The organism is Aurantiacibacter odishensis, assembly GCF_003605195.1.
GTDB classification, from domain to species: domain Bacteria; phylum Pseudomonadota; class Alphaproteobacteria; order Sphingomonadales; family Sphingomonadaceae; genus Alteraurantiacibacter; species Alteraurantiacibacter odishensis.
Map to the genome: position 1 here is coordinate 1 of NZ_QYOS01000019.1, position 56,400 is coordinate 56,400.

Sequence of the window (56,400 nt, forward strand, 5' to 3'; positions counted from 1 at the left end):
TCACCGCCCCACGGCGACGTATTCGAACCCGTGGCGTTCGACGTCGGTGCGGCTGTAGAGGTTCCTGAGGTCTACCAGCAGGGGCGTTTTCAGCAGGCCTTTCATGCGCTCCAGGTCCAATGCGCGGAAGGTGTCCCACTCGGTCACGATCACGGCGGCGTCGGCGCCGTCCATCGCTTCGTAGGGCCCCTCGCAATAGGTCACCTTGTCGATCACCTTCTTCGCCTGCTCCATGCCTTCGGGATCGTAGGCCTTCACCCTGATCCCTGCATCCTGCAACGCCTGCACCACGCTGATCGCGGGGCTGTCGCGCATGTCGTCGGTGTTCGCCTTGAACGTCAGCCCCAGCACCGCCACGGTCCTGCCGTGCTGGTCGCCGCCGCCAAGGGCATTGATGACCTTGCGCCCCATCGAGCGCTTGCGCTGGTCGTTGCTGGCGACAACGCTTTCCACGATCCGCAGCGGGCTTTCGTAATCCTGCCCGGTCTTCAGCAGGGCCAGCGTGTCCTTGGGAAAGCACGAGCCGCCATAGCCCGGCCCCGGCATCAGGAAACGGTTGCCGATGCGGCTGTCGAGGCCGATGCCCTTCGCGACATCGCGCACGTCCGCACCCACCTTCTCGCACAGGTCGGCGATCTCGTTGATGAAGCCGATCTTGGTGGCGAGGAAGGCGTTGGCGGCATACTTGGTCAGTTCCGCCCCGCGCCGGCTCATCACCACCAGCGGGCTCTCGTTGCGGGTGAGCGGGCGATAGATTTCCGCCAGCACCGTCTCGGCGTGCTCGTCGTTCACACCGATCACTACGCGGTCGGGCCGCTTGAAGTCGTCGATTGCCGCGCCCTCGCGCAGGAACTCGGGGTTGGAGGCGACGGAGAACTCGAGATCGGGCGCGGTCTCGCGGATGATGCGCTCCACCTCGTCACCCGTGCCGACCGGCACCGTCGACTTGTCGACCACCACCACGCCTTTCGGCAGCAGCGGCGCCATCTCTTCGGCCGCGGCATAGACATAGGACAGGTCCGCATGGCCATCCCCGCGGCGGCTGGGCGTTCCCACTGCAATGAACACCGCGTCCGTTCCCGGCAGCGCCTCGGCAAGGTCCAGCGTGAACGCCAGCCGCCCGGCTTCCACGTTCTTCGCCACCAGCTCGTCCAGCCCAGGCTCGAAAATAGGGATTTCGCCAGCCAGCAGCGCGTCGATCTTCGACTGATCCTTGTCGACGCACACGACCTCGTGACCGAAATCCGCAAAACAGGCGCCGGAAACAAGGCCTACATAGCCGGTTCCGATCATCACGATACGCATTACATACTCCCGGTTAGCCGCTTGGGGCTGTGTTCAGGCTTCACACCCTATAATGGTCACGGTACCAACGCACGAAGCGCGGCAACCCATCTCCTATGTCCGTTGTCGGCCTGTAGCCGAGGTCGCGGCTGATCGCATCGATATCGGCGTAGGTGCGCACAACATCGCCCGCCTGCATCGGCTGCCATTCGATCTCCGCCTTCTTGCCACACGCATCCTCCAGAATGGCTATCAGATCGGTCAGTTTTTCCGAACGATGATTTCCGATATTGTAGAGCGCGTGCGGCGAGTATGAGCCCCCCGGTTTCACCGCACGATCATCAGCAGGCGGATGGTCCAGCACCGCCAGGACCCCGGCGATGATGTCGTCGATGTAGGTAAAGTCCCGCCACATCTCGCCCTGATGAAAAACCTGGATCGGCTGACCCGCGAGAATCTTCTTCGTGAAGAGCCAGTAGGCCATGTCCGGCCTTCCCCAAGGCCCGTAGACGGTGAAAAAGCGCAGCCCCGTCAGCGGAAGGCGATAGAGATGTGCGTAGCTCTCGCTCAATAGCTCGTCGGCGCGCTTCGTCGCGGCGTAGAGGCTGACGGGGTGGTCTGCCCGGTCGTCCACGCTGAACGGCACCTTGTCGTTGCCGCCGTAGACGCTGGAAGAACTCGCATAGACCATGTGCTCGACACTGCGGCGGCGCGCGATTTCGAGCAGGTTGGCATGGCCGACGACGTTCGACTGGATATAGGCTGCGGGGTTCTCCAGTGAGTAGCGAACCCCGGCCTGAGCACCAAGGTGCACCATGCGATCGATCTGCTCGCCAGCCAGCGCCGATTCGAGCGCGGCCATGTCGGCGAAATCGAGCTTGTGGAACGTGAAGGCGCCGCCGAGCTTATCGAGCCGGGCCAACCGGGCCTTTTTAAGCGAAGGATCGTAATAGGCGTTGCAATTGTCGATGCCGATAACGCTGTCGCCGCGCGCCAGCAGGCGTTCGGCAAGCGCCGAGCCGATGAAACCGGCAGCTCCTGTTACCAGAACCTGCATGTGTCATCGTCTCCAATCTATCGGCCGGGTGAAGCGCCCCAAGTGACAGGGGCCCGATGATATCGCAATGCAAAAAATCCCCGGTGCCGGGACTTTGCTGCTCCGCCTGATTAACGTCCCGTGCGAGCAGCGGCGTAGCGGGCGATCTGTGCCAGCTCCTGCGACAGGATCAGTTCTGCCGACTGGCTGTTGGCCAGCAGCGAGCGATGCAGTTCGCACAGCCGCGGGACTAGCCTTTCCAGCTTGCCGCCGCGCCAGCGTTGCAACTGGTCTCCCACTTCGCGGTGCTCACGGAAGAACACACCCTGCGATTTGAGGAAGCCCTGCATGTCATCGCCAGGGCGCAGGTTCGCCGAAAGCCGCGCCAGTTGCGCCGCCCGCCGCTCCAGCGCCAGCGCAACGCCGACGGGGTTGAGTGACACTTCGCGAAGGCGCCGCAGTTCGCCCGGCAGCTTGCGCACTTCGCCACTGAGCGCTGCGTTGACCAGCGGCATGAAGCCGTCTTCCTCGGTAGAGGCGCCGATCATGTCGAAGTCATCCATATTCGCCTGTTTGGGCGACTGCGGCGAGGCATCGAGATAGAGCGCCAGCTTGTCGACCTCGGACTGCGCCAGCCGCACGTCGAGTCCCGCGGCATGGGCGATACGTTCGGCAAGGTTGCCGTTGAGGCGCATTCCCGCTGCATCGGCCATTGCGCGCACGTCTGCGGTGACGGAGCGGAGGTCCGGCGGATAGAACACCGCCGCCAGCGCATCGCCGCGCTTGATCAGCAGCTTGGCGCTGCGCGACTTGTCCGTGGCGGAGGTGGCGACGATGAAGATGGGCCAGGCATTATCCGCCTCGCCCCTGTCGGCCAGTTCACAATAGGTATTGATGGCCTCGTAGGCCTCGTCCCCGGTAACGCGGGCAAGAATGTGACGCGAATCGCCGAACAGCGAGGTGGAGCGGGCCTCGTCCAGCAGTCGGGCGGGGTCCGATTTCAGGTCCTGCCCCGAGAGTTCTACTGTTTCCCCCGGATCGTCGAGGCGAGCGATCAGTTTCTTCGCTGCGGCGGAAGCCCCGGCCTCGTCGGCGCCACAGAAGAAACAGATGCGCAGGCCCTTGCCCGCTTTTTGCGCGGCCTGGGCGTAATCGCGTTGAGTGGCCTTCATTGCCGCTCGCGCAGGGTGCGGGTGATGCGAACGACGATCTGGTCCGCCACTTCCTGCGAAAGGTTTTCCAGCGCCGTCTGTTCAGCGGCGATAGTGGCGAATTCGCTGGAAACGACGTCGATCCCCGCATCCGAACCTGCCGTGGCATCGATTAGAATCGTGTCGGTGGTTACGTCCACCAGTTGGTATCGCGCACGAAGAATGCGGCGCTGGCGACCGATGGTGTCGTCGGTCAGCAGGCCGAGGCCTTCGAGATCGTCGTCGAGCACCACGTCGAGACGGTATTGCGAGGTGCTGCCGCTGGCGCCGCGTCCCAGCCTGTCGGTAAGCGCGTTGCGCACCAGCCAGCCTTCGCGGCCCGGTATCGCGGGAACGTCGATCGCGGCAAGTTCGCGCGCCACATAGCCGTCACCGCCGCCTGCGTAGATGGGCTGTAGGCCGCATCCGGCAAGGGGCAGGGAAAGCGCGGCAAGGGCCAGTAAAAGGCGAGACGCGCGCCTCACGTGACGATGTTCACCAGCCTGCCGGGCACCACGATCACCTTCCTGATTTCCGCGCCATCGATCGAACGCTGGACCTTCTCGCTGGCAAGCGCAAGCGCCTCCAGATCCTCTTTCGTTGCGTCCTTGGGCGCGGTCAGCGTGTCGCGCAGCTTGCCCTTGTGCTGCACCGCGATGGTGACTTCGTCGTCCACCAGCAGCGCAGGGTCGACCTCGGGCCAGTCAGCTTCGGCAATCAGGCCCTCGCCGCCCATTGCCGCCCAGCCTTCCTCGGCAAGGTGCGGCATCATGGGAGAGGCCATCAGCAGCAGGGAGCGGATCGCGAAGTTGCGGTCTGCCGAGGCGTTCGCCTTTTCAGCGGCGCTGGTGAGTTCGTAGATGCGGGCGACTGCCTTGTTGAAGGCGAGTGCTTCGATATCCTCGGCAACGGCGGCGATGGTCTGGTGCGTCTTGCGCAGCAGATCCTTGTCCTCGCCGCTCGCGCCGTCCTCGTACTTGCCGAACAGACGCCACAGGCGCTGGACGAAACGGCCGCAACCCTCGATCCCGGCTTCGGACCACGGCAGGTCGCGCTCGGGTGGCGAATCCGACAGCATGAACCAGCGCACCGCGTCGGCGCCGTAATCGCGGATGATGTCTTCCGGGTCGACGACGTTCTTCTTCGACTTGGACATCTTGATGACCTTGCCGATAGCAACCGGCTGGCCATCGGCCTTCAGCGTCGCGCCCTCGCCGGTGCGTTCGACTTCGCCCGGCGTGTAATAGACCTCGCGCGGGCCGTCCTTGCGGCTGTAGGTCTCGTGCGTCACCATGCCTTGCGTGAACAGGCTGGCGAAAGGCTCCTTCACCTCCAGCTTCCCGCAATGCGCCAAGGCGCGGGTCCAGAAGCGGGCGTAGAGCAGGTGCAGGATCGCGTGCTCGATCCCGCCGATGTACTGGTCCACCGGCATCCACTGGGCGACTTCGTCAGCGTCGAATGGCTTGTCAGTCGGCTGACTGGCGAAGCGCAGGAAATACCACGAAGAATTGACGAAAGTGTCGAGCGTGTCCGTCTCCCGCTCCGCCTTGCCGCCGCACTTGGGGCACTCGGTATGCTTCCAGGTGGGATGGCGCAGCAGCGGGTTGCCTGGCTGCTCGAACGAAACGTCCTCGGGCAGCTTCACCGGCAACTGGTCCTTGGGCACCGGCACCACGCCGCAAGCATCGCAATGGATGAACGGTATGGGCGTGCCCCAGTACCGCTGGCGCGAAACGCCCCAGTCGCGCAGGCGCCAGACGGTCGTACCCTTGCCCCATCCGCCCTGTTCGGCGCGGGCGATGACTTCGGCCTTGGCCTCTTCCACGCTCTTGCCGTCGAGGAAATCGGAATTGACGAGCACGCCCTCGCCCGCCTCCGCCTCGCCCGCGAAGGGCTTGCCCGCTTCGTCCACGCTGGGCGCGACCACGCGCGGGATCGGCAGGCCGTACTTGGTGGCAAATTCGAAATCGCGCTGGTCGTGCCCCGGCACCGCCATGATCGCGCCGGTTCCGTAATCCATCAGCACGAAGTTCGCGATGTAGAGCGGCAACTGCGCGCCAGTGAACGGATGCGTCGCGGTGATGCCGGTGTCGAAGCCCAGCTTCTCCGCCGTTTCCAGTTCCGCCGCCGTGGTGCCGCCCTTCTTGCACAGGGCGATGAATTCGCGCGCCGCTTCGCTATCCAGCGATTGCGCAATCGGATGGTCCGCAGCCACGGCGACGAAGCTGGCGCCGAAGATCGTATCGGGCCGCGTGGTATAGACAGGCAGCTTCTCGCCGTTCGAAAGGTCGAAGGCGAATTCGAGGCCCTGCGACTTGCCGATCCAGTTTTCCTGCATCAGCCGCACCTTCTGCGGCCAGTCCTTCAGGGTATCGAGCCCGTCCAGCAGGTCCTCGGCGAACTGCGTGATCTTCAGGAACCACTGGTTCAGCTTGCGCTTCTCGACATCGGCGCCCGAACGCCAGCCCTTGCCGTCGATCACCTGCTCGTTGGCGAGCACGGTCATGTCGACAGGGTCCCAGTTGACCTCGCTTTCCTTGCGGTAGACGAGGCCGTTTTCGTAGAGGTCGATGAACAGCGCCTGCTCGTGACCGTAGTATTCCGGATCGCAGGTGGCGAATTCGCGGGACCAGTCGAGCGCGAAGCCCAGTTGCTTCAACTGGCCTTTCATCGTCTCGATGTTGTCGTAGGTCCAGCCGCCGGGGTGGACGCCCTTTTCCATCGCCGCGTTCTCGGCAGGCATGCCGAACGCGTCCCAGCCCATCGGGTGCAGTACCTCGCGCCCGCGCATCTTGTGATACCGCGCCAGCACGTCACCCATGGTGTAATTGCGCACGTGGCCGATGTGGATGCGCCCGCTGGGGTAGGGGAACATCTCCAGCACGTAGCTTTTCGGCTTGTGGCTGGTGCTGTCGGCCTCGAAGCACCGGGCTTCGTCCCACGCACGTTGCCAGCGCCCGTCGGCGACAGACGGATCGAATCGTTCAGCAGTCATGGTCGTGCCCCTTAAGGCGAATTAGCTGACAGCGGAACGCCTGAGGTCGCGCGCCTTGGTGAGGATGATGTCTTCCAGCCGCTGCACGGTGGCGGCCTGAACCGGCGCGTCCACCCAGGTGCCGCCCTGCATCACCTGCCGACTGGCGGCGACGCGCAGGGCATCGGCTCGCAGGTCCTGATCGAGGATGGCGACGGAGACCTTCACCCGTTCGTTCGGATTGTCGGGAGAGGCATACCAGTCCGTCACCAGCACGCCGCCGTTGCTGTCCGCCTGCGTCAGCGGCATGAAGCTAAGCGTTTCGAGGCTGGCGCGCCAGAGATAGGAATTCACCCCGATGGAAGTGACGCGGGCAGCAGCCAGGTCGGTCTGCAAGCGTTCGTCATTGCCGCCGCCGCATGCCGACAGCGCGAAGGTTGCCGTGCCCAGCATGGCAGCACCAGCTATCTGGCGGGAAAAGGTGCGGAGTGAGGAAAAAGCCATCATTGGTCCTGTAAACGAGTATTCGCGGTCGCCAGCCTCTATAACGGGCATGTCGCCCGCGGCAAGGCGAAGCGGCCCCCGCAGCTACGAAGGCGGGCACAAAAACGAACATCTGCCGTGAATAGTCGCTTAATCGCTATCTCCGACCGTTCTCCACGGCAGTCTAGCGGCGTGTGGAAAACCGGCAACAGTCCGGGAAAAGGCATTCGGTTTGAAAGCGATGTCTGGAATTCGTCTTGATTCCGTCGTAGCAGAAGGATTGCTTGATGCGACTCGGAACAGGAACCGACAGGTTCATCGTGAGTCCATGGGCAGAGGGATAAAGAGGCATCATGTTGAAGTTGCGCAAAGGTCTGGCAGGAAAGGCGACGCTCGCTGCGTCTGCCGCGCTGCTTGCCGTCGCGCTTCCCAGTGCCGGCCTCGCCTTCGTGTCGCTCTCCGATTCGGACAGCGTACAGGAAGCTGGCGAGGCTCTGCTTGCTTTCACCCCTGCCGATGGCGACCCGCGACTTGCGCAAGCCATTGCCGAACGTCGCGGCTCTGCCACGATGATGCGCTTCACGCCGGCAGGTGCTGCCAGCGCGCCCGGCGCACGCAGCGTGACCGTGGCCGTTCGTGTCGACCAGCAGACCGCCGATGCCCTGGCCGCAAGTTCCCTGGTCGCACCGCGCAACGCCGATACCGGTACTGCTGGCCTGCGCGTTGCGCCGACGCGTTACAATCTCGGCCTCGCCCGTGGCTATTCCAGCTTCGCGGCGGCACCCGTTGCCGGCCGCACCGAAAGTGCGACGCGCGCCGTTTCGGCTCCGTCGCTCTCGCGCAATCTTTCCAGCGCGCGCATTCCCGACCTTGCCCAGTTCACGCCGCGCACCAGCACGCGCGAGGAACCGAGCCGCTTTGCCGCGCGCATCGATCTCGAGCAGGACAAGACGGCAGACGATGTCGCCGTTTCGGGCGAAACCCTGCGCGACCAGATGCTGGACGTTGGCGGCAGCTACCGCCTGACGCGCAACCTCGATATTACCGCGGGCGTGCGGTACGAGCAGGACCGCGACCTGATCAAGGTTCCCGATCTCGACCAGCAGGACAGCCAGGCCGTCTACGTCGGCACGCAATTCCGCTTCTGATCGCCACAGAAAATACTGTCTTCCTACAGACCCGCTTCGGCGGGTTTTGTTTTGCGCGTGATGCAAGTGGCGGCTACGCTTCATGCAACTCACCAAAGCGAACGAAGGGGATATCTCATGGCACACGTAGCAGTCGTTACCGGCGGCACTCGCGGCATTGGCCGCGCAATTTGTGAGGCGCTGAAGGAAGACGGCTTTACCGTGGTGGCCAGCTATGCCGGGAACGATGAAAAGGCCCGCGCCTTCACTGACGAAACCGGCATCCCCGCCTACAAGTTCGACGTTGGCGATCACGATGCGACGCTGGCCGCCTGCGAGAAGATCGCCGCCGAAGTCGGCCCGATCGACGTGGTGGTGAACAACGCCGGCATCACCCGCGACGGTACGCTTCTCAAGATGAGCTACGAGGACTGGGAGGATGTGATGCGCACCAACCTTGGCGGCTGCTTCAACATGGCCAAGGCGACCTTCGCCGGAATGAAGGACCGCAAGTGGGGCCGCATCATCAACATCGGCTCGATCAACGGCCAGGCCGGGCAGTACGGCCAGGTCAACTACGCTGCGGCCAAGAGCGGCATCCACGGTTTCACTAAGGCATTGGCGCAGGAAGGCGCACGCTACGGGATCACCGTGAACGCGATCGCGCCGGGCTACATCGATACAGACATGGTCGCCGCCGTGCCTGAGAACGTGCTGGAGAAGATCGTCGCCAAGATCCCTGTCGGCCGTCTCGGCAAGGCCAGCGAGATCGCGCGCGGCGTGGCTTTCCTTGCTTCGGAGGACGGCGCCTTCGTTACCGGGTCGACCATGTCGATCAACGGCGGCCAGCACATGTACTGATGCGCGTGCCGGTGGCTGACCTCTATCATCCGCCGGTCAAGCGTTCCGTCGAGATTGCGGGGCACAAGACCTCGATCAGCCTCGAACCGCTGTTCTGGGAAATGCTGAACGCCGTCGCCGCTCGCGAGGGCCTGCCGCTCAATGCCGTGGTTGCGCGAATCGACGCCGAACGCATCGAGGCCGAGCATCCGCCCGGCCTCGCGACAGCCATCAGGTTGTGGCTGGTTGACGACTTGCGTCGTCAGTTCGATCAGTAGTTTGCTGGCGGATCGCTGGCCGGGAAAGTCTCGTCCAGTTCCTCGTCCACTTCGTCCCAGGTGTCTTTCTTGGGCTTGTCGGCCATGGCATTCGGACCGGCGTTGCGAACCTGCTTGAAGTTCGAACCACCGGCCTGATTGGCCGCAAAGGCCTCGTTCTGGTGGTTGCGGATGTTCCTGTCGTAATAGCGATAACCGGCGTACCCCAGGGCACCCAGCGCTGCGAGCTTGATAAGCATGACGCATAACTCCTTTCTCGTGTCTTCAACGCGTGACATGGCCGAAAGTTCAGGGTGATAATTCACCGGGTCCACCTTTCGACACGGCGCGATCACGGTTGACCGCACCGATGCCGCACTGCACAAACATATGCATGACTACGCGCAAACCGATCCGCAAAGCCGTTTTCCCCGTTGCAGGCCTCGGCACCCGCTTTCTGCCCGCTACCAAGGCCATTCCGAAGGAGCTGCTGCCGATCGTCGATCGCCCGCTGATCCAGTACGCGGTGGACGAGGCGCGCGAGGCGGGGATCGAGCAGATGATTTTCGTCACCGGGCGCGGCAAGACCGCCATCGTCGAGCATTTCGATGTCGCCTACGAACTGGAAAGCACGATGGAGGAGCGCGGCAAGGACATGTCCGTGCTCGATCCCACGCGCGCAACGCCGGGCGATATCATCACTGTGCGCCAGCAGGTGCCGCTGGGCCTCGGCCACGCGATCTGGTGCGCCCGCGCTATCGTGGGTGACGAGCCCTTCGCCATCCTGCTGCCAGACGAGATGATGGTGGGCGACGCCGGCGCCAGGGGCGGCTGCATGAAGCAGATGGTGGAAGCCTACAGCGAAGTGGGCGGCAACCTGATCTCGGTGCTTGAAGTGCCGCACGACGAGGTATCCAGCTACGGCGTGATCGATCCGGGCGAGGAGCGCGGCAACCTGACCGAGGTCAAGGGCCTGGTCGAGAAGCCGCCCGTCGACGAGGCACCGTCTAACAAGATCGTCTCCGGCCGCTACATCCTGCAGCCCGAAGTCATGCGTACGCTGGAGACGCAGGGCAAGGGTGCCGGCGGTGAGATCCAGCTTACCGACGCGATGGCGCGCATGATCGGCAAACAGCCCTTCAACGCCGTGACGTTCGAGGGCCGCCGCTTCGATTGCGGCAGCAAGCTGGGCTTCGTGGAAGCGACGCTGGCGCTGGCGCTGGAGCGGGAGGACATGGGCGACCAGGTGCGCGCCATGGCACAGCGACTGCTCGCCCAGTAGGTCACAAGAAACGCAGCCCCCCGAAACGAAAAAGGCGGACCGCGAGGCCCGCCTTTTTCATGTCAGCGTGACGAGAGCCTTACTCGGGGCCGCCGCGTGCAGCCTGCTCGTCATCGGTGGTTTCGAGGTGCGCCACCATGTAGGGAATGGGATTCACCGCTTCGCCGGCAACGCGCACTTCGTAGTGCAGGTGCGGGCCGGTGGAACGGCCGGTCGAGCCGATGTAGCCGATGAGGTCGCCCTTGCGGACCTGCTGGCCATCGCTGACGGTGTAGCTGGAGAGGTGGGCGTAGCGCGTTTCCAGATCGCCGCCGTGGCCGATCTGCACGTAGTTGCCGTAGGAGCCCCAGTACTTGGCCATCTCGACCATGCCATCGGCAGTTGCGTAAACCGGCGTGCCGCGCGGGGCGGCGAGGTCGACGCCGTTGTGCTGGCGGCGCTGGCGCAGGATCGGGTGATCGCGCATCCCGTAGCCGCTGGTCAGCTGCACGCCGTCGACCGGCATGCGCGAGGGAACCGAGACGGCGATGCGCGGCGCGGCGATGATATTGCCGGTCGCGGTCACGCGGCCGCCTTCTTCAAGGTCTTCCCAGCTGGCGAACAGTTCGGTGAATTCCTCGTCGTCACCCAGGGGTGCCTGGGCCACGGTGTTGGTGTCGATCACGCCATTGGCGGGGGCTTCATCGGCCATGGCAGGGCTTGCAACAGCAGCGGTGCCCATGGCGAGAATGGTAGCAATCTTGACGAGCATACGATCCCTTTTGCTTCGTCAGGCGCTTTCCAACGCCCTTTCGGTTTCTATGGCGACCCGGCGTCCCCGGCTCTTCATTTCGTCCATTTTTTTCGACCCTGCGGAACCTCCCGCCGTGTCTGTGAGTATGGGTTATGAGGGCAAAGGTTAACTACACAACAGTTTCGTAGAGATCGCGCGACAAACCGGCAGCAAGACGCGCCGAGTCGTTGAATGGCGGTCTCAGCACGCCTTTGAAGTGGCGATTCACCAGCATTTTCCAGTGATTCTTCGGCTCTTTGCCGTGCGTGCGACAAAAGACGTCGAAATGTCTTGCCCCCGCAGCGACGTGGCGGATTTCATCGTCAAGGATTCGTTGGAGGATCTTTGCGCCGCGTAGATCGCCCTGCGATTCGACCCGGGCGAGCGTGCCGGGCGTCACGTCCAGCCCGCGCGCTTCCAGCACCATCGGCACCACCGCCAGCCGCGCGCCGGCATCGTGCGCGGTTTCCTGCGCCGACAGCCACAGCCCGGCATGGACGGGAAGATCGCCATAGGTCGCGCCCATCGTCGCGAGATGCCGCTCTATCAGCGCGAAGTGCATCGCCTCGTCCGCCGCCACGGCAAGGAAGTCTGCAACGAAGTCCTCGCTCATATTCGCCCCGAATCGCCCGACAATGTCGAGCGCGAGGTCGATGGCGACAAATTCGATATGCGCGAGGCTGTGCCACAGCGCGATGCGGTTGCGATCAGAACCGCCCTTCCCGCGCTTCGGCATCCGGCCCGGCGGCAGAATCTCCAGACCGTCCGGCCAGGCGGGATGGTCCGGCATCGGAACGGAAAACCCGGTGGGCAGCGCGCCCCGTCGCCAGCCGCGCACCAGAGCGCGGGTGGCCATCACCTTGCCGCGCTTGTCGCCGGTGAGCAGGGCTGCGCGGATTGCTTGCGACAGGTCGGTCACAAAAAGGCTTACAGCGCCTTGGCGGCTTCCAGCACTTCGTCCACGTGGCCCTTCACCTTCACCTTGGGCCAGACGCGGGCGATCTTTCCGTCCGTATCCACGAGGTAGGTGGTTCGCACCATGCCCATGAAGGTCTTGCCGTACATCTTCTTCTCGGCCCAGATGCCCAGCGCATCGGACAGGCCGCCGTCTTCGGGATCGGATGCGAGCGGCACGGTCAGGTCGCGCTTGGCGATGAACTTCTCGTGCCGGGCATAGGGGTCCTTCGAAACGCCGAGCAGCGCGGTGTTGGCGGCCGCGAACTCGTCCTTCGCCTGGCTGAATTCGATATTCTCGGTCGTGCAGCCGGGCGTCATGTCCTTGGGATAGAAGAACAGCACCAGCTTATGCCCGCGAAAGTCGGAGGGTTTCACCACCGATCCATCCGCGCCTTCCATCGCCACGTCGGGCATCATGTCGCCTTCGCCGGGGAAATTGTTGCTCATCAGTCGATCTCCAGTATCTCGCCGAAATGTTCGGCCCATTGCGCGGCGATGCCTTGCCTTGCCTCGTGCAGCGATTGCAACAGGGCCTTATAGCTATCCTTGCCGCAGGCCTGGGCCAGCACCGCCCGATGCGCCTCTGCCGGCTCCGCCCCGTCAGGCGCGAACAGGCGCACGGCGACGAGGTATCGCGTTATCGCGAGGTGGTGGCGGACATAGTCTTCAGGCAGCAGCCCCTCGGCGGCCAGCCCGGCAACCGCTTTCTCTATGGCCGGATCGAAGCCCAGCCCCTCGCGCAGTTGCAGGTAGTGGATCAGGAATTCGGAATCCACCAACCCGCCGCGCATCAGCTTCACGTCCAGCGGACCCTTGGGAGGCTTGGCCGCCAACATCTCGTTCCGCATGTTGAGGACGTCGGCCTTTAGCTTTTCCGGATCACGCGGATCGCACAGCACTTCGCAGATCAGGTCCGACAGCTTCTCCTGCGCCGCCGGGGAGCCGTAGATGGGCCGCGCACGGGCCAGCGCCATGTGCTCCCACGTCCAGGCCGATTCGTGCTGGTAGCGGGCGAACGCCTCGAACCCTGTCGCCAGCGGTCCCTGCGCGCCCTGCGGCCTGAGGCGCGTGTCGATCTCGTACAGCGCGCCCTCGGCAGTGGGCACGCTGAGCGCCGCCGTCACCCGCGCGGCGAGACGGTTGTAATAGAGCGCGGTGGAAAGCGGGCGCTCGCCATCCGATTCAGCTCCTGCCTCCGCCGGATCGGTGAACAGGAACACCACGTCGAGATCGCTGGCATGGGTCAGCGCGCCGCCGCCCAGCCGCCCGAGGCCGAGGATCACCAGTTCGCTGCCGGGAATGGTACCGTGCTTGGCGCGGAAATCGGCAATGGCGACATCGGCTCCGGTACGCACGGCGGCCTCCGCCACGCGGCACAGCCCCTCCGCGATTTCCAGCGGGTCGTGGCGGCATTCCACCATCTGCGCGCCCAGCGCAAAGCGCTCCTCCCCCACCACCTGCCGCAGCCGGTCGAGACGGGATTCGGTATCGCTGTCCTCCGCCGCTTCCATGCGCGCGGCGAGGGTCTCGATGGAGCCGGGCAGGTCGAGCGCGTTGGGGTCGATCAGCGCGTCGAGCAGTTCCGCGCGCCGCGCCAGCGCGTCGGCCAGCGGCTTAGCCAGCGTGAGGATACGCAGCACGCGGTCGAGCAAGCCGGGCCGCTGCTCGAACAGGCGGAACAGGTTGATGGCGGTGGGCAGCCGCTCCAGCAGCGTTTCCCAGCGGGCCATGGCATGATCCGGATCGGGCGCGGCGGCGAGCGAGGTGAGCAGTTCGTCCTCGATTGCGGCGAAAGCTATGCGCGCCTCGTTGGAACGCAGGGCGCGCAGCGTGCCGCGCCAGTGCTCGACGCGGGCCTCGAAATGCTCTCGGAAGTCGGCGGGCACGGAAACGGTGGTGCGCGTGTCCTCGTCGTCCTCGCCGAGCAGGTCGTCATAGCGCTCTGCCACCCGGTCGCAGATGGCGCGCACTTCCTCCACCAATGCGGCCCCGTCGGGCAGGCCGTCGAGCCGGGCGACATTGTCGATCTTCTCCGCGCTGTCGGGGAAGGAGTGGGTCTGCCGGTCGGACACCATCTGGAAACGGTGCTCGATGGTGCGAAGACGGTCGTAACTCTCGCCCAGCACGCGCGCGTCCTCCGCGCCGATGACCTGCGCCTCGGCCAGCGCATCCAGCGCCGCGCGGGTGCCGCGCTGGCGCAGGGCCGGCTTGCGCCCGCCGTATATGAGCTGGTGGGTCTGGGCATAAAACTCGATCTCGCGAATGCCGCCGCGGCCCTTCTTGATGTCGAAACCCGGCCCCACTTCGCGCGTGCCTTTATAGGCCTCGCGGATACGCATGGTGAGACGGCGCACTTCCTCGATGGCGGTGAAATCGAGGCTGCGACGCCACACGAAGCTGCGGATTTCGTCGAGAAAATGCTCTCCTGCGGCGATGTCACCTGCCGCCGCGCGGGCGCGGATGTAGGCGGCGCGTTCCCATGCCAGCGCGCTCGATTCGTAATGCGAGATTGCGGCGTTGAAGGATATGGCGAGCGGACTGACTTCGCTGGCGGGGCGCAGCCTGAGGTCGACGCGCAGCACGTAGCCATCACCGGTGGGCTGGCCCAGCATCTCCACCACCTGCCGCGCGTACCGCTGCGCCGCCTCGCCCGGCTCGTCCCGCTCGCGCCGGGCGAGGCGTTCGGGATCGAACAGCAGTATGGGGTCGATATCGGAGGAATAATTGAGTTCGTGCGCGCCCTGCTTGCCCAGCGCCAACGCGGTAAAGCCGCTGGTATCGGCGTCCTCCACCCGCTTTCGCACGACGGCCAGCATGGCGGCATCGAGCGCCCGGTCGGCAAAGTCGGAGAGTTCCGTGACGACCTTCGTCAGATCGAAAGCCCCCGCAAGATCGCCGATCGCCAGCACCAATGCGAGCGAGAGGCGTTCGCGACGCAGGGCGGTGCCGGTGTCCTCCACCCCCTCACCTTCCGCCTTGGCCATGGTGAGAGCATCGTCACCGCGCCCCTCCCGCAGCAGCGCGACGAGATCGGCGCGGTTGTCCATCGCGCGCTTCAGGAACGGAGAGTGCGCCTCGGCGCGTTGCAGGGCGGATTGCCAGTCGACTGTCATTGCCGCGAGTCCTGCCCTTGCCCCCCGCCCGTGGCAATGCCAAATGGGCCGCTGATGATTTCGCCTGAAAGGAAATCCATGATCCGGATCGCCGCCACGCTGGCCCTGTTGCCGCTTGCTGCCTGTGCCACGACACCCGACACGCAAGGCGAGCAGGCTGTTCCTCCGCTTTCGCTGGAAACGATGAAGGAAACCGTGCGCACGCTGTCCTCCGACGCGTTCGAGGGCCGGATGCCGGGAACGCCGGGCGGGCAGATGACCGTGGACTACCTCGCCCGGAAATTCGCGGCGGCGGGCCTGCAGCCGGGCAACGGCGATTCGTGGTTGCAGGAAGTGCCGCTGGTGGAAATCACCGGCAGCGACTTCGCGCCGCTGACAGTCGGCGACCTCCAGTTGCAACATGGCGAGGACTGGGTCGGTGTATCCTACCGGCAGACGCCCACCACCACGCTGGCGGACAGCGAGATCGTGTTCGTCGGCTACGGCATCAACGCGCCGGAACGCGGCTGGAACGACTACGAAGGCGTAGACATGACGGGCAAGACCGCGCTGATCCTCGTCAACGATCCCGACTACATGGCAGAGGGGCTGGACGGCCCCTTCGGCGGCCGCGCCATGACCTATTATGGCCGCTGGACCTACAAGTACGAGGAAGCCGCACGGCAGGGCGCTGCTGCGGCCATCATCGTGCACGAGGATTTTCCCGCCAGCTACGGCTGGAACGTGGTGGAATCGAGCTGGTCCGGCCCGCAGGCCTATGCCGATACCGGCGGCGACGGATCGGACCAGACGCTGATGAACGGCTGGGTCCAGCTGGATGCCGCTGAGGCCATCGCCGAACAGGCCGGGATGGACCTTGCCGAGATGACGCGCGCTGCCTCGCAACCGGACTTCGAGGCTGTGCCATTGGGCGTTACCGCCTCCACCAGCTTCACCAATTCCTATCGCCGCTACACCTCGAACAACGTGATCGGCGTGCTGCCGGGCACGCAGCGTCCCGACGAGGTCATCCTCCACACCGCGCACTGGGACCACCTCGGCCGCTGCACGCCCAATGCGGCGGGCGACGACATCTGCAACGGCGCGGTGGACAACGCCACCGGCACAGCGGGCCTCGTCGCGCTGGCAGAGGCGCATGTCGAGGTCGGCGCGCCCGATCGCAGCCTGGTGTTCCTGGCGGTGACGGCGGAGGAATCTGGCCTGCTGGGCGCGGAATATTATGCGTCGAACCCGGTCTATCCGCTGGACCGGACAGTAGCGGGCATCAACATGGATGGCATCGCCGTGCGCGGGGAATCGCGCGACGTGAACGTGCGCGGCGGCGGCAAGAGCGATCTCGACGCCTACCTCACCACCGCGTTGCAAACGCAGGGCCGCACCGCCTCTCCCGATCCGGCACCGGAAGCGGGGTACTACTACCGCTCCGACCACTTCCCGATGGTGAAGCGCGGCGTGCCGATGTTCTACGTGAAATCGGGCCTCGACCTGGTGAACGGCGGCACCGCCGCTGGCGAAGCTGCGGAAGCCGCATACCGCGCCAATGCCTATCACGGGCCGGACGACGAGTACGATCCCAACTGGGACTGGTCGGGTTTGATGCAGGACCTCGACCTCTACTACCGTCTCGCGCGCGATCTGGCGGGCACCACCGACTGGCCGGAATGGTACGAAGGCGACGAATTCCGCGCCGTGCGCCAGCAAAGCTGCGCCGCGTCGCCGGAAGGGTGCTGAGAGCATGGCCTTTCTGATGCCCGCCGAATGGGCGAAGCAGGACTGGATCTGGATCGGCTTCCCCGCCCACGGCGATCTTTGGGAAGAGAACCTCGCGCCCGCGCAGGAGCAGATGGCAGCCTTTGCCAATGCCGTTGCCGAAACCGGCCAGCAGGTACGGCTGGTGGTGCGCGATGCGGCGGCGGAAATGCGCGCGAAGCAGCTCGTTTCCGGCAACGTGCAGTTCGAGCGGCATCCCTACGGCGACATCTGGCTGCGTGACACCGGCCCGCTCACCGTGCTCGGCCCCGATGGCGAACGCCGTGCGCAAGGGTTCGGCTTCAATGGCTGGGGCGGGAAATACCTGCTCGAAGGCGATCTGGAGACCGGCCCCTCGCTCGCGGACGCAGGCGGCCTGCCCTATTCGCGCGCGGACTGGATCCTCGAAGGCGGCGCGGTGGAGAGCGACGGCACCGGGCTGGTCGTCACCACAGAGCAATGCCTGCTCAATCCCAATCGCAATCCCTCGCTTTCGCGCGAGGACATCTGGGCGAACCTCCAGCGCGACCTCGGCTTCGATCGCATCCTGTGGCTGGGCGACGGGCTGGCGGGCGACCATACCGACGGCCACGTAGACAACCTTGCGAGGCTGGTCGGTGAGAACACCATCGCCATTCCGCGCGCCACTACGCCGGACGATCCCAACGCCGCCGTCTACGACGATGCCCGCGCCCGCGCGGCAGACTTCGGGCTGACCGTGCGCGACATCCCTTCTCCTGGATGGATGGGTGAAGGCGACGAGGCGGAACCTGCCAGCTACATGAATTTCGCCATCTGCAACGACGTGGTTGTGGTGCCGACCTACGGCTGCGCCCACGACGAGGAGGCAGTGGCAGCCGTGGGCGACCTGTTCCCCGGCCGCGTGGCCGTGGGCCTTCGCGCCGACGCGGTGCTGACCGGCGGGGGCAGCTTCCATTGCGCCAGCCAGCACGTGCCCGCGGCGAAATCTTAACCAGTTGTTAGGATTTGCAGGGCTATCCCTCGGCAATGGACCACGCAATCGCCTTCACCCGGCAGACCATAGCCGTTCCGCACGACCTGCTGCGCAGCGCGATCGTGTGCGGCTGCGCGCTGGCCGTGATCCTCGCCAGCTAAGGCTTCTGCGTCCCTAGTGCACGGTCAGCGCGACGACGCTGGTGAGCACTCGGCGCATGAAATCGACCTGTCCCTTTGCGCCAGTCTTGGCATAGATCTTCTTCGAATACTGCCGCGCGCTCTCGATCGTGAGGCCATGCTTCTGAGCCGCGTCGGCGATGGAAATGCCCTGCGCCAGTGACCATGCGAAGCGCGCCTCGCTCTGGGTCAGCTTGAACACGTCGACGAGTTGCTGGCACCTGTCGGCGGAAGAACTCTGGTCGCCGCGGAAATAGACCACCGCCACTGCCTTGCCGCCCGCCGATAGCGACGCGACCCGAACCGGCGAGACAAGAATGTCGATCCAGGGATCCTGACTGAGATTGACGGCGCGCGGGCGGGCGTCCGGCTTGTCGGCAAATTCCTTCACCAGTGCGGTAAGCTCGCGATCGATAGCGGGTGCGGAGGGTGTCAGCCTGCCGTAGGGCCCCTGCCTGAGCGACCCGGTGCGGCTGAGGAAACGCTCGGCCTGCTCGTCCATGTCGACCACGTGACAGCGGCGGTCGACCGCGATCCAGCCGAAATCGATGTGACTGAACGCACCCGCCGTCATCGAGGCGCGGGCCCGTTCCTCCTCCATCCGCGCCAGCACACGAAGCGCCACACGCATGTGCGGCACCAGCGCCGAAAGCAGCGCGCTGGCGGACGGGGGAATGGCCTCGCGCGAGGAAAGGGCCAGCCAGACGTTCAGTCCGCCCGGATCGCTCAGGCGCACGGCCCGTATGTGGGCAATGCCCGCCGAGCCCAGCATCGTGCGCGCCGGGTCCCGTTGCCTCTCCCCCGCGCTCTCCAGCATTTCAGCCAGGCTGTAGACCCGCCCTTCGCGCATTGAGCCTGCCGCAAGAAGGTTGCGCAGTCCTCCCGGGGGCGAGCCGGGCGCTGCCGTCAGATGAATGGTCGATGCACTGTCGGGGGCGTGGATCAGCAGGCTGGCATCGTCGCATCTCGCCGCCAGTTTCAGCCGCTTGAGGAACGTGTCCCACATCGGCTTCTCGAACATGCCGTCGTGGAGGGGCACGAGCAGTTCCGTCTCGCCAAGATTGGGTATCCGCATGGCAAATTTATATACCTCCCATTTGGGAAGTCAAAACAGTAGCAGGCCACCTTATTGCGATGCACAAGATAACCGCGAGGCCCGACGCATGACCGCAGCACTCACCCATCTCCAGCGCCTCGAGGCAGAGGCGATCCACATCATCCGCGAAGTGGCGGCAGAGGCCGAGAAGCCGGTGATGCTCTACTCCATCGGCAAGGACAGCGCGGTGATGCTGCATCTGGCGAAGAAGGCGTTCTACCCCTCGCCGCCGCCCTTCCCGCTGCTGCATGTCGACACCACCTGGAAGTTCCAGGACATGTATGCCCTGCGCGAAAAGGCCGCGCAGGATGCCGGGATGGAACTGCTGGTCTACCAGAACCCGGAAGCGAAGGAGCGCGGGATCAACCCGTTCGACCACGGCCCGCTGCATACCGACATGTGGAAGACCGAAGGGCTGAAGCAGGCCCTCGACCTCTACGGCTTCGATGCGGCTTTCGGCGGCGCGCGCCGCGACGAGGAAAAGAGCCGCGCCAAGGAACGCGTGTTCTCCTTCCGCACCGCCAGCCACGGATGGGATCCGAAGAACCAGCGCCCTGAGTTGTGGAACCTCTACAACGCGAAGAAGAAGAAGGGCGAATCGATCCGCGTCTTCCCGATCTCCAACTGGACCGAGCTGGACGTGTGGCAATACATCCAGCTGGAAAACATCGAGATCGTGCCGCTCTATTTCGCCGCGCCGCGCCCTACCTTCATCTACGAAGGCGGCCTGTTCATGGCTGACGATATCGAACGGCTGGAAAAGGTGATGGGCACTCGCCCCGAGATCACGACCCGGTCCGTGCGCTTCCGCACGCTGGGCTGCTTCCCGTTGACGGGCGCTGTGGAAAGCGAGGCAAGCACGCTGTCCGAAGTGATCCAGGAAACGCTTCTCACCACCACCAGCGAACGGCAGGGCCGCGTGATCGACAAGGATGCGGGCGGCGCCGGCATGGAGAAGAAAAAGCAGGAGGGGTACTTCTGATGACCGAGCAGACAACGGACGCGATCTACAAGACCGACGCGCTGATCGCCGAGGATATCGATACCTACCTGGAAACCCACCAGCACAAGACGATGCTGCGCTTCATCACCTGCGGCAGCGTGGATGATGGCAAGAGCACTCTGATCGGACGCCTGCTGTACGATTCGAAGATGATCTTCGAGGACCAGCTCGAAGCGCTCAGCAACGACAGCAAGAAGGTCGGTACGCAAGGACAGGATATCGATTTCGCGCTGCTGGTGGATGGCCTGGCGGCGGAGCGCGAGCAGGGCATCACCATCGATGTCGCCTACCGCTTCTTCAACACCGAAAAGCGCAAATTCATCGTCGCCGATTGTCCGGGGCACGAGCAGTACACGCGCAACATGGTGACAGGCGCCTCCACGGCGGACCTTGCCGTGGTGATGATCGATGCGCGCAAGGGCGTGCTGGTGCAGACGCGGCGGCACTCCTATTTGTGCAACCTAATCGGCATCAAGAACATCGTGCTGGCGGTGAACAAGATGGACCTGGTGGATTACAGCCAGGACGTGTTCGACCAGATCGTGGCCGATTATGCGAAGTTCGCCGAGGAAATCGGCATCGAGAGCTTCACCGCCATGCCGATCAGCGGCTTCAAGGGCGACAACATCACGTCTGCGCCCAGCGCCAACACGCCGTGGTACGAAGGGCCGAGCCTCGTCGAGCACCTGGAAAGCGTGGAAGTGCTGTCGGAAGTTGCGGCGGACAAGCCGTTCCGCATGCCGGTGCAATGGGTGAACCGCCCCAATCTCGATTTCCGCGGATTTTCCGGGCTGATCGCCACCGGCTCCGTCAAGCCGGGCGATGCCGTGCGCGTTCTGCCTTCGGGCAAGACCAGTACGGTGAAATCGGTCGTCACCTTCGATGGCGATCTGGATGAAGCCGTGGCCGGCCAGTCCGTCACCATCACGCTGAACGACGAGATCGACTGTTCGCGCGGCGACGTGCTGTGCGTGGCCGACAATCCGCCCGAAACCGCCGACCAGTTCGAGGCCACGATCGTCTGGCTGAACGACGAGGACATGCACGTCGGGCGCGGCTACTGGCTGAAGATCGGCTCGCAGACCGTGTCTGCCACGGTGCAGCAGCCCAAGTATCGCATCGATGTAAACACGATGGACGAGCTGGCGGCGAAGACGCTGTCGCTGAACGATATTGGCGTGGCGGAAGTCTATTCCGACAAGCCGCTGGTGTTCGAGGCTTACGAGACGAACCGCACGCTGGGCGGCTTCATCCTGATCGACAAGATCACTAATGCCACGGTTGCCGCAGGGATGCTGAACTTCAGCCTGCGCCGCAGCCAGAACGTGCACTGGCAATCGACCGACATCACGCGCGAACATCACGCGCAGATGAAGAACCAGACGCCGCGCGTGCTGTGGTTCACCGGCCTCTCCGGCTCCGGCAAGTCGACCATCGCCAACGAGGTGGAAAAGAAGCTGGCGCTTATGAACCGCCACACCTTCCTGCTGGATGGCGACAACGTGCGCCACGGCCTGAACAAGGATCTGGGCTTTACCGAAGCCGACCGGATCGAGAATATCCGCCGCATCGGCGAAGTCGCCCGGCTGATGACCGATGCCGGTCTGATCGTGCTCACCGCCTTCATCAGCCCGTTCCGCGCGGAGCGGCAGATGGTGCGCAGCATGCTGGAGGATGCCGAATTCATCGAGATCTTCGTCGACACTCCGCTGGAAGTGGCGGAGGAACGCGATGTGAAGGGCCTTTACAAAAAAGCCCGCGCGGGCGACCTCAAGAACTTCACCGGGATCGACAGTCCGTACGAGCCGCCGGTAAATCCGGAAATCACCGTCAACACGGTGGAGATGACGCCTGCCGAGGCTGCCGATCACATCATCCAGCAAATCCTGCCGCTCAAGTGAGGACCAGCATGACAGACGCCGAACTCGCCGCTCAGCTGGCCCACCATGCGGGCCAGATCCTGCTCCAGGTCCGCGCGTCCGGAATGATCGAGGGCAAGCCGCTCGGCAAGGCGGGTGACGAGACGGCGAACCAGTTCCTCGTCCACGCCCTCAGGCACCAGCGACCCGACGACGGCCTGCTGTCGGAAGAGAGCAAGGACACGGCAGAGCGGCTGGACAAGGAGCGCGTCTGGATCATCGATCCCGTCGACGGCACCCGCGAATACGGCGAGGCACGCACCGACTGGGCCGTGCACGTGGCCCTGGCGATCGGCGGCAAGCCCGAGATCGGTGCCGTGGCACTCCCCGGCCTCGGCGAAGTCCTGCGCACCGACCAGCCTGTCGCCGTTCCGGACGCCGCCGAGACGCCGCGCCTCGTCGTCAGCCGCACGCGCCCGGCTGCCGAAGCCGTGGCCGTGGCCGAACGCATCGGCGGCGAACTGGTCGCCATGGGCAGCGCCGGGGCGAAGGCCATGGCAGTCGTGCGGGGCGAAGCCGAAATCTACCTGCACTCGGGCGGCCAGTACGAATGGGATAGCTGCGCGCCCGCCGCCGTCGCCATGGCGCACGGCCTGCACTGCTCGCGCATCGATGGCTCCCCGCTCGTCTACAACCAGCGAGATACCTACATGCCCGACCTGCTGATCTGCCGACCAGAATGGGCAGAGCGGGTGCTGGCCGAAGTGAGGGATCTGGCTTCGGCCTGACATCTATGCTGGGGGGCATAGATCTGGGCTATTCCGTCGCGGGGGCTTTCGTCAGCTTCCTCGTCGGCCTCACCGGCGTCGGCGGCGGTTCGCTGATGGCGCCGATCCTGATCCTGCTGTTCGGCATCAACCCGGCGGTCGCCATCGGCACGGACCTGTGGTTTGCCGCCATCACCAAGATCGCTGGTGGAGCTGTCCACCACCGTCTCGGCACGGTGGACTGGCTACTCGTGAAACGGCTGGCGCTGGGAAGCATCCCCGTCGCCGTGCTGACACTGCTGTGGCTGTGGCTGATCCAGGGCGGGCGGCTCGACAGCACGTTCCTGATGCGATTGCTCGGCGGCGCGCTTCTGCTGACGTCCGTCCTGATGATTTGCAAGCCCAAGATCCAGCCCGCCATGCGCAAGCTGAAAGACAGCCTCGGGCCGACAATCCGCTCGCAGCAACTGGTGCTTACCGTGGGGAGCGGCGCGGTGATCGGCGCGCTCGTCACGCTCACCTCGGTGGGCGCGGGCGCGCTGGTGGCCGTGGTGCTGGCGATGATCTATCCGCTGCGCCTCTCCACCAAGACCATCGTGGGCACCGATATCATGCACGCCGTCCCGCTCACGCTGGTGGCGGCGACCGGCCACAGCTTCCTCGGCAACGTCAACGGATGGCTGCTGGCCAGCCTCCTGATCGGTTCGATTCCCGGCATCATTCTCGGCTCACTGGCGAGTGGCCGGGTCAACGAGAACCTAGTGCGCTATGCCCTGGCGGCGATGCTGGCGGTCTCGGCAATCAAGATGATCGCGGCCTAGCCCGCCAGCTTCCACAGCGCGCCAACCGCTGCGCCGCCCAGCACCAGCGCGGTGGCGACCTGCCATTGCCGCTGGCTCACGCGGCCGAAGGCGCGGTGCCCGAACCAGTCGCCCAGCAGCACAGCGGGAAACAGCAGAGCGGCCAGTTCCACTTCGGGCCAGCCGCCCACGTCCAGCCAGATGAACAGCAGCGCCGATAGCGGCGTCAGCACCAAGAAAATCGCCATCATGGAGGCACGTGCCACTTTCGGCTCCAGCCGCCCGCGCAGGTAGAAGGGCGCCATCCCCGGCCCCGGCATTCCGGCGAACCCGCCAAAGAAGCCGGTGAAGAAACCCGACAGCGCCATCGCCGGGCGGCGCGGCATGGCAATCTTTCCCAGCGGCACCACCACCAGCACGAACGCGCCGAGCGAGACGAGCGCGATCAGCACGCGCGCCCACGCAGGCGCCAGGGCGACCAGCGCCCACATGCCGAGCGGCATGCAGGCAAGCGCCAGCAAGGTGATCGGCACGGCGGAAGAGCGGTCCGCATCGCGATAGATTCGCCTTACATCGGTCAGGCCGATCAGGAACAACGAGACGATGCCCACCAGCACCGCGGCGCTGGGCGCGACCGCCAGTTGCAACACCGGCACCAACACCACCGAAAGGCCAAAGCCTGCAAGACCGCGCACGAACCCCGCCGCAATGGCCGCGAGCACGGCGACGAGGACTGCCTCGATGGGAAAGCCGAACATCGGCTAGACCAGCTTCACCAGCGCGGCGAGCGCGGCTGCGCCCAGCACCAGCCCCACGAAGATGCGCCAGGCCCTGTCACTCACCTTGCCGAACGCAAGGGAGCCAAGCCAGTTGCCCAGCAGCACCAACGGGAACAGCGCAAGGCCGAGCACGACGATGCGCCATTCCAGCAGGCCAGACACAGCGCCGGAGGTGACACCCGCCATCGCCGCGACACCGAAAATGCCGATCATGCTGGCCTTCGCCGTCGTGCGGGAAATGTCGCGCCCGACGTAATAGGGCACCACCGGCGGCCCCGGCATGGCGGCAAACCCGGTGAGTATCCCGGCGGAAAGGCCGGTGAGGCCCGTGGTAAGCGGCCCCGGAACATGCGCCGCGCGGCGCGGCAGCAGGATCGCGACAAAGGCGGACAGCGCCACCAGCGCGATCAGGAAGCGGGCGAGGCCGGTGGACAGGGCATCGAGCAAAAGCAGGCCGGGCAAGGTGGTGATCACCAGCAGGACGCTGATGGTCAGCGCCGAGCGTTCCGCCTCGCGCAGGACGTAGCGGACCTCACTCAGCGCCAGCAACCCGGCCATGATGTTCAGCGCCAGCACCGCCTCCACCGGCGTGATCGCCAGCGCCAGGATCGGCACCAGCAGGATGCCGAAGCCGAACCCCGTCAGCCCGCGGATGAACGCCGCACCCAGCGTGGCGGCGGCGGCCACGCCGATCTGGAGCGCGCTGAAACCGGCGAGGAAATCCAAGTGTTATCCGTCGCGCAGGTCAGGCGGCGTCGCTTCCGCCTTTAGCAGCGCGATCGCCTCGTCCAGCGAGATGAACTTCTGCTCTTTCTCGCCCAGGCTGCGCATGGCGACGGTGCCTTCCTCGGCCTCCCGCTTGCCGACAACCAGCATGTGCGGAACCTTCGCCAGCGAGTGCTCGCGCACCTTGTAGTTGATCTTCTCGTTGCGAAGATCGCTGTCCACGCGAATGCCCGCCGCTTTCAGTTTCGCGACGGCCTCGTTCGCGTAGTCGTCCGCATCGGAAACGATGGTGGCGACCACCGCCTGAACGGGCGCGAGCCAAGTAGGCAGCCGACCGGCGAAGTGTTCGATCAGGATGCCGATGAAGCGTTCGTAGCTGCCGAAGATCGCGCGGTGCAGCATCACCGGACGATGCTTCTCGCCATCCTCGCCGATATAGGTTGCGTCCAGCCGGTCGGGCAGCACGCGGTCGCCCTGGATCGTGCCCACCTGCCAGGTGCGGCCGATGGCATCGGTGAGGTGCCATTCCAGCTTGGGCGCATAGAACGCGCCTTCGCCGGGCAGTTCTTCCCAGCCATATTCCTCGTTCATCATGCCGGCTTCTTCCACGGCATCGCGCAGTTCCTGTTCGGCCTTGTCCCAGTCGGCATCGCTGCCGAACCGCTGCTCGGGCCGCAGCGCCAGCTTGATGGAGTAGGTGAAGCCGAAATCCTTGTAGACCGCGTCCGCCAGCTCGATGAAGGCGCGCACTTCGTCCACCACCTGTGCCTCGGTGCAGAAAATGTGTGCGTCGTCCTGCGTGAACTGGCGCACGCGCATCAGGCCGTGCAGCGCGCCGTGCGGTTCGTTGCGGTGGCAGCAGCCCATCTCGCCCAGCCGGATCGGCAGATCGCGGTAGGAGGTGATGCCCTGCTTGAACACCAGCACGTGTGCCGGGCAGTTCATCGGCTTGATCGCCATCCAGTCCGCATCCTTGGCGACGGTGGGCGAAGCCACGCCGCTGTCCTCGTCGACCTCGGGCACGATGTCAGGCACGACGAACATGTTCTGCGCGTACTTTCCCCAGTGGCCGGACTGCTCCCATTGGCGCACGTCCATCAGCTGCGGCGTCTTGATCTCGCGGTACTGCGCATCGTCCATCTTGCGGCGCATGTAGGCTTCCAGCTCGCGCCAGATGCGATAGCCGTTGGGGTGCCAGAAGACGCTGCCGTGCGCCTCTTCCTGCAGGTGGAACAGGTCCATCTCGCGGCCCAGCTTGCGGTGGTCGCGCTTGGCGGCTTCCTCCAGCCGGGTGAGGTGGGCATTGAGCTGCTTCTTGTTGAGCCACCCTGTGCCGTAGATGCGGGTAAGCTGCGCGTTCTTCTGATCACCGCGCCAGTAGGCGCCTGCCACGCGCATCAGCTTGAACGCCTGCGGATCGAGCTTGCCGGTGCTGGCAAGGTGCGGCCCGCGGCACATGTCCAGCCAGGCGCCGTCGCTGCCCGGTTCGCCCGACCAGTAGACGGTCAGTTCCTCGTCCTCAGGCAGTTCCTTCGCCCATTCGGCCTTGAAGGTCTCGCCTTCCTTTTCCCACTTCTCGATCAGCTGCTCACGGCTCCAAACCTCGCGCACCAGCGGCTTGTCCGCCTTGATGATTGCGCGCATCCGCTCCTCGATCTGCGGCAGGTCGTCCATCGAGAACGGCTCGCGGCTGTCAGGGGCCTTCACGTCGTAGTAGAAGCCATCGTCGGTGGCCGGGCCGAAAGTGATCTGCGTGCCGGGCCACAGCGATTGCACCGCTTCGGCCAGCACGTGGGCATAGTCGTGCCGCGCCAGTTCCAGCGCATCTTCCTCGTCACGCGCGGTAATGAGTTCCAGTTCGCTGTCGCAATCGAATGGCCGGTTGAGGTCGCGCACCTCGCCATTCACACGCGCGGCGAGCGCGGCCTTGGCAAGGCCGGGGCCGATGGCAGCTGCAACGTCGCCGGGAGTGCTGCCCGGCTCCATCGCGCGCGTTGAACCATCGGGAAGGCTGATCTGGACTAGTTCGGTCATGGATAAGCCACCTAGTGCGCCAAGGCGATTGCGCCAAGCCTGCAATCATCCTTGCAGGCCGCATTTTCGCGCCCATAGTTGTGTCATGACAATGCAATTTCACGAAGTGGGCGGCCAGAGCATCGCTTATCGGCATAATCCGGGAAGCGGACCCGCCGTGGTCTTCCTGCCCGGCTACATGTCCGACATGGCGGGCGGCAAGGCGACAGCGCTGTTCGACTGGTGCGCCGCGAACGGGCGCGAATGCCTGCTATTGGACTATTCCGGTTGCGGGGAAAGCAGCGGCAACTTTGCCGATGGCACGCTCAGCCGCTGGCGCGACGAGGTGCTGGCGCTGGTGCAGGTGAAGATTGCATCGGACAAGGTGATCGTGATCGGTTCCTCGATGGGCGGGTGGCTGATGCTGCTCGTCGGCACGGCGCTGGGCGAGAGGCTGCACGCCCTTGTCGGCATTGCGGCCGCGCCCGATTTCTCGGACTGGGGCTTCGACGAGGTGCAGAAGAGCCAGCTGCGCGCAGGCGTGACGATCTACGAAAAGAACAATTACGGCTACGACCCCACGCCGACCCATGCGAAGTTCTGGCAGGACGCAGAGGACAACCGCCTGCTCCACCGCGAGGTGCCGGTTACAGCACCGGTGCGCCTGCTGCACGGACAGGAGGATACCGACGTGCCGCCCGAAACATCGCTGCGTCTCGCACGTGCGCTGGCGAGCGAGGACGTGCAGGTGACACTGGTGAAAGGCGGCGACCATCGCCTTTCCCGCGACGGCGATATCGCGCTGCTGCTGCGCACCGTGGAGATACTATGACCGACCTTTCCGTTCTCGATCTCGTGCCCGTGCGCGAGGGCAGCAACGTGTCCGAAGCCATCGCCGAGGCCGGCCAGCTTGCCAGGGTGGCGGAGGAAGCGGGCTACAAGCGCTTCTGGGTGGCAGAACACCACGCCAGCGAAGGCATCGCCGGTGGCCCCACCGCCGTCGTCATCAGCCACATCGGCCACGTTACCACCACGATCCGCATCGGGGCGGGCGGCATCATGCTGCCCAACCATAACCCCTTCGTGATCGCCGAGCAGTTCGGCGCGCTCGATGCGCTGTTTCCGGGCCGCGTCGACCTCGGCCTCGGCCGTGCGCCAGGCTCCGCGCCGATCATCGGGCAGGCGCTGCGCAAGGACCTGCACCGTGCGTCGGAATACTTCCCGCAGGACGTGGTTGAACTGCGCGCGCTGTTCACCGGCGACGTCGATCTGCCGATCACCGCCACGCCGGGGCGCGGGGCGAAGGTGGAAATGTGGATGCTCGGCTCCAGCCTGTTCGGCGCACAGCTCGCCGCGCGCCTCGGCCTGCCTTACGCCTTCGCCAGCCATTTCGCGCCCACCCACCTCGACGAGGCGCTGCGCATCTACCGGCAGGACTTTCGCCCGTCCGATGCGCTGGAGAGGCCGCATGTCATGGCCGCGATGGGGGTGATGTGCGCCGAGACGGACGAGGAAGCCGAACTGCTCTCCAGCAGCCAGGACCAGGCCTTCGTCCGCCTTCGCACAGGCGAACCCGGCAAGCTGCCCCCGCCCATCCCGAATTACCGCGACACGCTGCCGATACAGGCCCGCGCCATGCTGGAAGGGATGGACGTCGCCCGCGCCGTCGGCTCGCCCGCCACCGTGCGCGAGAAGATCGGCCGCTTCATCGAGCGCACCAAGGCGGATGAGATCATTGTCGCAGGGGCAACGCACGATCCCGCGGCAAGAAAGGAGTCGCTCAAGCTGACGATGGAGAGTATTTGAGTGTTTGTTTTGCGAAGCCGCCTCCGCGGCTTCGTCCTCGGGGCTGTTCGCTCCGTCCTGCGGACTGCGCGGCACCTGCGGGCGGCAGTTCGGCCTTGCGGTCCGCTAGTCGCGGACCGAGCCAGTTCCTCTCTTGAACTTTAACGCGGGACACGGGCGCACCAGCGCCCGCAAGCGCGAACGCGCGCCCGAGCTTTTTTCGAGGAAAGCCAAGGGGCGCGGACGCGCCCCGCCCGGCGCCTGAGGGTCCAAACAAACTAGTTACCAACGTAACTTTTCACTCGCGTCCGCCGGACGACGGCGATAGAGGCGCTTGGGAACTTCCGGTAAGGGTCATCGCTGGAAGAGGGAGTCGCGGCGCCAGCCCGTGGGGCCGGGCTCTAGAGGAGACAGGCAGGCATGGCGAAATCGAGCAGCAAGTCCGCGGCTTTCAAGGAACTCACCAAGGAAGAACGGGGCTTTGCCGCCGTGCTGAAGGACCGGATCAGCGATTCGCTGCTTCCGGGCGAAAGCGCGCTGGAAGGCGAGCAGATGGACGAGGCCGCTGCCTTCGTGGTCGAGGCCGCCCGCACCCGCGAGGACGGCAAGCCCTCCATCCTGCTACGCACCGAATCGGGCGAGCGCCGCTTTATGCGCATCGCCATCATCAACAAGGACATGCCGTTCCTGGTCGATTCCATCGCCGCCACCATGTCCGCGCGCGGACTGGCGATAGACCTGCTCGTCCACCCCATCCTGCCCGTGCGCCGGCGTGACGAGGCGCTGGTCGACGTGCCCGAGGGCGACGGCACCGGCGAGAAGAAGGAAAGCTGGGTCTACATCGAGACAGGCCGGATCGACGCGAAGGACCGGCGCGAACTGGAAGCCGAGCTTCGCACCGCGATCCTGGATGTGCGCGCCGCCGTTGCCGACTGGCCGAAGCTGCGCGAGGCCATCGGCGAGGATGCGGACCGCCTGCCCGATGCCGAAGGCGCGGCGCTCCTGCGCTGGCTGGGCGGCGGCATGATGACGCAGCTGGGCCACGTCACCCGCAAGCGCGACGGCAGCCAGTCCGACGAATTCGGCATCTGCCGCCGCTCCACGCCCGACCTGATGGCCGACGATGCCTACGACAAGGCCTTCGCCTGGTTCGACGGCAAGGATGATGGCAAGGGGGGCCACCAGGGCCGCGCCCCGCTGATCGTGAAGGCCAACCGCCTCTCGAAGGTGCATCGCCGCGTGCCGCTGGACCTGTTCATCGTGCCGCGCATGGAAGATGGCCGGGTCGAGGCGCTCAGCGTCCACGCCGGCATCTGGACCAGCGCCGCGCTGGTCACTTCGCCCGACACCGTGCCGGTTCTGCGCCAGCAGTTGAAGACAATCATGGACCGGCTGGATTTCGAGCCCGGCAGCCACGACTACAAATCATTGGTCCACGCGTTGACCGCCTTGCCGCACGACCTGATCATCAGCTTCTCCGACGACGACATCACCCGCGTCGCCACGGCGATGATGGGTCTCACCGATCGCCCGCGCCCGCGCGCCACGCTTGTCACCGCACCGCTGGGCCGCCACGTGTTCGGTTTCGTCTGGCTGCCGCGCGACATGATTTCCACCGCCGTGCGCCTACAGATCCAGGACCTGCTGGAAACCCAGACCGGCGCGACCACGCTCGACTGGAGCCTGATGGTGGAAGGCGGCAACCTCGCCCTGCTGCGCTACGTCATGGATTTCCGCGGCAAGGGCACCAGCGTCGATGCCGACGCAGTCGACACGGCACTCAACGCCATGCTGCGCGGCTGGCAGGATGCGGTGGAAGACGCGCTGCTGGAAACCGAGGACGCCAGCCGCGCTGCCGCCCTTGCGCTGCGCTATGCCGAGAGCTTCCCGGCGTTCTATCGCACCGCCTACAGCGCCGCCGAAGCCGCCGCCGATATCGGCCGCCTGCGCCTGCTGGCTGCCCATTCGGAGGACGGCGGAGAGGGCCGCGACGTGCGCCTCTATCATTCCGACGCCGACGACGATGACCGTTTGCGGCTGAAGGTCTACCAGCATCACGGTTCCCTGCCGCTCTCGGATGCGGTGCCCGCGCTGGAGAACTTCGGCTTCCGCGTGCTTTCTGAAATTCCTGCCCGTCTGCAAGGCGAGGATGCCGGGACCATCCACGATTTCACGCTCGGCCTGCCTGCCGGGGTGGAGCATGACGACGTGCTCTCCCGCGCCGCCGATATCGAGGAGGCCATTTCCGCCGTTCTCAACGAACGCGCGGAGGATGACGTGTTCAACCGCCTCGTCGTCGTCTCCGGCCTCGTCGCGCGGGAAACCGACTGGCTGCGCGCATTCTACCGCTATCTGCGGCAGGCCAACATCGCCTTTACCATCTACACCGTGGTGGATGCGCTGGCAGCAGCGCCGAAGGTCACACGAGGGCTGATCGACCTGTTCGTGACGCTGCACGACCCGGCTACCAAGGGCGACCGGGCAAAGGCCGCGGAAGCCATCGACGACGAGATCCGCTCCGGCCTCGCCGAGGTGACTGCGATCAACGACGATCGCATCCTGCGCCTTTACTGGAGCACGCTGCGCGCCATCCTGCGCACCAATGCCTTTGCACCCTCGGCGGCAGAAGCACTCGCCTTCAAGTTCGATTCCGCGCAGGTTCCCGGTCTGCCCAAGCCCGTTCCGTGGCGCGAGATCTTCGTCTATTCGCGCCGTGTCGAGGGCGTGCACCTGCGCGCCGGACCCGTGGCGCGCGGCGGCATCCGCTGGTCGGACAGGCGCGACGACTTCCGCACCGAAGTGCTGGGCCTGATGAAGGCGCAGAAGGTGAAGAACGCCGTGATCGTGCCGACCGGCGCGAAGGGCGGCTTCTATCCCAAGCGCCTGCCCAACCCGGCGATCGACCGCGACGCCTGGTTCACCGAGGGCAAGGAAAGCTACAAGCTCTATATCCGCTCGCTGCTGTCGATCACCGACAACTACGAAGGCGACAAGGTCGTCCACCCCGAAAGCGTGGTGATCCACGACGGGGAAGACCCCTACTTCGTGGTCGCCGCCGACAAGGGCACCGCGACCTTCTCCGACACGGCCAATGCCATCGCGCTGGAAAGGGACTTCTGGCTGGGCGACGCTTTCGCCAGCGGCGGCTCCAACGGTTACGATCACAAGGCCATGGGCATCACCGCGCGCGGCGCCTGGATTTCCGTGCAGCGCCATTTCCTTGAAATGGACGTCGACGTGCAGACCGATCCGGTGCGCGTGGTGGGATGCGGCGACATGTCGGGCGACGTTTTCGGCAACGGCATGCTGCTGTCGAAGTCGATCAAGCTGATTGCCGCGTTCGACCATCGCCACATCTTCATCGATCCCGATCCCGATCCCGCCGCGAGCTGGAAGGAGCGCAAGCGATTGTTCGAGATGGACCGGTCCAACTGGGCCGAATACGACGAGAAACTGATCTCGCGCGGGGGCGGCATCTACCCGCGCACGATGAAGCGCATCGAGCTCAGCAAGACCGCGATGGCTGCGCTCGGCATTGCCGAAAGCGATATCGGGGACGGCGGGCTCGATCCCGACAGCCTGATCGCCGCCATCCTGAAAAGCCCGAACGACCTACTGTGGTTCGGCGGCATCGGCACCTACGTGAAATCGAGCGACGAGAGCCACGCCGAAGTGGGCGACCCCGCCAACGACGGGCTGCGCGTGAACGGCGAGGACCTGCGAGTGAAGGTCATCGGCGAAGGCGCGAACCTCGGCGTGACGCAGGAAGGCCGCATCGAGTTCGCCCTGAACGGTGGGCGCATCAACACCGATTTCATCGACAACTCCGCAGGCGTCGATTGCTCGGACAACGAGGTGAATATCAAGATCGCCCTGGCCGCGGCGCGCGAGGCCGGTCGCCTGTCCGAGGAACGCCGCAACGCGCTGCTGAAGGACATGACCGAGGAAGTTGCCGAACTGGTGCTGGAGGACAACCGCCTCCAGGCTCTCGCCCTCTCGATCGCCGAACAGGGCGGCAGCCGCACCGTGGGCGCGCAGGCCCGCCTGATCGAGACGCTCGAGGAGCTGGGCGGCATGGACCGCACCAACGAAGGCCTTGGCGATGCCGAGACGCTGAAGCGGCGCGCCAGCGATGGTCGCGGCCTCGTGCGGCCCGAACTGGCCGTCCTGCTCTCGCATTCCAAGCTGGTGCTGCAGGATGCCGTCGAGTCGAGCCCGCTGGCGGGCGACGACGCGGCAGATCCGCTGGTGCTGGGCGATTTCCCGCCGCAGTTGCAGGAAGGCTTCCGCAAGCAGTTGCTGGACCACCGCCTGCGCAACGAGATCGTTGGCACCGTGGTTGCGAACAAGATCGTCAACCGCATGGGGATGCTCCACCCCTTCGAACTCGCCGAGGAAGAAGGCGCAGGACTTGAGCTGATCGGCAGTGGCTTCGTCGCTGCCAGCGACCTGCTTGGCATGGAGGAAATCTGGCAAGCGCTCGAAACCGCCAAGATGCCGGAGAACGCGCGCCTGATGCTGTTCGACCAGGCGGCGCTGGCATTACGCGGCCACATAGCCGACCTATTGCGCTCTGGCGGCGGCACCAAGTCGCCCTCGCAATTGCGAGAGGAGATCGGCGATACCGTGGCAGAGCTGACCGACAAGGTCGACAGCCTGCTGGGCGACGAGGCCCGCGCGCACGTGGAGGTCATTGCCGACCGCATGTGCGAGAAGGGCGCACCCGCCAAGCTGGCGCAGAAGGTGGCGCAGCTTTTCGCACTCGACGGGGTGATCGGCCTCGCCTGCCTCGGCAGCGAGACCGAGATCGCGCCGATGGACCTTGCCCACGCCTTCGTGAAGCTGGGCCACCTGCTGGGCATCGACTGGGCGCAGTCGCGCGCCGCAGTGATGTCGCCCTCCGACCCTTGGGAGCGGCTACTGGTGGCAGGGCTTGCCCGCGATTTCCAGGCGATGCGCTTCGAATTCCTGCGCGGCCTTGCCCGCAAGCGCGGAAAGTCGGCGGGCGATCCCATGGCCCTGATCGAGGAATGGGCGAGCGCGAACGAGAAGCCGGTCGCCCAGTTCCGCCGCATGGTGAACCGCGCACAGGCGGCAACGCCGGTTGCACCCGCCATGCTGGCACAGGTGGCCAGCCAGGCCCGCAACCTGTTGCTGGGGTAAGGCGCGCCGAGCCCATGAGGCTTGACGCAAGGCCCGATATTGGCGACCGCCATGTCCATGACCCGATATGATGTTGTCATCGTGGGCACCGGACATGGCGGCGCACAGGCCGCGATAGCCCTGCGCCAGAACGGTTTCGAAGGCTCGATCCAGATGATCGGGCGCGACGCCAACCCGCCTTACGAACGCCCCCCGCTGTCAAAGGAATACCTCGCTGGCGAGAAGCCGTTCGAGCGTATCCTGATCCGGCCCGCACAATTCTGGGCCGACAAGGATATTGGCCTCACATTGGGCGAGACGGTCTCGAAGATCGAACCAGAACTGAAGGAAGTGGTGCTCGGCTCCGGAGAACGCGTTGGCTACGGCCGGCTGATCTGGTCCGCCGGTGGCGACGCGCGGAGGCTGTCTTGCCCCGGTTCGCACCTTGATGGCGTGCACGCCGTGCGAGACCGGCGTGATGTGCAGAATCTGAAGGCGGACCTCGATGCAGGCGCTGAGAAGTTCGTCGTGATCGGCGGCGGCTATATCGGCCTGGAAGCTGCTGCCGTGCTGCGCAAGCTCGGCTGCGATGTCACGCTGGTCGAGGCGGAGGGCAGACTGCTGTCACGCGTCGCGGGCGAGGACATGTCACGGTTCTTCGCAGAAGAGCACCGCCGCCAGGGCGTCGACGTGCGGCTGGGATGCCAGGTCGAGCGGCTTGAGGGCGATGACCGGGTGACGGGCGTAACGCTGGCCGATGGGGAGACCATACCGTGCGATGCGGTGGTCGCCGGGATCGGCATCGTCCCCTCTGTCGGGCCGCTGATCGCTGCAGGTGCCGCAGGGGCCAACGGGGTCGATGTTTCCGACATCTGCCACACCAGCCTCGAAAAGGTCTACGCCATCGGCGACTGCGCCGCCCACGCAAACCCCTATGCCAACGGCGCGGTGGTGCGGCTGGAAAGCGTTCAGAACGCCAACGATATGGCCACCACCGTGGCCAAGGCGATCTGCGGCGATCCGCAACCCTACGATGCGATGCCGTGGTTCTGGTCGAACCAGTACGATCTCAAATTGCAGACAGCTGGCCTCAGCGTGGATTACGACACCACTGTCCTGCGCGGAAATCCGGAGGAGCGCAGCTTCTCTGTCATCTATCTGCGCGACGGCGTGGTGATCGCGGTGGACGCGGTGAACCGCACCAAGGATTATGCGCAAGGCGGCAAGCTGGTGAAGGTCCGCGCGCAGGTCGCGCCGGAACTGCTGATGGATACCGATGTGCCGCTCAAGGAGATGTTGTAAGTCTCGCCAGCGCCCACTCCGCAGCCTCGGCCACGACTGGGTCATCATCGCCAAGCAAGGCACGCACCCTCGGAACCAGCGCGGCATCGCCGCTGTTGCCCGCCGCGATCAGGCAGTTGCGCACGAAGCGATTGCGCCCCACCCGCTTGATCGGACTGCCGGAGAATTTCGCGCGGAAAGCCGCGTCGTCCAGCGCCAGCAATTTCCCAAGATCGGGATCGACGAGATCCTCGCGCGGGGCGAGTTTCGCATGGCGCGCCGCGATGTCGGCAAACTTGTTCCAGGGGCACACCGCCAGGCAATCATCGCAGCCGTAGATGCGGTTGCCCATGGCTTCGCGGAATTCCTCGGGGATCGGCCCCTTGTGCTCGATCGTCAGGTACGAGATGCAGCGCCGCGCATCCAGCCGATACGGTCTGGGAAAAGCGTTCGTCGGGCAGGCATCCTGACAGGCACGGCACGAACCGCAACGATCGCCGTGCGGCGCGTCGGCGGAAAGCTCCAGCGTGGTGTAAATTGCCCCCAGGAACAGCCAACTGCCGTGTTCGTGGCTGACGAGGTTGGTGTGCTTGCCCTGCCAGCCGATGCCCGCCGCCTCGCCCAGCGGCTTCTCCATGACGGGCGCGGTATCGACGAAAACCTTGAGCTCGGTTTCGGGGCGCTGCTCCACCAGCCAGCGCGCCAGTGCCTTCAGCGCCTTTTTCACAACGTCGTGATAATCGCGCCCCTGTGCATAGACCGATATCTTGGCCTCGCCCTCTGCAAGCGGATCGACCTCGGGCGCGTAGCTCATGCCGAGCGCGATCACGCTTCTCGCCGCAGGCCACATGCTTTGCGGGCCCTGCCGCACGTCGGCACGGTTCTGCATCCACGCCATGTCGCCGTGATGGCCCGCATCCAGCCATTCGTGCAGCCGCTCCGCCCGCACCGGGTCGTCCGCCGCCGGGGCAATGCCCACGGCCGCGAAGCCAAGCTCGCGCGCCTTTGCTTTCAGCGCATCCTCAAGCGAAGCGGTATCGCGGCTATTAACCATTATGCACGTTCAACCCGTTCATTCCTTCGCGATAGCTGATAGGGCATGGATATGGCGACAGGTGAATTCCAGGCGGGCGTGGATACGGCACGCGATCTGGCGATAGAGGCGCGCGGCCTCGTCAAGCGGTTCGACGGCACACTGGCAGTGGACGGCGTGGACATCGCCGTGCCCGAAGGGGCGATCTACGGCGTGCTTGGCCCCAACGGCGCGGGCAAGACCACGTCCCTGCGGATGCTGCTTGGCATCATCGACCCGGACGAAGGCTATCGGCGCGTGCTGGGCGCGGAAAATCCGCAACATGTTGCCCGTCTGATCGGCTACCTGCCCGAGGAGCGCGGCCTCTATCCCTCGATGAAAGCCTACGAGGCTATCGGCTTCATGGGCGCGCTACGCGGGCTGCCGCTGGAGGTGGGACGCGAGCGCGGCAAGGAGCTGATGGAACAGCACGGCCTCGGCCACGCGATCGACAGGCAGATTCGCCAGCTTTCCAAGGGCATGGCGCAGACCGTGCAATTGCTCGGCACGCTGGTGCACGAACCGAAGCTGGTGGTGTTCGACGAACCGTTCAGCGGGCTCGACGCGATCAACCAGGGCAAGCTGGAAGGGCTGATCCGGGGGCTGGCAGACAAGGGCACGACCGTGATTTTCTCCACCCATGTGATCGCCCATGCGGAGCGTCTGTGCGAGAACATCGCCATCATCGCAGGTGGCAAGGTGCCCTATGCGGGCAGCGTGGAGGAAGCGCGTGATCGCATCCCGGCGCAAGTGCGACTGGAAACGCGACGGCGCGACGGCGTATGGCGCGCCGCCCTGCCCGCCGAAACGCGGCAGGTGGGCGATTTCTTCCATTTCCCGCTGCCGGAAAGCGGGATCGAGCCGCTGCTGAAGGCCCTCATCGAAGGCGAGGCGGGTATCCTGTCGCTTTCCATCGAGCGGGCAGGCCTGCACGATGCCTTTGTCGCAATCGCCGGCGAGGCGGCGGCGCGGGACATGGTTTCCGGCACCGAGGGAGAAAAGGCATGAGCGCGCGAAATCCGGGACGCCTCTCCATCTGGCAGGCCGCCTACGTCATCGCCCGGCGCGATTTCACCGCCATCCTGTTGAGCCGCGCCTTCATTTTCTTCCTCCTCGGCCCCCTGTTCCCGGTGATCGTCATGGCGCTGGCCGGCGGCGTGGGCGCGCAGGTGCAGTCCGAAGCGATTTCCGCCGATGTCGGCATTGCGATGGAATCGCGCGATGTCGATGCGATGCTGGCCGCGCGGGACGAGGTGCGCCAGCTTGTCGGCCCGGCCCTGCCCAACATGGTGGAGCTGGAACGGGTCGCCCCCGGCGAGACGTTCGACGCGTCCGCCTATCTCGAAAACCGCGAAGGCAGCCTTGCCGCCATCGTCACCGGTTCACCGGAGGCCCCGGTGCTGACAGCCACCGCCGGTCGCCTGGCACGCTGGCAGGGCATGGTCGCGCTGGTCGCCGCCCACGCCAGCCAGCCCGGCGCACAGACCTACCCCGCAGTTTCGACGGCAACCGTGGAAACCAGCGGTGCATCGGAAAACACTGGGCGGCTGCGCACGGCGCAGGGTGGGCAACTGCTGCTGTTCCTGCTGATCATGCTGCTGGCCAGCATGGTGCTTTCCAACCTCGTCGAGGAAAAAGGCAACAAGATCATCGAAATCCTCGCCGCCGCCATCCCTATGGACGCTGTGTTTCTGGGCAAGCTGTTTGCCATGCTGGGCATTTCGGTCGTCGGCATCGCGGTGTGGGGCGCAACCGGTTTTGCCGTCCTGACAGCGGGGGGAGTCACGCTTTCCGACTATGCCAATCCGGGGGTAGGCTGGCCGATTTTCTTCCTGCTCTTCGCCCTTTACTTCGGCATGGGCTACCTACTGCTGGGCGCGATATTCCTCGCCGTCGGATCGCTGGCGACCACGGTGCGCGAAGTGCAGACGCTGTCCATGCCTGCCACGATGTTCCAGATCATCGTGTTCTTCCTCGCCAGCCTCGCCGTTACAGACCGGGGTGGGTGGCCCGAATATACCGCAATTGCGTTTCCCCTGTCCTCGCCTTTCGCCATGGTGGCGCGCGCCGCGACCGAGGAAACGCTGTGGCCCCACCTGGTGGCGCTCGCCTGGCAGGCGCTGTGCGTGGCGGTGTTCGTTAAGGCCGGGGCCAGCCTGTTCCGCAAGCGGGTGATGAAGAGCGGCCCGCGTAGCGCAAGGGGTTCGCGCTCGCTCTTGAAGCTGATGGGCGGTATGTTCAGGAACCGTTCGACCTTAGCGGAATAGAATCCATTGTCATGACCAAGATTATCGCCAATCGCCGCTCCGCCCTCGCCTGGCTCGGTGCCGGGGCATCCGTTCCCGTCCTCGCCGCCTGTGGTGGCAACGAGGCGCGGGCTCAGGGCAACTTCCCGATATCCTATTCCGAAGCCGAGTGGCGTCGCCGCCTGACCGCGCAGGAATTCCGCGTGCTGCGCGAAGCCGCGACCGAACGGCCCTACACCTCCCCGCTGAACGACGAGAAGCGCCGTGGCACCTATCACTGCCAGGGCTGCGGCAACCGCCTGTTCTCCAGCTCGCACAAGTATGACAGCGGCACCGGCTGGCCCAGCTTCTGGCGCGCGATCGACAACGGAGCGGTGGGATATTCTACCGACTACAACCTCGGCTACCCGCGCACCGAAGAACACTGCGCGGATTGCGGCGGCCATCTGGGCCACCGCTTCGACGACGGGCCTGAACCGACCGGCCACCGCCATTGCATCAACGGCGTCGCGCTGGAATTCCGGCCCGCCTAACGCACGACGCGGTAGATGCGCAGTGAAGAGTGGCTGAAGGTGAGGGCTGGCTCGAGCCACGCGGGCGGCTCGTCCGATACGAGCGCGTTCGCGAAATTGTCGGGCGAGGCCGTGCGGTAGAACGCCACGTCGCTCGCCGATCCGCAAATCGCCACATAGTCGATACCGTATTCGCGCACGATGGCTTCCGCCTCGTCGACCGATCCGGTCATCGCCAGCAGCAGGTCCACCATCGGGCGCTGGTTGCGGTGGTAGCTGGCCGCCATGATCGTGTGATCGGTCTTGCCAAGTATCTCCAGCCCACCGTCGAAAGGAGCCATGACGAGGCCCGGCGGAAGATCGGCAAGCGCACCGTAATCGCAGCCCCATTGCTGTGTGAAATTCTCCGCATCCGGCGGCACGCCGTCCCGAGACACGTAGTCGTCCAGCGGGGCGAAGAGGGCACTCGCGAACAGAGGCGTCGTCATGCCCACGGCCGCCAGCGTGGCGACGATACGCGGTGCAGGCGAGGCGATAGCGCGGGCCTTGGGCAGGAATTCCGCCATCAGCAGCGCCGCGAACGGGATCGCCAGCAGCTGCGCCACCACGCCCTCGCGCATCACAAGCAAGGAATAGCCACCTGCCGCCAGCGCAAACAGGAATAGCAAGGTGCACGGCAGGGCGCGGCCCTGGTGGAACAGGCCGCGACAATGTGCGCGCCACCAGCCCGCGACGATGATGCCGATGGTCCACACCAGCGTCAGCGCCACCGAAGGCGCCTGCTCCCAGATCGGCAGGCCTTCGGCGATCTTGCCATGCCACCATTCCTGCAACACAGGATCGAGCTCTGCCATCGGGTTCGTGGCGCAGGGGCCGAGCAGCGCGCTGACCAGTTGCAGGCAGACCAGCCCCATCGCGCCCAGCGCGAGCAGGCGGCCCTGCACCCGGTCCTGCCACGGCAGAAAGGGTATGATCGCTGCGATCAGCGCCGCAGCGGCGAATGTCAGGAGGTGACCGGGCAGCAGCACGTCGCAATATGCCGTATCGAGCGGGCCGCGCGTGCCGTAGGCGAGCGCCGCCGCCGCAATCGCGAGAGCGCCTAGGAACCACGGCAGCAAGGTGCGCTCCCCGAACCAGTAGCGCACGCCGTAGAGCCCGGCGAGCACGGCGACGAGCGGCAGGCCCTCCAGCGAGATCACCACCCACGCCGCCGCGCACAGCCCGCAGGCGACCGCACTCCAGCGCGAGTCCCGGATCAGCAGCGCCGCGCAGACCAGCGCCAGCACCGCCTGCGGCGCGTGATGGTCGATCCGCATGGGGGCAAAGTTGCCCGGCAGCATCGGGAACAACGGCATGATGAGGAGGCCGAACGCAAAGGCCAGCGGCGGGAAGTCCAGCCGCAGCATGATCGCGCGCAGGGCGAACAGCGCGGGCAGCAGCCACAGGAGCGGCACCAGCACCAGCGCGGCGCTCTCCCCGAACAGCAGCATCAGCGCGGCCAGCGGCAGGTCCACCAGCCGCGACCAGTGCATGGAGAAACCCTCGGGCGGGTTCATCCGGTATTGCGTCACATCCCAGAACGCCTGCCCGTCCAGCCAGGCGCGCACCTGCAACAGGCGCGTCCAGTCATCGGGGCCGACAGGCTCCCAGCCCAACAGCGGCTGGATGGCAATGCGCACCAGCGCATAGGCCAGCCACACGGCCAGCACCGCCTGCCACGTGCGCACGAAACTGCGCCACTCGAACCCCCGACCCGTCATGGGGCAAAGTCCCTAACGGAAAACCACGCGGCTGCGTAGGAGCCATGTGGCAACGAAGCTGACGGCAATCGCAACGAGCTTGGCAAGGCGCGGGTCGAACCCGCTGGCATCCCCTGCCCAGACGATCGCAGTCGTCAGGCCAAGGCCCACCAGCGCGGAAATCACGAACAGCGCTTTTTGCCGGGTGCGCGCCGCACCGCGCTCGGCAACATTGCCGATGAAGACCGCCCGGCTGCTCATCAGCCAGTGCGCCGCGATGCCGAGGCAATAGCCCACGGCAGAAGCGCCCGCCGCCCAGATACCCAGCGACAGCAGGGCAAGGAACGTGCCCATGTCCACCGCCAGCGCGCCCACGCTCGCCAGCAGGTAGCGCACCAGCCGCGTATCGATCATCCGCATGAACACGGCGGGCATGGCCTAGGCCGCCTTCTTGCCCTTGGAAACAACGCGTTCCGGCACATCTCGCACGGAGGAAAGCGCGGCGGCCTGATCGTCGGTCACACTCTTGCGGCTTTCGGGCAGGGCCTTCTCTGCTCCTTCGTCGCCTGCCTCGTGATACTCGGCGTCCTCGTTGACGCACCAGGTATCATAGACGCGCTCTCCGGCGAGGATGTTCTCGACCGTCAGCATGGCCGTCATCATGGCGTGGTCCTGGTTGTTGTAGCGGTGCATCCCGTTGCGACCGACGAGGTGCAGGCTCGGATACTTCGCTTCCAGCTCGGCGCGCATTGCATCGACATTGGCGGCATAGTCCTCGTCGTAGACGGGGTAGGCCTTTTCCTGCCGCACCACTGCGCCGCCGATCACTTTTTCGGGCGAAACGAGGCCGAGGATATCCATTTCCTTCTTGGCCAGTTCGACAAGGTCAGCATCGTCCATCGACCAGAGGCCGTCGCCTTCGAAGCAGAAGTATTCGAGGCCCACGCAGGCCACATTCTCGTTCGGCACCATTTCGGGCGACCACGAGCGGAAGTTCTGCACGCGGCCCACCTTCACCTTGGAATCGTGGATGTATATCCAGTTGTCGGGGAACAGGTCCTCGCTGCGTATCATCAGGGCCACGGTCAGGAAATCGCGGTACTTGAGATTGCTGGCGTTCAGTGTCGTTTCGGGCAGCGGGTGCATGCGCGCAGCGAGCTGGCGCATCGGCGCGCTGCTGATGGCGTCCTTAGCGCGGATCACCACTTCGCCCTGCTCGCTCTCCGTCGTCATGCGCCAGCCGCCCTTGCCATCGGCCGCAAGCTGCTTGAGAGCGTGACCCATCAGCACCCGGCCCTTGCCGGTCGCCACGATCTTGTCGCGCGCAGCTTCCCACATCATGCCGGGGCCAAGGCGCGGGTAGCGGAAGGTTTCGAGCAGGGTCTTCGCCTGCTTGCCACTGCCGTCGTTCAGCTTGTTGAGGCCAAGCGAGCGCTTCAGCCCGTCGACCACCGCGCCCCAAAGCGATAGGCCCTTGATGCGCTGGGCAGCCCAGTCGGCGCTCATTTCGTTGCAGGGCATCCCCCACACCTTCTCGGTGTAGGTCTTGAAGAAGATGGAATAGAGCTTCTTTCCGAACTGGTTGCTCGTCCAGTCCTCGAAGCTGCGGATCTCGCGCTCCGGGAACACCTTCGCCTTGGCGTAGCTCGCCATGCACAGCGTCGAACGCCAGATGCCGAGGTTCCACAGCGCTTCGAACGCGCGCAGTGGATAGCTGTAGAACTTGCCCTCGTAATAGATGCGGCTCATGCGGGGGCGCTGGATGAAATCGTCGGGCAGGATCTCGTTCCACAGGTCCACGACCTGCTGGCTCTTCGAGAAGAACCGGTGCCCGCCGATGTCGAAGCGGTAGCCCTCGTGCTCCACAGTGCGGCTGATCCCGCCGACGTAGGTCGCATCCTTCTCGATAATGGCAACGGTCTTGCCCTGCTTCGTCAGCAGGTAGCCTGCCGTCAGCCCTGCCGGTCCGGCACCGATAATGGCCACGTCGACTTCGATTTCGCCGCTCGCGAAACCCGCGTTGCCATTGGAAAGATCGTGCATGAATGCCCCCGGTTGTTGGTCCTGACCGGGAGTGAAGGAAAATGGTTATGAGCCGGTTAACACGCCTGTTCGAGCAAGGCCCGCCAAAGGCTCACTCGCCCAGTTGCAGGTCTGCCGCGATGCGCGCGAAATCGCCGTACTGGTAGGTATCCTCGAAGATCAGGCCGCAACCGCCATCCTTGCGCCAGCGAACCTTGGCGTTGGTTTCGGGCAGGCCCGCCGCCGAAAGCTTCACCCGCTCATCCAGCGCGAAGCGGCAGTCGCAGGCGATTTTCGCGCCCTGCTGCGAAAGGTCCACGATCTCCACGTCCTCGCGCCGCCCGCCTGCCTTCTCGATCACGGCAGGTGCGCTGAGATTGAGGCGGATGGCGCGCTTGGCATAGCGGCTGGGACTCACGATGATGCGATCGATATCGGCCTGGTGCACGAACCGGAAACCGGCCCGGTCGTCCTTCTGCCAGATCGGCTCCATCTCGTGCCGGTCGCCGTTCTGCAATTCCACCACCATGCGCGCCGCAGGAGGCAAGCGATGGAAGGTGCGCACGCTGATCCCGCTTTCCGATACGTCGCGGATGACGCAGAGGAATTCGCCTGCATCGCAGAGCAATTTTGCGGCGCGGATCAGCAGGGTGTAGCGGGTTGCCTCGCGCTGCTCGATATCGCCGCCGCCTGCGATGACAGCGCCTGGCAGTGCTTCGTCCTGATGTAGGGCGTTGTGCATGTGGTCCCCATGTTGCCGGGCGGCCAGGCTGGCCACCATTGCTGACAGGCCTCACTCCTATTGGCTCGTCCTTAACGGCAATAGAGCGCCTCTATGCGTATTTCCCTGTGATTGCTGGTTAACGGGCCGGTCATCCCCTTCCGGGAGGAGCCTTGCGCGACTATCTGAGCACTCTTTCAAATAGCGGCATCGTCAGCGCTGCACCTGTATCGGAAAGGTGGCCAGCGTCCTGATACAGAAAGCGTCCATCCTCCCCGATGACTCTCGTGCCGTTCGGGCCGTCGAAGATCGGAAAAACGTCCACGATGGTCGCCTGGGAGGAGTAAGTGTCTACCACAGCAGCGCCTGCCTCACGTTTCGATCCCCTGTCTTCCGGCTCGAAGAAGGGTGGCCGCAGGCCTTCCCTTATCGACTGACGGGATACATCGTCCGAAAGAAGCGGCATCTGCTGCACCAGGACGATTTTCCCGGCGTGCGCGTTGAGGTGGCGCATGGCCTGCGCCAATCGTTCCGGATGTTCGCCGATCTTTATTCCCCACGCGTAGGCAAACACGATCACGTCAGGCTGCTCGCGGGCCACCAGGCGGGCAACATCATTCCAGATCGTATCCTCTTCTTCCGGCAGGAGGTTGCCCGCAGGCATGCCTGCCACGCGCAGGTTGAATTCCTCTTCGCGTGCCAGTTCTGCCAGCGGAAGGGCATACATGTAGGCCTGGCTGTCTCCGAGCAGGAGAACGTCCCGGCTGTGACCGGATACGGCTTCAATTCCGCCGGCGGCAATGTCCCCGCTATCTGCTCCGAGATAGTGGCTCTCCCGAAGATGGTAGCCGACTGCGGAGAGAGCGATAACCCCGGTCGCAAAGAACAACAGCGCTGCGCGAACCATGCCCTGCCGGTTGAAGTACCTTCTTGCCGGACGCTCGATCAGAAAATAGCTCGCGACCGACAGCACAACTGTAAGCACCACCTTGAGAGCAAGTCGCACTTCTGCCGAGGCTTCGAAAAGGCGGTAGTCGATGAAAGAGAAGATGGGCCAATGCCAAAGGTATAGCGAATAGGACAGAAGTCCTATGGCAACTACGGGACGCCACGCCAGATATCGTTGAACCCGTGATCCCTCGGCCCGCGCTCCCTCCAGAATTGCCAGAGTTGCCAGAACCGGCAATGCCGCAGTCGGACCTGGAAAATGCTCTGGACCCAAGAACAGGAACGACAGCAGCAGACCCACGAGCCCCAGCTCCGCCACCCCGGGTCGGCGGGTTGCCTCGTGTCTTGCGTGCCAGACAGCCAGCGCACCGCCGACCAGCAGTTCCCATGCCCGCGTGGGAAGGGTGTAGAAGGCAATGTCCTTCGCCAGGTAAGTAAGCACGATGGCACAGGCAAAGCTGACCGCCGCCGCGCCTAGCAATGGCGGCAGGATCCGCCGCTTCGTCAGCCAAAGGAGCGCGAGCGGGTAAAGAAGGTAGAACTGCTCTTCGACCGCCAGCGACCAGTAGTGCAGGAGCGGCTGGGCATCCTGCGAAATGGTGAAGTAGTCCCCCTGGAAAATCAGCTTCATGTTTATGAGTGACAGCGCGGCGGCCGCGCCACTCGTCCCCGCAGATGCGATATCCTGGGCCGAATAGAGATAGAGGCTGGCGGCGTAGGTCGCTGCTATGACGACAGCGAATGCCGGGAAAATACGGGCGATGCGCCGTTGATAGAAGCGGGCGACGGAAAACCGCCCCTGCTCTATCTCCCGGAGGATAACCCCGGTTATGAGGTAGCCGGAAAGAACGAAGAAAACGTCCACTCCGACAAACCCGCCGGGCAAAACCGAATGGTCGAGGTGGAACAGTAATACAGACAGAACGGCAAGCGCACGGATTCCATCGAGATGCGCATAGTATGGATGAGTTGAGGCGAATCCGCTGACCGGCCGCCGCAGTTGTACCGTCTTACCCCACATGGCCCGGCTGTATAGCGGCGGAGGCTGACCCGGCAATCCTTAGTTCGGCGCCTGCGGGGAACTGCTGAAAGCGGTCGCCGTGTGCGTTCCGGAGACAAGGAGCATGAAACGCGCGCAGTCAATGTGGTACGGGCGGCCGGACTCGAACCGGCACGTCACAAAGGACAGGGGATTTTAAGTCCCCGGCGTCTACCATTCCGCCACGCCCGCACTCGCGAAGCGCCCTAGCCGCTATCGGGCGTGCTTGCCAATTGGCTCTTGCGTTTCACCCCCCGCGTCGCGCACTGTAACGTTCGTTAGGGAGAGGCGCCGAACGAAAATGAGCGCAGTGGAATTCGACTTCATCGTCATCGGTGCAGGCTCTGCCGGTGCTGCCGTCGCCGCACGCCTGGGCGAAGACACCGCCTCCACCACCTGCGTGCTGGAAGCGGGCGGGCACGACAGCCACCCGTTCTTCCATGTGCCCAGCTTCGTTGCCGCCGCCATCGGGCGCAAGGACAGCAACTGGGGCTTTGCCACGGTGCCGCAGGCGGGCATGGCGGGCCGCCGGATCGGCGTGCCGCGCGGGCGCGTGCTGGGCGGTTCGGGCGCGATCAACGGCATGGTCTATTTCCGCGGCCACCCGACAGATTACGACGACTGGGCCGATGCCGGGTGCAAGGGCTGGTCCTACCGCGAGGTGCTGCCCTATTTCACCCGGACGGAGCGGAACGAGGATTATCCCGAAAGCGTCTTTCACGGCACCCAGGGGCCGATCAATGTCAAGCTGGTCGAGAATCCCAATGCGCTGAACTATGCCTTCATGGATGCGCTGGGCAGGCTGCAATTCCCGGCCTGTCCCGATTTCAACGGCCCGGACCCGGAAGGCTACGGCAGGCGGCAGGGCCTGATCGGCAACGGCCAGCGACAAAGCACCTGGCAACAGATGCTGAAGCCAGCGCTGGCGCGCGGGAACATGCACGTGCAGACCGATGCCCGCGTCGCCCGGATCGTTGTGCAGGATGGCCGCGCCACGGGCGTCGAACTGGTTGATGGCCGCACGATCCGTGCGCGGCGCGAGATCGTGCTGAGCGCGGGCACGGTGCAGACACCGCAGATCATGATGCTTTCCGGCATCGGCCCAGCCGAGCATTTGCGCGCACACGACATCGAGGTTGTTCATGCGCTGGAGGGCGTAGGCGGCAACTACCAGGACCATGTCGCCAGCCCGATCCACATGGAAACAGAGGATACCACCAGCTACGGCATCAGCTGGAAGGTGCTCCCGCGCGACATCTATTACGGCATCGAATACCTGCTGAAACGCACCGGGCCGCTGGCGGGCAACGTGTTCGAAAGCGTGGCTTTCCTGCGCACCGATCCCTCGCTGGCCAAGCCGGACGTGCAGTTCGTGTTCCAGCCTGCAAAGCGGCTTACCAATTCGAAAATCCCGTTTCCGCTCGGCCACGGCTACGCCATCAGCCCGGTGGCGCTCTATCCCAAGAGCAGGGGCACGGTGCGGCTCGGCTTGCCCGATCCGGCGGCGGACCCGCTGATCGACCCGCACCTGCTGGAGCATCCTGACGACATCAAGCCGCTGATCCGCGCGCTGAAAATCTCGCGAGAGGCTTTCGCCAGCAAGCCGTTCGCCCGCTACAACGGCACCGAAGTCGCCCCCGGCCCCGATTGCCAGAGCGACGATGAATGGGACGCCTACATCCGCGAGACGGGCTACACCGTCCACCACCCCGTCGGCACCTGCCGCATGGGCGATCCCGCAGACGCCGAGACCGTGGTCGACCCGCAATTGCGCGTGAAGGGTATCGCAGGGCTGCGCGTGGCCGATGCCAGCGTGATGCCCACGGTGATCGGCGGCAACACCAATGCGCCCTGCGTGATGATCGGCGAACGCTGCGCCGACTTCATCCTGGGCAAGCCGCCAATGGAACCGGCGCAGCTGCCGCCCGAAAGCGTCGCGCGCTACAGGTAGGAGAGGGAGAGGGCCGCATGGCCAAGGAGCATATCAAGACCTGGCAGGTGGGCGACGTAAAGATCAGCCGCATTGTCGAGATCTGGGATTTCCAGGACGACATCCACATGGCCATGCCCGACGCGACGCCCGAAGAGGTGAAAGCGATGGACTGGCTCCACCCCCATTATGCCACGCCCGAGGGGCAGATGCGGATGAACTTCCAGGGCATCGTGTTGCAAACGTCCGATCGCACCATCGTGGTGGATACCTGCATCGGCGCCGGACGGGAGCGGGAATACGAGGTGTTCACGGACCTGCCCGAGGGCTTCCTTGAGGACCTCTCCGCGCTCGGCATCACGCGAGAGGACGTGGACACCGTCTTCTGCACCCACCTGCATTTCGATCACGTAGGCTGGAACACCTACAAGGACCCTGAGACAGGCGAATACAGGCCGACTTTCCCCAACGCCCGCTACCTGTTCGGCAAGACCGAGTATGCGGCATGGCAGAACGACCTGCGGCACGACGATCACCATGATGACAAGCACATGGTGGAAAGCGTCGACCCCATCGTGGCCGCGGGGCTGGTGGATTTCATCGATGCTGACCACCAGATTGCGCCGGGTATCCATGCCGAACCCAGCCACGGCCACACGCCGGGCCACATCCACGTGGTGATCGAGAGCAAGGGAGAGCGCGCCGTCATCACAGGCGACCTGATGCACCACCCGATGCAATGCGCGATGCCGCACCGCCATGCGACGTTCGACATGAACCGCGAGGCGGGCAGCGCAACGCGGCAGGGCTTCGTCGACAAGTATCGCGACAGCGGCACGCTGGTGGTCGGCATGCATTTCTTCGAGCCGACCGCGGGCCACTTCGTGACGGGAAGCGACGGCGAGACCTGGTTCCGCGGGCTGGGCGTGGCCGACCGGTGACTCGATGCCTTTCCACAATAGCTCAAGCCAACTTGAGTTAACCATGGTGTCGCCCGCAGATCCTGCGCCCGTCACGGCCATCCAGGCCATTCGTTACGCCCGGCACGAGCGCACCGCGCAGGCCAACTTTACCGCACCCGTTGACGATCACGACCTGCCGATGCCTCTCGATTACTACGTCTGGGCGATCCACCGGGACGACCATCCGCCCGTGATCGTGGATACGGGCTTCGGCGCGCAGGCCGCCGCGGCCCGCGGGCGCGAGATCACCCGCCCCATCCGCAAGGGATTGCGCGATGCGGGGATAGACCGGCTGGGCGTGGAGGACGTGATCCTCACACACCTGCATTACGATCATGCTGGCGGGCTCGACGATTTCCCCAACGCTCGTTTCCACGTGCAGGATGCCGAACTGGCCTGGGCCACCAGCCGCCATGTCTGCGACGCGACGGCGCGCGCGCCTTTCGATGGCGAGCCCGTCGCCGAACTGGTGCGCAGGCTCTATGCAGGCCGCGTAGTCTTTCACGACGGCGACGAGCAATTCGCCCCCGGCATCGCGCTATGCCTCGCGCACGGTCACACGGCCGGTCTGCAACTGGTGGTGTGCGACACGGCGCGCGGGCCCGTGGTGCTCGCCAGCGATGCAGCACATCTTTACGCCAACATCACGCGCAAGGTCCCTTTCCCGATCTTCGTGGACGAGGAAGACTACCGTCGGGCACAGCTCCGCGCGCTGGACCTTGCGGGCGGCTCGCTTGATCACCTGATACCGGGGCACGATCCGCTGGTGCTGGCGTGTTTCGAGACCGATAACGATATCGCGCGGGTGGACCTGCCCCCGCACACACCCGTTGCGGAGATGCTTTGAAATGATCGTCGGCTTGCCATGATTCTTGGATTTCTGGGCCTTGGCCGCATGGGCGGCCCGATGGCGGAAAACCTTCTGCGCCATACCGGCCAGTTGCTCGTGCACGATGTCTCGGAAGAAGCCGTTGCCGCGCTGGTCGAAAAGGGGGCGGAAGCCGCGGGCAGCGCCGCCGCTCTGGGTGAACGGTGCGACGTCGTCTTCACCAGCCTGCCGACCCCGCCCATCGTGCGCGAGGCGGTGCTGGGCGCGGATGGCATCACCGCAAATAAGGCTCCGCGCATCATCTGCGACCTTTCCACCAGTGGCCCGCAACTCGCCGCCGAGCTGGCAGAGGCGCTGGAAGGCAGGACGGCCTGCCTCGATGCACCCGTTTCAGGCGGGATCGCCGGTGCCAGGGCGGGCACGATCTCGATCATGGTCGGCGGGCCGGAAGCGGCTTTCGAGGAGGTGCGCCCCCTGCTCGAAGCCATGGGCAAGCCGACGCACATGGGCGAGACGCCCGGTGCCGGGCAGACCATGAAGCTGGTCAACAACCTGCTCGGCGCGGTCGCCATCGGGGTGACGGCGGAAGGCATGGCTTTCGGCATCAAGCAGGGGCTGGACCCTGCGCGCATGATCGAGGTGCTCAACCAGTCCACCGGCATCAATTCCGCCACCCGCGACAAGTGGCCGAAATCCGTCCTCCCGCGCACCTTCGACTTCGGCTTCGCCGCCGCGCTCAGCCTGAAAGACACGAAGCTGCTGCTGGACGAGGCGGACGCGGCCGAGGTGCCCCTGCCGCTGGGCCGGATCGTGGCTGACTACCTGGAGCGCACGCTGGAACGCGAAGGCCCGCAGGCCGATTTCACCGCAATCGCCAAGGTTGTGGAGGAAGCCGCCGGGCTGGACCCGGAGCGCTGAGCGTACGAATCATGGTTACCGCGATTGCGAGTCGGCCGTTTCAGGCGCATGTTCGGCCCCATGCTGAGTCTCGCCTTCCTTTTCGCCGCGCAATTCGCTGCCGATGCCCTGCCCACCGGCACCTACAGCGGCACCTGCCTCTACCCGGAAGCGGTGGAGGAACGCGCCGCGCCGGGTGAACTCATCACCTGCAACGAAGTGCGTATCAGCGGCGGGCAGATCAGCTTCGGCCAGCGCGGCTGGCAAACCCGCACGCGGTTCAACGGCACGTTCGAAGGCAGCCGCATGACGGTCGATTCCGTCACCCTGCCGAACGGGCGCACCTACGAGGTGCGCGGCGTGTGCGAGGTCTATTTCGCGAACGAGGAGCTATCGGCCGTCGCCTGCACGGCCAGTTCGAACCGCGGCAGCATGGCCGCCAACTTCGTCGTCTCGCGGCTTTAGATATCGTTGCGGATGGTTGCCAGCGCGCCGCCGTCGATTTCCCACTTCGCGCCGTTGACGTAGCTGGCCTCTTCCGAAAGCAGGAAGCTGACCACGTCGCCCACTTCGCGCGGCTGACCCACGCGGTTGAGCGTTGCCGTCTGGCCCAGCTTCTCCATCCCGGCTTCCACGCTGTCGAACATCTGTTCCAGCATCCCGACCAGCAGCGGCGTCTCGATCACGCCGGGCATCACGCAGTTCACCCGCACGCCCTTCTGCGCCACTTCGCTCGCCGCCGTGCGCGTCAGTCCGACCGCGCCGTGCTTGGCGGCGTTGTAGGCGCAGGCGCCCGCGAGGCCGCGTTCCGAACCGATGGAGGCAGTGTTCACCACCGCACCTTTCCCGGCGGCGACCATGTGCGGGATGACGAACCGCAGGCCCAGGAACATGCCGCGCAGGTTGACGCGCAGCACATGATCGAACTCGTCGATCGGGTATTCGTGCGTGGGCGCGAGAGTGCCCTCGATGCCGGCGTTGTTGAAGAACCCGTCGATCCTGCCGAATGCGGTGATGGCTTCCTTGGCATAGCCCGCCACCGCGTCCTCCTCCGCGCAATCGGCCACGTGGGCTATCGCCGTGTGGCCTGCGTCACGCAGCTGTGCAGCGCGTTTCTCCAGCCGCTCCCCGTCGATGTCGACCATCAGCAATTGCGCCCCTTCGCGGGCGAGGATCTCGCAGGTTGCAAAGCCGATGGCCCCTGCAGCCCCGGTAACGATGATCGCGTTTCCTTCGTGACGTTTCGTCATTTGGCATCCTTCGATTTGCGGAACGGCATGGTGAGAAGGAACAGCGCCAGCTTCGGCGTCATCAGCTTGAGGAAGTTCTTCGCCTCCTCCGGCGTCAGTGTCGCGGTCATCGGCATGGTGCCGTAGACCTTGCCTTTCAGGACGAGGTCGTTGCCCTTCCGCTCGATCTTGCTGACCTGCATCAGCTCGCTCTTGTCGGCAGCGTGTATCTTCATGACACGCGCACCTCGTCGAAATCAATGCCGAGATCTTCGGCGGCGACCATTGCGGTCGCGCGCCCCGCGCCGAACACGCCGCCGCCCGGATGTTGGAACGGCCCGACGAGGTAGAGCCTGTCGACCCCCGGCACGCGGTACTGGCCAAGGTCCGGCGTCGGGCGGTGCGAACCGGACTGGTAGGTGGTGGTGGCGATGCCGTGCAGGTCGCCGCGGTAGAAGCTGGGGCTCGTGCGCTCCATGTCCACCGGACTGTCGCAGTGGTAGTCCAGCACCACGTCGGGCACGTTGGCGATGTATTTGCCCATCTGCGCGATCATCTTTTCGGCGAATTCGCCCTTCGCCTCGTCCCAGCTCCGCCCGTCCTGCCGGGTGTAGGGCACGTAGTCCCACGCGTGGAAGATGGACTTGCCTTCGGGGCAGCGTGTGGGATCGTGCTGCGGCAACTGCCCCACGCCCACCAGCGGGGTGGGGCTCATGTTGCCATAGCGCAATTCGTCGAAGGCGCGGCGCATGTCCTCGTAACTGGCGGGCATCAGTTCGTACATCACGGCGGACAGCGGTTCGCCATCGTGACGCTTCGCCCGGAATTCGAGCGGCGCATCGAGCGCGGCGTGGACGGTGAAGCAGGCGGCATCGGTGATGTGCGTGCGTTTCGCGCGGTGGCCCACGTCTGCGGGCAGCGCGTCGACCATGTCGGGCAGCACATGGGGGTGCAGCGCACCGATGATGCCGTCGCCAGCCGATAGCCGCTCGCCATCGTCCAGCACCACGCCCGTCGCGCGGCCGCCTTCGGTGGTGACTTCGCGCACGCTGGCAGAAGCGCGCACGCTGCCGCCGTGGTCCTCGATGCAGGCGATCAGCGCATTGGTGAGACTGCCCGAACCGCCCACCGGCACGCCGAAGCCGTATTTCTCGAGGAAGCCGAGGAACACGTAAGCGCCGATCCCGGTCGCCTTCTCATCCGGAGAGACAAGGTTTTCGCCCGCCACCCGGCCAAAGTGCGCGCGCACTTTCTCGTGCTCGAACAGTTCCTCCATCAGGTCGAAAGTGGAGACCTGCGTGGTGCGCCACATCTCGCGTCCCTCGACCGACTGGTCCATCATCGCCGCCTGCGCGCCCTGCGGCATGGGCGGCGAATATAGCCCCGCCTGGATCATCGGCAGCCACTGCGCGGCCTGCTGACTCATCTTCAGGAACGTCTCGGCGTCTTTCTGCGAAAAGCGGGCAATGGCCTCGGCGCTCTTTGCCGGATCGCGGTGGAGCGGGAGGGTGGTGCCGTCTTCCCACACGCTCATCATCGGCACGTCGGGGAAGACGTATTTGAGGCCGTATTTCGATTTCAGGCCAAGGTCGTCACTCGCCAGCAGCGGATTGCCCTGGATGAAGATGTGGCTCATCGAATGCTGGTCATGCATGAAACCGGGGCGCGTCAATTCCCGGCTGACTACGCCGCCGCCGTGCCATTCGTTGCGCTCCAGCACGAGCACGCGCTTGCCCGCAACGGCAAGGTATGCGCCCGCGACCAGCCCGTTGTGGCCCGATCCGATGATGATGATGTCTGCGTCTGCCATTCGTTATCCTCTAGAGACAGGCGGAAAGCGCGATGTCGGAAAGCTTGCCCATGCGCTCGATATTGGCGGCCTGCGTCATCACCCCGGCGCTGAGGAAGCTGAATGACAGGTCCGCTTCGGGATCGACCATGAACATCGTCGAACCCGCGCCGTAGTTGCCGAAAGTCTCCGGGCTGGAGAGCTGGCCGAAGAGGTGATGGAACACGCCCTCCCCGCGTACCTGGAACCCGATGCCCTGATTGGCAGGCGGCACTTCCCATCCGGACCGCAGCGCCACGCCGCGATAAAGTTCGTTGGGCTTGTCGCCGGTGTGGACCTTCCGCGCGAGGCGCACCATGCGCGGGGACAGCAGGCGCACGCCGTCCAGTTCGCCCTCGCGCCGCAGCATCTCGGCAAAGCGCCACAGGTCTCCGCAGGTGGACGCGCAGCCGACGTGCGGGGCTTCCACCTGCGGGTCCTCGAACAAGGCATGATCGCCATCGATAATGCGGCTGAGATGCTTGATAGGCACCGTGCCGCGCATGTCGGGACGCACGTGGCGTTCGTTCAGATCGGCGCGCAGGCCCATGCTGGTGGAGTGCATCTTCAGCGGCTCGAACAAGTCTTCCGCCAGCAGGGTTCGATAATTGCGGCCCTTGGGGTCGGTGCGCACCAGCGCGGTGCCCATCAGCACGTGATTCACCAGCGGCGAATAGTCGCACCGCTCGCCCGGCGGCGTGGCGCCGTGGACGTTGGCGATGCTTTCTTCGAACAGCTCATCCAGCCGGTCGAGATACATGCCCGGCTTCGGGCTCCACACGCCCGGCATCCCGGCTGTGTGAGTGAGCAGGTGGTAGAACGTCGCTTCCTCGCGCGGTTGCCCGGTGAATTCGGGCAGCACGTCCTTCACCTTGGTGGTCAGCTGGAAGCGCCCTTCCTCGATCGCCTTCATCATCAGCACGTTGGTGAAGGCCTTGGTGACGGAGAAGAGCGAGAACACGTCGTCCTTTTTCAGCGGGCGCTGTCTGTCCGCGTAAGCGTGGCCGATCGCTTCCTCGAACACCACCACGTCGCCGCGCCCGATCTTCAGGACCGCGCCGTAATAGTCGCCGCGATCGACATCGGCCTCGATCACGGCTTTCAGATGGTCGAGCCGTTCCTGCCAGATCCTGCTCATGCCAAACTCCGTCAGCCCGCCGCGATGATGCCGCCATCCACGGCCAGCATCGCGCCATTGATGAAACTCGCCTCGTCGCTCAGCAGGAAGGCGGCGGCCTGCGCCACGTCCTCCACCGTGCCGTTGCGTCGGAGCGGGATGTTCTTCGCCCTTTGCTCGTATTGCTCCGGCGTCACGAAGCCTTCGGTTGCGGGCGTTGGCACGGAGCCGGGAGCAATCGCGTTCACGCGGATCCCGCGCGGGCCAAGCTCGCCCGCCAGCACCTTCGTCAGCCCGGCGATGCCGGCCTTGATGGTGGTGTAGGCCCCGGTGTTGGGCCTGCCGCGATAGGCGACGGGGCTGGAATAATTCAGGATATTGCCGGGCGCGTCCTCGTCCCGCGAGGCAAGGAAAGCCTGCACGCCCCAGAACACGCTTTTCAGGCCCGCCGACAGCATCGTGTCGAGCGTTTCTTCGGTCACAGCCTCGATCGGTTCGTAAACCAGCACGCTGGCATTGTTGATGACGGCGCGAAGTGGGCCTGCATCGCTGGCGAAGTCCTGCGCGGCTTCCATGAAGGCCGCGCGGCTGCCGCAATCCGCACCATAGCTGTAGGCGCACCCGCCGGCATCGTTGATGGCCTCTGCCACCTCCATCGCGGACTGGCCCTTGATATCGACGATCCCGATGATCGCGCCTTCGCTGGCGAGGTGTTTCGCGATACCTTCGCCCAGCCCGCGCCCGGCGCCCGAAATCAGGATCGGTTGTTTTTCGAACCGGCCCGCCATCATTCCATCCCGAACAGCTTGGCGGTGTAGTGGCTGTCCATGTATTCGCGCATGGCGTCGATCTTGCCGTTCGAGACCTCGAACACCCAGCAATAGTCGTTGTCGTAAACCAGGCCGTCCATCGTCTTGCCGGTGGAGTTGGATTCGACGCAGACCCACGGGCCGACGGAAAACATGTTCTGCACGTGGACCTTGGGATCGCCGGGTTCGAACATGCCGCGCACGGGGGCGAGGAACTTGTCGATGATGTCCATCCCCACGTGCTTTCCTGCCCCTGCAATGTCCTTCACCTTCGGCTCCCACACCGAGTGTTCGTGGTAGAACTTACGCAGCTTCTCTAGGTCGCCCGAGGACAGCACCTCGAAGAAATCCAGCACCAGCTGTTCGTTTTCGTTCTTTGCCTCGACTGCCATCATCCTCTCCGTTCTTGTCTCAGGCCAGCCCGCGCGCTTCGTCGCTGGGTGGCGGAATCTTCGGCATCGCCCCGCCCATATGCAGGGCCACCATTCCGGCTCGCTTGGCGAAGCGCCACACGCCGCCCGGCTCGGATTGGTCGAGCACGTATTCATCCTCGAACCCGCCGACGTAGAGCGCGCCCGCTTCCTGCGGCGGCTCGGTGCTGGCGTGGCTGGAGAGCATGGTGAGATAGTTCGTCCCGCGCGCCCGCGTCTCGGTAATGGCTTCCACCAGCACGTTGGTGACCACGTGCCGCACAAGGATCGGCGGGCGATTGCGGAACACGCGTTCCACCGCCGCGCGCCCGTAGAACGGGTAGTCGGGCTGGAATGGCCGCGAGAACTCGCAATCGGTAGTAAACAACTGCGCCAGCGCCTCGGCATCGCCGTTGTCCGCATACCTGGCGAACAGCAGCGGCAGCTTGCCGCAGGCCAGTTCTATGGCGAGGCGGTGGCCGTCATCCATCGGGATTCTCGGCATTGTCGTTCTCGGCGTCGATCTCAGCCAGAGCCTCGTTGACGATGCGGAAGCTGTCGACCGCCGCGGGAATGCCGGCGTAGATGCCGACCTGCAGCAGCACCTCGCGGATTTCCTCGCGCGAGAGGCCGTTGTTCAG

General features: G+C 65.0%; 51 protein-coding genes and 1 tRNA gene (1 of these 52 only partly in view). 22 read left to right on the top strand and 30 right to left on the bottom strand.

What is annotated here, in order from left to right; translation table 11 throughout:
• From D4Q51_RS02090 to D4Q51_RS02115, 6 genes are all read right to left on the bottom strand, one after another.
• Window positions 1–1,305, bottom strand: coding sequence for a UDP-glucose dehydrogenase family protein (locus D4Q51_RS02090; protein WP_120076102.1), 1,305 nt, complete (start codon window positions 1,303–1,305; stop codon window positions 1–3).
• Window positions 1,306–1,345: 40 nt separating this feature from the next.
• The gene (locus D4Q51_RS02095) at window positions 1,346–2,341 is read right to left on the bottom strand and encodes an NAD-dependent epimerase/dehydratase family protein (RefSeq protein WP_120076103.1); all 996 of its coding nucleotides are present in this window, start codon (window positions 2,339–2,341) and stop codon (window positions 1,346–1,348) included.
• A 110-nt stretch (window positions 2,342–2,451) separates the two neighbouring features.
• A complete protein-coding gene (holA, locus tag D4Q51_RS02100) occupies window positions 2,452–3,492 on the bottom strand; it encodes a DNA polymerase III subunit delta (RefSeq protein ID WP_120076104.1) in 1,041 nt (346 codons plus the stop codon).
• Complete coding sequence (lptE, locus tag D4Q51_RS02105; RefSeq protein WP_240624522.1) at window positions 3,489–3,995, bottom strand: LPS assembly lipoprotein LptE; 507 nt, start codon at window positions 3,993–3,995, stop codon at window positions 3,489–3,491. Before lptE ends, holA begins: the two co-directional genes overlap by 4 nt.
• Complete coding sequence (gene leuS, locus D4Q51_RS02110) at window positions 3,992–6,505, bottom strand: leucine--tRNA ligase (RefSeq protein WP_120076105.1); 2,514 nt, start codon at window positions 6,503–6,505, stop codon at window positions 3,992–3,994. Before leuS ends, lptE begins: the two co-directional genes overlap by 4 nt.
• A 21-nt stretch (window positions 6,506–6,526) precedes the next feature.
• Window positions 6,527–6,937: a DUF3576 domain-containing protein gene (locus tag D4Q51_RS02115; RefSeq protein WP_240624538.1), complete on the bottom strand. Its 411-nt coding sequence runs from the start codon at window positions 6,935–6,937 to the stop codon at window positions 6,527–6,529.
• Window positions 6,938–7,320: 383 nt separating this feature from the next.
• On the opposite strand from D4Q51_RS02115, the gene D4Q51_RS02120 reads away from it, so the two are divergent.
• The 3 genes from D4Q51_RS02120 to D4Q51_RS02130 all read left to right on the top strand — a co-directional run bounded on the left by D4Q51_RS02120 (window position 7,321) and on the right by D4Q51_RS02130 (window position 9,212).
• On the top strand, window positions 7,321–8,115 hold the full coding sequence (locus D4Q51_RS02120; RefSeq protein ID WP_120076106.1) for a hypothetical protein: 795 nt from the start codon (window positions 7,321–7,323) through the stop codon (window positions 8,113–8,115).
• A gap of 117 nt (window positions 8,116–8,232) precedes the next feature.
• The gene (gene phbB, locus D4Q51_RS02125; RefSeq protein WP_120076107.1) at window positions 8,233–8,955 is read left to right on the top strand and encodes an acetoacetyl-CoA reductase; all 723 of its coding nucleotides are present in this window, start codon (window positions 8,233–8,235) and stop codon (window positions 8,953–8,955) included.
• The gene (locus D4Q51_RS02130) at window positions 8,955–9,212 is read left to right on the top strand and encodes a ribbon-helix-helix domain-containing protein (RefSeq protein ID WP_120076108.1); all 258 of its coding nucleotides are present in this window, start codon (window positions 8,955–8,957) and stop codon (window positions 9,210–9,212) included. Before phbB ends, D4Q51_RS02130 begins: the two co-directional genes overlap by 1 nt.
• On the opposite strand, the gene D4Q51_RS02135 is transcribed toward D4Q51_RS02130, so the two are convergent.
• Entirely contained in the window at window positions 9,206–9,451 is a 246-nt protein-coding gene (locus tag D4Q51_RS02135) for a hypothetical protein (RefSeq protein ID WP_240624524.1), read from the bottom strand. The two genes, D4Q51_RS02130 and D4Q51_RS02135, sit on opposite strands and share 7 nt — an antisense overlap.
• Window positions 9,452–9,585: 134 nt before the next feature.
• On the opposite strand from D4Q51_RS02135, the gene galU reads away from it, so the two are divergent.
• The gene (gene galU, locus D4Q51_RS02140; RefSeq protein ID WP_120076109.1) at window positions 9,586–10,473 is read left to right on the top strand and encodes a UTP--glucose-1-phosphate uridylyltransferase GalU; all 888 of its coding nucleotides are present in this window, start codon (window positions 9,586–9,588) and stop codon (window positions 10,471–10,473) included.
• A gap of 79 nt (window positions 10,474–10,552) precedes the next feature.
• Here galU and D4Q51_RS02145 read toward each other — a convergent pair whose 3' ends face one another.
• The 4 genes from D4Q51_RS02145 to glnE all read right to left on the bottom strand — a co-directional run bounded on the left by D4Q51_RS02145 (window position 10,553) and on the right by glnE (window position 15,315).
• Window positions 10,553–11,224 carry a M23 family metallopeptidase gene (locus D4Q51_RS02145; protein ID WP_120076110.1) on the bottom strand — a complete coding sequence of 224 codons (672 nt, stop codon included), beginning with the start codon at window positions 11,222–11,224 and terminating at the stop codon, window positions 10,553–10,555.
• A 151-nt stretch (window positions 11,225–11,375) separates the two neighbouring features.
• Entirely contained in the window at window positions 11,376–12,164 is a 789-nt protein-coding gene (locus D4Q51_RS02150) for a ferritin-like domain-containing protein (protein WP_120076111.1), read from the bottom strand.
• 8 nt (window positions 12,165–12,172) lie between these two features.
• Entirely contained in the window at window positions 12,173–12,649 is a 477-nt protein-coding gene (locus D4Q51_RS02155) for a peroxiredoxin (protein ID WP_120076112.1), read from the bottom strand.
• The gene (glnE, locus tag D4Q51_RS02160; RefSeq protein WP_120076113.1) at window positions 12,649–15,315 is read right to left on the bottom strand and encodes a bifunctional [glutamate--ammonia ligase]-adenylyl-L-tyrosine phosphorylase/[glutamate--ammonia-ligase] adenylyltransferase; all 2,667 of its coding nucleotides are present in this window, start codon (window positions 15,313–15,315) and stop codon (window positions 12,649–12,651) included. The genes D4Q51_RS02155 and glnE overlap by 1 nt, the downstream gene beginning before the upstream one ends.
• A 78-nt stretch (window positions 15,316–15,393) precedes the next feature.
• On the opposite strand from glnE, the gene D4Q51_RS02165 reads away from it, so the two are divergent.
• On the top strand, window positions 15,394–17,046 hold the full coding sequence (locus D4Q51_RS02165) for a M28 family peptidase (RefSeq protein WP_120076114.1): 1,653 nt from the start codon (window positions 15,394–15,396) through the stop codon (window positions 17,044–17,046).
• A gap of 4 nt (window positions 17,047–17,050) precedes the next feature.
• Window positions 17,051–18,037 (top strand): agmatine deiminase family protein, encoded by a 987-nt coding sequence (locus tag D4Q51_RS02170; protein WP_120076115.1) that lies wholly within the window; start codon window positions 17,051–17,053, stop codon window positions 18,035–18,037.
• 156 nt (window positions 18,038–18,193) lie between these two features.
• Here D4Q51_RS02170 and D4Q51_RS02175 read toward each other — a convergent pair whose 3' ends face one another.
• Window positions 18,194–19,273 carry a helix-turn-helix transcriptional regulator gene (locus D4Q51_RS02175; protein ID WP_120076116.1) on the bottom strand — a complete coding sequence of 360 codons (1,080 nt, stop codon included), beginning with the start codon at window positions 19,271–19,273 and terminating at the stop codon, window positions 18,194–18,196.
• Between D4Q51_RS02175 and cysD the strand changes: the two genes are divergently transcribed.
• Genes cysD through D4Q51_RS02195 form a run of 4 tightly spaced genes read left to right on the top strand, consistent with a single transcriptional unit; the run spans window position 19,272 to window position 23,744 of the window.
• Window positions 19,272–20,276 (top strand): sulfate adenylyltransferase subunit CysD, encoded by a 1,005-nt coding sequence (gene cysD, locus D4Q51_RS02180; protein ID WP_120076117.1) that lies wholly within the window; start codon window positions 19,272–19,274, stop codon window positions 20,274–20,276. The two genes, D4Q51_RS02175 and cysD, sit on opposite strands and share 2 nt — an antisense overlap.
• Window positions 20,276–22,198 (top strand): sulfate adenylyltransferase subunit CysN, encoded by a 1,923-nt coding sequence (gene cysN / locus D4Q51_RS02185; RefSeq protein ID WP_120076118.1) that lies wholly within the window; start codon window positions 20,276–20,278, stop codon window positions 22,196–22,198. Before cysD ends, cysN begins: the two co-directional genes overlap by 1 nt.
• 8 nt (window positions 22,199–22,206) lie before the next feature.
• Window positions 22,207–22,944 (top strand): 3'(2'),5'-bisphosphate nucleotidase CysQ, encoded by a 738-nt coding sequence (locus D4Q51_RS02190; protein ID WP_120076119.1) that lies wholly within the window; start codon window positions 22,207–22,209, stop codon window positions 22,942–22,944.
• Window positions 22,945–22,949: 5 nt separating this feature from the next.
• On the top strand, window positions 22,950–23,744 hold the full coding sequence (locus D4Q51_RS02195; RefSeq protein WP_120076120.1) for a sulfite exporter TauE/SafE family protein: 795 nt from the start codon (window positions 22,950–22,952) through the stop codon (window positions 23,742–23,744).
• Here the strand turns inward: D4Q51_RS02195 and D4Q51_RS02200 are convergent.
• From D4Q51_RS02200 to thrS, 3 genes are read right to left on the bottom strand one after another with little or no spacing between them, the layout of a single operon-like run.
• Window positions 23,741–24,481, bottom strand: a complete 741-nt coding sequence (locus D4Q51_RS02200) for a sulfite exporter TauE/SafE family protein (protein ID WP_120076121.1) — start codon at window positions 24,479–24,481, stop codon at window positions 23,741–23,743. The two genes, D4Q51_RS02195 and D4Q51_RS02200, sit on opposite strands and share 4 nt — an antisense overlap.
• Window positions 24,482–24,484: 3 nt before the next feature.
• Window positions 24,485–25,228 (bottom strand): sulfite exporter TauE/SafE family protein, encoded by a 744-nt coding sequence (locus D4Q51_RS02205; RefSeq protein ID WP_120076122.1) that lies wholly within the window; start codon window positions 25,226–25,228, stop codon window positions 24,485–24,487.
• A 3-nt stretch (window positions 25,229–25,231) separates the two neighbouring features.
• On the bottom strand, window positions 25,232–27,262 hold the full coding sequence (thrS, locus tag D4Q51_RS02210; protein ID WP_120076123.1) for a threonine--tRNA ligase: 2,031 nt from the start codon (window positions 27,260–27,262) through the stop codon (window positions 25,232–25,234).
• Window positions 27,263–27,347: 85 nt separating this feature from the next.
• On the opposite strand from thrS, the gene D4Q51_RS02215 reads away from it, so the two are divergent.
• The 4 genes from D4Q51_RS02215 (at window position 27,348) to D4Q51_RS02230 (ending at window position 35,470) form a co-directional block, all read left to right on the top strand.
• Entirely contained in the window at window positions 27,348–28,073 is a 726-nt protein-coding gene (locus D4Q51_RS02215) for an alpha/beta hydrolase (protein ID WP_120076124.1), read from the top strand.
• Window positions 28,070–29,047, top strand: coding sequence for an LLM class flavin-dependent oxidoreductase (locus tag D4Q51_RS02220; protein WP_120076125.1), 978 nt, complete (start codon window positions 28,070–28,072; stop codon window positions 29,045–29,047). The genes D4Q51_RS02215 and D4Q51_RS02220 overlap by 4 nt, the downstream gene beginning before the upstream one ends.
• A gap of 399 nt (window positions 29,048–29,446) precedes the next feature.
• Complete coding sequence (locus D4Q51_RS02225) at window positions 29,447–34,189, top strand: NAD-glutamate dehydrogenase (RefSeq protein WP_120076126.1); 4,743 nt, start codon at window positions 29,447–29,449, stop codon at window positions 34,187–34,189.
• A 57-nt stretch (window positions 34,190–34,246) separates the two neighbouring features.
• Window positions 34,247–35,470, top strand: coding sequence for an NAD(P)/FAD-dependent oxidoreductase (locus D4Q51_RS02230; protein WP_120076299.1), 1,224 nt, complete (start codon window positions 34,247–34,249; stop codon window positions 35,468–35,470).
• Here the strand turns inward: D4Q51_RS02230 and queG are convergent.
• Complete coding sequence (gene queG, locus D4Q51_RS02235) at window positions 35,454–36,503, bottom strand: tRNA epoxyqueuosine(34) reductase QueG (protein ID WP_120076127.1); 1,050 nt, start codon at window positions 36,501–36,503, stop codon at window positions 35,454–35,456. The genes D4Q51_RS02230 and queG overlap by 17 nt on opposite strands.
• 45 nt (window positions 36,504–36,548) lie before the next feature.
• Between queG and D4Q51_RS02240 the strand changes: the two genes are divergently transcribed.
• Genes D4Q51_RS02240 through msrB form a run of 3 tightly spaced genes read left to right on the top strand, consistent with a single transcriptional unit; the run spans window position 36,549 to window position 39,300 of the window.
• Window positions 36,549–37,529: an ABC transporter ATP-binding protein gene (locus D4Q51_RS02240; RefSeq protein ID WP_120076128.1), complete on the top strand. Its 981-nt coding sequence runs from the start codon at window positions 36,549–36,551 to the stop codon at window positions 37,527–37,529.
• Complete coding sequence (locus tag D4Q51_RS02245; protein ID WP_120076129.1) at window positions 37,526–38,788, top strand: ABC transporter permease; 1,263 nt, start codon at window positions 37,526–37,528, stop codon at window positions 38,786–38,788. The genes D4Q51_RS02240 and D4Q51_RS02245 overlap by 4 nt, the downstream gene beginning before the upstream one ends.
• An 11-nt stretch (window positions 38,789–38,799) precedes the next feature.
• Window positions 38,800–39,300 carry a peptide-methionine (R)-S-oxide reductase MsrB gene (gene msrB / locus D4Q51_RS02250; protein ID WP_120076130.1) on the top strand — a complete coding sequence of 167 codons (501 nt, stop codon included), beginning with the start codon at window positions 38,800–38,802 and terminating at the stop codon, window positions 39,298–39,300.
• Here msrB and D4Q51_RS02255 read toward each other — a convergent pair.
• The 6 genes from D4Q51_RS02255 to D4Q51_RS02280 all read right to left on the bottom strand — a co-directional run bounded on the left by D4Q51_RS02255 (window position 39,297) and on the right by D4Q51_RS02280 (window position 45,940).
• Window positions 39,297–41,039: a hypothetical protein gene (locus D4Q51_RS02255; RefSeq protein WP_120076131.1), complete on the bottom strand. Its 1,743-nt coding sequence runs from the start codon at window positions 41,037–41,039 to the stop codon at window positions 39,297–39,299. The two genes, msrB and D4Q51_RS02255, sit on opposite strands and share 4 nt — an antisense overlap.
• 12 nt (window positions 41,040–41,051) lie before the next feature.
• Window positions 41,052–41,453, bottom strand: a complete 402-nt coding sequence (locus D4Q51_RS02260; protein ID WP_120076132.1) for a GtrA family protein — start codon at window positions 41,451–41,453, stop codon at window positions 41,052–41,054.
• 3 nt (window positions 41,454–41,456) lie between these two features.
• The gene (locus D4Q51_RS02265) at window positions 41,457–43,061 is read right to left on the bottom strand and encodes an NAD(P)/FAD-dependent oxidoreductase (protein ID WP_120076133.1); all 1,605 of its coding nucleotides are present in this window, start codon (window positions 43,059–43,061) and stop codon (window positions 41,457–41,459) included.
• Window positions 43,062–43,152: 91 nt separating this feature from the next.
• Window positions 43,153–43,782: a PilZ domain-containing protein gene (locus tag D4Q51_RS02270; RefSeq protein WP_162925101.1), complete on the bottom strand. Its 630-nt coding sequence runs from the start codon at window positions 43,780–43,782 to the stop codon at window positions 43,153–43,155.
• A gap of 160 nt (window positions 43,783–43,942) precedes the next feature.
• Complete coding sequence (locus D4Q51_RS02275; RefSeq protein WP_120076135.1) at window positions 43,943–45,730, bottom strand: acyltransferase family protein; 1,788 nt, start codon at window positions 45,728–45,730, stop codon at window positions 43,943–43,945.
• 124 nt (window positions 45,731–45,854) lie between these two features.
• Window positions 45,855–45,940, bottom strand: a tRNA-Leu gene (locus D4Q51_RS02280).
• Window positions 45,941–46,049: 109 nt separating this feature from the next.
• Between D4Q51_RS02280 and D4Q51_RS02285 the strand changes: the two genes are divergently transcribed.
• The 5 genes from D4Q51_RS02285 to D4Q51_RS02305 are packed head-to-tail and all read left to right on the top strand — an operon-like array spanning window position 46,050 to window position 50,831.
• Window positions 46,050–47,699, top strand: coding sequence for a GMC family oxidoreductase (locus tag D4Q51_RS02285; protein ID WP_120076136.1), 1,650 nt, complete (start codon window positions 46,050–46,052; stop codon window positions 47,697–47,699).
• A 17-nt stretch (window positions 47,700–47,716) separates the two neighbouring features.
• Window positions 47,717–48,619 carry an MBL fold metallo-hydrolase gene (locus tag D4Q51_RS02290; protein ID WP_120076137.1) on the top strand — a complete coding sequence of 301 codons (903 nt, stop codon included), beginning with the start codon at window positions 47,717–47,719 and terminating at the stop codon, window positions 48,617–48,619.
• A gap of 43 nt (window positions 48,620–48,662) precedes the next feature.
• Entirely contained in the window at window positions 48,663–49,487 is an 825-nt protein-coding gene (locus D4Q51_RS02295) for an N-acyl homoserine lactonase family protein (protein ID WP_120076138.1), read from the top strand.
• A gap of 18 nt (window positions 49,488–49,505) precedes the next feature.
• Window positions 49,506–50,387 (top strand): NAD(P)-dependent oxidoreductase, encoded by an 882-nt coding sequence (locus D4Q51_RS02300; protein WP_120076139.1) that lies wholly within the window; start codon window positions 49,506–49,508, stop codon window positions 50,385–50,387.
• 60 nt (window positions 50,388–50,447) lie between these two features.
• Window positions 50,448–50,831: a hypothetical protein gene (locus D4Q51_RS02305; protein WP_162925102.1), complete on the top strand. Its 384-nt coding sequence runs from the start codon at window positions 50,448–50,450 to the stop codon at window positions 50,829–50,831.
• Here the strand turns inward: D4Q51_RS02305 and D4Q51_RS02310 are convergent.
• The 8 genes in view from D4Q51_RS02310 to D4Q51_RS02345 are tightly spaced (at most 19 nt apart) and all read right to left on the bottom strand, a layout consistent with a single transcriptional unit that may run on beyond the window.
• The gene (locus tag D4Q51_RS02310) at window positions 50,828–51,616 is read right to left on the bottom strand and encodes an SDR family NAD(P)-dependent oxidoreductase (RefSeq protein ID WP_120076141.1); all 789 of its coding nucleotides are present in this window, start codon (window positions 51,614–51,616) and stop codon (window positions 50,828–50,830) included. The two genes, D4Q51_RS02305 and D4Q51_RS02310, sit on opposite strands and share 4 nt — an antisense overlap.
• A complete protein-coding gene (locus D4Q51_RS02315; protein ID WP_120076142.1) occupies window positions 51,613–51,831 on the bottom strand; it encodes a hypothetical protein in 219 nt (72 codons plus the stop codon). Before D4Q51_RS02315 ends, D4Q51_RS02310 begins: the two co-directional genes overlap by 4 nt.
• Window positions 51,828–53,405 (bottom strand): phytoene desaturase family protein, encoded by a 1,578-nt coding sequence (locus D4Q51_RS02320; protein WP_120076143.1) that lies wholly within the window; start codon window positions 53,403–53,405, stop codon window positions 51,828–51,830. Before D4Q51_RS02320 ends, D4Q51_RS02315 begins: the two co-directional genes overlap by 4 nt.
• Before the next feature lie 10 nt (window positions 53,406–53,415).
• On the bottom strand, window positions 53,416–54,561 hold the full coding sequence (locus D4Q51_RS02325) for a serine hydrolase domain-containing protein (RefSeq protein WP_120076144.1): 1,146 nt from the start codon (window positions 54,559–54,561) through the stop codon (window positions 53,416–53,418).
• Window positions 54,562–54,572: 11 nt separating this feature from the next.
• A complete protein-coding gene (locus tag D4Q51_RS02330) occupies window positions 54,573–55,328 on the bottom strand; it encodes an SDR family NAD(P)-dependent oxidoreductase (protein WP_162925103.1) in 756 nt (251 codons plus the stop codon).
• A complete protein-coding gene (locus tag D4Q51_RS02335) occupies window positions 55,328–55,741 on the bottom strand; it encodes a nuclear transport factor 2 family protein (RefSeq protein WP_162925104.1) in 414 nt (137 codons plus the stop codon). The genes D4Q51_RS02330 and D4Q51_RS02335 overlap by 1 nt, the downstream gene beginning before the upstream one ends.
• Window positions 55,742–55,760: 19 nt before the next feature.
• Window positions 55,761–56,264: a nuclear transport factor 2 family protein gene (locus D4Q51_RS02340; protein ID WP_120076147.1), complete on the bottom strand. Its 504-nt coding sequence runs from the start codon at window positions 56,262–56,264 to the stop codon at window positions 55,761–55,763.
• Window positions 56,242–56,400, bottom strand: partial view of a carboxymuconolactone decarboxylase family protein gene (locus D4Q51_RS02345; protein ID WP_120076148.1) — the 3' portion only. Its footprint extends 267 nt past the window's final position; the window shows 159 of its 426 coding nt (coding positions 268–426); its start codon lies off the right edge, out of view; the stop codon is at window positions 56,242–56,244. The genes D4Q51_RS02340 and D4Q51_RS02345 overlap by 23 nt, the downstream gene beginning before the upstream one ends.

Coding starts and splice junctions, on each gene's coding strand:
- D4Q51_RS02255 (WP_120076131.1), bottom strand. CDS start 41,039: ATGACGGGTCGGGGGTTCGAGTGGCGCAGTTTCGTGCGCACGTGGCAG.
- glnE (WP_120076113.1), bottom strand. CDS start 15,315: ATGACAGTCGACTGGCAATCCGCCCTGCAACGCGCCGAGGCGCACTCT.
- D4Q51_RS02120 (WP_120076106.1), top strand. CDS start 7,321: ATGTTGAAGTTGCGCAAAGGTCTGGCAGGAAAGGCGACGCTCGCTGCG.
- D4Q51_RS02330 (WP_162925103.1), bottom strand. CDS start 55,328: ATGGCGGGCCGGTTCGAAAAACAACCGATCCTGATTTCGGGCGCCGGG.
- D4Q51_RS02325 (WP_120076144.1), bottom strand. CDS start 54,561: ATGAGCAGGATCTGGCAGGAACGGCTCGACCATCTGAAAGCCGTGATC.
- D4Q51_RS02265 (WP_120076133.1), bottom strand. CDS start 43,061: ATGCACGATCTTTCCAATGGCAACGCGGGTTTCGCGAGCGGCGAAATC.
- D4Q51_RS02190 (WP_120076119.1), top strand. CDS start 22,207: ATGACAGACGCCGAACTCGCCGCTCAGCTGGCCCACCATGCGGGCCAG.
- D4Q51_RS02285 (WP_120076136.1), top strand. CDS start 46,050: ATGAGCGCAGTGGAATTCGACTTCATCGTCATCGGTGCAGGCTCTGCC.
- D4Q51_RS02220 (WP_120076125.1), top strand. CDS start 28,070: ATGACCGACCTTTCCGTTCTCGATCTCGTGCCCGTGCGCGAGGGCAGC.
- D4Q51_RS02300 (WP_120076139.1), top strand. CDS start 49,506: ATGATTCTTGGATTTCTGGGCCTTGGCCGCATGGGCGGCCCGATGGCG.
- D4Q51_RS02215 (WP_120076124.1), top strand. CDS start 27,348: ATGACAATGCAATTTCACGAAGTGGGCGGCCAGAGCATCGCTTATCGG.
- D4Q51_RS02305 (WP_162925102.1), top strand. CDS start 50,448: ATGCTGAGTCTCGCCTTCCTTTTCGCCGCGCAATTCGCTGCCGATGCC.
- D4Q51_RS02230 (WP_120076299.1), top strand. CDS start 34,247: ATGACCCGATATGATGTTGTCATCGTGGGCACCGGACATGGCGGCGCA.
- queG (WP_120076127.1), bottom strand. CDS start 36,503: ATGGTTAATAGCCGCGATACCGCTTCGCTTGAGGATGCGCTGAAAGCA.
- phbB (WP_120076107.1), top strand. CDS start 8,233: ATGGCACACGTAGCAGTCGTTACCGGCGGCACTCGCGGCATTGGCCGC.
- D4Q51_RS02135 (WP_240624524.1), bottom strand. CDS start 9,451: ATGCTTATCAAGCTCGCAGCGCTGGGTGCCCTGGGGTACGCCGGTTAT.
- D4Q51_RS02175 (WP_120076116.1), bottom strand. CDS start 19,273: ATGCGGATACCCAATCTTGGCGAGACGGAACTGCTCGTGCCCCTCCAC.
- D4Q51_RS02225 (WP_120076126.1), top strand. CDS start 29,447: ATGGCGAAATCGAGCAGCAAGTCCGCGGCTTTCAAGGAACTCACCAAG.
- D4Q51_RS02320 (WP_120076143.1), bottom strand. CDS start 53,405: ATGGCAGACGCAGACATCATCATCATCGGATCGGGCCACAACGGGCTG.
- D4Q51_RS02260 (WP_120076132.1), bottom strand. CDS start 41,453: ATGCCCGCCGTGTTCATGCGGATGATCGATACGCGGCTGGTGCGCTAC.
- D4Q51_RS02195 (WP_120076120.1), top strand. CDS start 22,950: ATGCTGGGGGGCATAGATCTGGGCTATTCCGTCGCGGGGGCTTTCGTC.
- cysN (WP_120076118.1), top strand. CDS start 20,276: ATGACCGAGCAGACAACGGACGCGATCTACAAGACCGACGCGCTGATC.
- D4Q51_RS02275 (WP_120076135.1), bottom strand. CDS start 45,730: ATGTGGGGTAAGACGGTACAACTGCGGCGGCCGGTCAGCGGATTCGCC.
- D4Q51_RS02090 (WP_120076102.1), bottom strand. CDS start 1,305: ATGCGTATCGTGATGATCGGAACCGGCTATGTAGGCCTTGTTTCCGGC.
- leuS (WP_120076105.1), bottom strand. CDS start 6,505: ATGACTGCTGAACGATTCGATCCGTCTGTCGCCGACGGGCGCTGGCAA.
- D4Q51_RS02130 (WP_120076108.1), top strand. CDS start 8,955: ATGCGCGTGCCGGTGGCTGACCTCTATCATCCGCCGGTCAAGCGTTCC.
- D4Q51_RS02295 (WP_120076138.1), top strand. CDS start 48,663: ATGGTGTCGCCCGCAGATCCTGCGCCCGTCACGGCCATCCAGGCCATT.
- D4Q51_RS02170 (WP_120076115.1), top strand. CDS start 17,051: ATGGCCTTTCTGATGCCCGCCGAATGGGCGAAGCAGGACTGGATCTGG.
- D4Q51_RS02145 (WP_120076110.1), bottom strand. CDS start 11,224: ATGCTCGTCAAGATTGCTACCATTCTCGCCATGGGCACCGCTGCTGTT.
- galU (WP_120076109.1), top strand. CDS start 9,586: ATGACTACGCGCAAACCGATCCGCAAAGCCGTTTTCCCCGTTGCAGGC.
- D4Q51_RS02155 (WP_120076112.1), bottom strand. CDS start 12,649: ATGAGCAACAATTTCCCCGGCGAAGGCGACATGATGCCCGACGTGGCG.
- D4Q51_RS02095 (WP_120076103.1), bottom strand. CDS start 2,341: ATGCAGGTTCTGGTAACAGGAGCTGCCGGTTTCATCGGCTCGGCGCTT.
- D4Q51_RS02165 (WP_120076114.1), top strand. CDS start 15,394: ATGATCCGGATCGCCGCCACGCTGGCCCTGTTGCCGCTTGCTGCCTGT.
- D4Q51_RS02315 (WP_120076142.1), bottom strand. CDS start 51,831: ATGAAGATACACGCTGCCGACAAGAGCGAGCTGATGCAGGTCAGCAAG.
- D4Q51_RS02115 (WP_240624538.1), bottom strand. CDS start 6,937: ATGCTGGGCACGGCAACCTTCGCGCTGTCGGCATGCGGCGGCGGCAAT.
- cysD (WP_120076117.1), top strand. CDS start 19,272: ATGGCAAATTTATATACCTCCCATTTGGGAAGTCAAAACAGTAGCAGG.
- msrB (WP_120076130.1), top strand. CDS start 38,800: ATGACCAAGATTATCGCCAATCGCCGCTCCGCCCTCGCCTGGCTCGGT.
- D4Q51_RS02310 (WP_120076141.1), bottom strand. CDS start 51,616: ATGACGAAACGTCACGAAGGAAACGCGATCATCGTTACCGGGGCTGCA.
- D4Q51_RS02290 (WP_120076137.1), top strand. CDS start 47,717: ATGGCCAAGGAGCATATCAAGACCTGGCAGGTGGGCGACGTAAAGATC.
- holA (WP_120076104.1), bottom strand. CDS start 3,492: ATGAAGGCCACTCAACGCGATTACGCCCAGGCCGCGCAAAAAGCGGGC.
- D4Q51_RS02240 (WP_120076128.1), top strand. CDS start 36,549: ATGGATATGGCGACAGGTGAATTCCAGGCGGGCGTGGATACGGCACGC.
- D4Q51_RS02245 (WP_120076129.1), top strand. CDS start 37,526: ATGAGCGCGCGAAATCCGGGACGCCTCTCCATCTGGCAGGCCGCCTAC.
- D4Q51_RS02200 (WP_120076121.1), bottom strand. CDS start 24,481: ATGTTCGGCTTTCCCATCGAGGCAGTCCTCGTCGCCGTGCTCGCGGCC.
- D4Q51_RS02340 (WP_120076147.1), bottom strand. CDS start 56,264: ATGCCGAGAATCCCGATGGATGACGGCCACCGCCTCGCCATAGAACTG.
- D4Q51_RS02270 (WP_162925101.1), bottom strand. CDS start 43,782: ATGCACAACGCCCTACATCAGGACGAAGCACTGCCAGGCGCTGTCATC.
- thrS (WP_120076123.1), bottom strand. CDS start 27,262: ATGACCGAACTAGTCCAGATCAGCCTTCCCGATGGTTCAACGCGCGCG.
- D4Q51_RS02335 (WP_162925104.1), bottom strand. CDS start 55,741: ATGGCAGTCGAGGCAAAGAACGAAAACGAACAGCTGGTGCTGGATTTC.